51 protein-coding genes are annotated in these 57120 nt (G+C 72.9%); 23 read left to right on the forward strand and 28 right to left on the reverse strand.

Annotation, left to right across the window (positions count from 1 at the left end; genetic code table 11):
* Positions 1-167: 167 nt before the first annotated feature.
* From ACPXCB_RS22700 to ACPXCB_RS22715, 4 genes are all read left to right on the forward strand, one after another.
* Positions 168-929: a hypothetical protein gene (locus tag ACPXCB_RS22700; RefSeq protein WP_425877559.1), complete on the forward strand. Its 762-nt coding sequence runs from the start codon at positions 168-170 to the stop codon at positions 927-929.
* Positions 930-963: 34 nt separating this feature from the next.
* The gene (locus tag ACPXCB_RS22705; RefSeq protein WP_425877560.1) at positions 964-1779 is read left to right on the forward strand and encodes a ribonuclease HI; all 816 of its coding nucleotides are present in this window, start codon (positions 964-966) and stop codon (positions 1777-1779) included.
* Positions 1780-1991: 212 nt separating this feature from the next.
* Positions 1992-2741, forward strand: coding sequence for an AAA family ATPase (locus ACPXCB_RS22710; protein ID WP_425877561.1), 750 nt, complete (start codon positions 1992-1994; stop codon positions 2739-2741).
* A gap of 177 nt (positions 2742-2918) precedes the next feature.
* Positions 2919-5264, forward strand: coding sequence for a glycogen debranching protein (locus ACPXCB_RS22715; RefSeq protein WP_425877562.1), 2346 nt, complete (start codon positions 2919-2921; stop codon positions 5262-5264).
* 82 nt (positions 5265-5346) lie between these two features.
* Here ACPXCB_RS22715 and ACPXCB_RS22720 read toward each other — a convergent pair whose 3' ends face one another.
* From ACPXCB_RS22720 to ACPXCB_RS22775, 12 genes are all read right to left on the reverse strand, one after another.
* Entirely contained in the window at positions 5347-5760 is a 414-nt protein-coding gene (locus ACPXCB_RS22720) for a RidA family protein (protein ID WP_425877641.1), read from the reverse strand.
* Positions 5761-5834: 74 nt separating this feature from the next.
* Positions 5835-6608: a 2-keto-4-pentenoate hydratase gene (locus ACPXCB_RS22725; RefSeq protein ID WP_425877563.1), complete on the reverse strand. Its 774-nt coding sequence runs from the start codon at positions 6606-6608 to the stop codon at positions 5835-5837.
* A complete protein-coding gene (gene dmpG / locus ACPXCB_RS22730; protein ID WP_425877564.1) occupies positions 6605-7660 on the reverse strand; it encodes a 4-hydroxy-2-oxovalerate aldolase in 1056 nt (351 codons plus the stop codon). The genes ACPXCB_RS22725 and dmpG overlap by 4 nt, the downstream gene beginning before the upstream one ends.
* Complete coding sequence (locus ACPXCB_RS22735) at positions 7657-8598, reverse strand: acetaldehyde dehydrogenase (acetylating) (RefSeq protein WP_425877565.1); 942 nt, start codon at positions 8596-8598, stop codon at positions 7657-7659. The genes dmpG and ACPXCB_RS22735 overlap by 4 nt, the downstream gene beginning before the upstream one ends.
* A 79-nt stretch (positions 8599-8677) precedes the next feature.
* Positions 8678-9472 (reverse strand): 2-keto-4-pentenoate hydratase, encoded by a 795-nt coding sequence (locus tag ACPXCB_RS22740; protein ID WP_425877566.1) that lies wholly within the window; start codon positions 9470-9472, stop codon positions 8678-8680.
* Positions 9469-10980 (reverse strand): 2-hydroxymuconic semialdehyde dehydrogenase, encoded by a 1512-nt coding sequence (locus ACPXCB_RS22745; RefSeq protein ID WP_425877567.1) that lies wholly within the window; start codon positions 10978-10980, stop codon positions 9469-9471. Before ACPXCB_RS22745 ends, ACPXCB_RS22740 begins: the two co-directional genes overlap by 4 nt.
* Before the next feature lie 20 nt (positions 10981-11000).
* Positions 11001-11264 carry a EutN/CcmL family microcompartment protein gene (locus ACPXCB_RS22750; protein ID WP_151454616.1) on the reverse strand — a complete coding sequence of 88 codons (264 nt, stop codon included), beginning with the start codon at positions 11262-11264 and terminating at the stop codon, positions 11001-11003.
* Positions 11251-11589, reverse strand: a complete 339-nt coding sequence (locus ACPXCB_RS22755; protein WP_089000517.1) for a BMC domain-containing protein — start codon at positions 11587-11589, stop codon at positions 11251-11253. The genes ACPXCB_RS22750 and ACPXCB_RS22755 overlap by 14 nt, the downstream gene beginning before the upstream one ends.
* Before the next feature lie 23 nt (positions 11590-11612).
* Positions 11613-11903, reverse strand: coding sequence for a BMC domain-containing protein (locus tag ACPXCB_RS22760; protein ID WP_101409717.1), 291 nt, complete (start codon positions 11901-11903; stop codon positions 11613-11615).
* Positions 11904-11938: 35 nt separating this feature from the next.
* On the reverse strand, positions 11939-12778 hold the full coding sequence (locus ACPXCB_RS22765; protein WP_425877568.1) for a 2-amino-5-chlorophenol 1,6-dioxygenase subunit alpha: 840 nt from the start codon (positions 12776-12778) through the stop codon (positions 11939-11941).
* Positions 12771-13754, reverse strand: coding sequence for a tRNA U-34 5-methylaminomethyl-2-thiouridine biosynthesis protein (locus ACPXCB_RS22770; protein ID WP_132239083.1), 984 nt, complete (start codon positions 13752-13754; stop codon positions 12771-12773). The genes ACPXCB_RS22765 and ACPXCB_RS22770 overlap by 8 nt, the downstream gene beginning before the upstream one ends.
* The gene (locus ACPXCB_RS22775; protein ID WP_425877569.1) at positions 13751-15769 is read right to left on the reverse strand and encodes a hydantoinase B/oxoprolinase family protein; all 2019 of its coding nucleotides are present in this window, start codon (positions 15767-15769) and stop codon (positions 13751-13753) included. Before ACPXCB_RS22775 ends, ACPXCB_RS22770 begins: the two co-directional genes overlap by 4 nt.
* 167 nt (positions 15770-15936) lie before the next feature.
* Here ACPXCB_RS22775 and ACPXCB_RS22780 point away from each other — a divergent pair, with 167 nt between their 5' ends.
* Entirely contained in the window at positions 15937-16761 is an 825-nt protein-coding gene (locus tag ACPXCB_RS22780) for an IclR family transcriptional regulator (RefSeq protein ID WP_425877570.1), read from the forward strand.
* An 8-nt stretch (positions 16762-16769) separates the two neighbouring features.
* Here ACPXCB_RS22780 and ACPXCB_RS22785 read toward each other — a convergent pair whose 3' ends face one another.
* From ACPXCB_RS22785 to ACPXCB_RS22820, 8 genes are read right to left on the reverse strand one after another with little or no spacing between them, the layout of a single operon-like run.
* Positions 16770-18389, reverse strand: a complete 1620-nt coding sequence (locus ACPXCB_RS22785; protein ID WP_425877571.1) for a thiamine pyrophosphate-binding protein — start codon at positions 18387-18389, stop codon at positions 16770-16772.
* Positions 18386-19147: an enoyl-CoA hydratase/isomerase family protein gene (locus ACPXCB_RS22790; RefSeq protein WP_425877572.1), complete on the reverse strand. Its 762-nt coding sequence runs from the start codon at positions 19145-19147 to the stop codon at positions 18386-18388. The genes ACPXCB_RS22785 and ACPXCB_RS22790 overlap by 4 nt, the downstream gene beginning before the upstream one ends.
* On the reverse strand, positions 19144-20502 hold the full coding sequence (gene purB / locus ACPXCB_RS22795; protein WP_425877573.1) for an adenylosuccinate lyase: 1359 nt from the start codon (positions 20500-20502) through the stop codon (positions 19144-19146). Before purB ends, ACPXCB_RS22790 begins: the two co-directional genes overlap by 4 nt.
* Entirely contained in the window at positions 20502-22079 is a 1578-nt protein-coding gene (locus ACPXCB_RS22800) for a class I adenylate-forming enzyme family protein (protein WP_425877574.1), read from the reverse strand. Before ACPXCB_RS22800 ends, purB begins: the two co-directional genes overlap by 1 nt.
* A gap of 3 nt (positions 22080-22082) precedes the next feature.
* Positions 22083-24092: a hydantoinase/oxoprolinase family protein gene (locus ACPXCB_RS22805; RefSeq protein ID WP_425877575.1), complete on the reverse strand. Its 2010-nt coding sequence runs from the start codon at positions 24090-24092 to the stop codon at positions 22083-22085.
* A gap of 50 nt (positions 24093-24142) precedes the next feature.
* Positions 24143-24970: an ABC transporter permease gene (locus tag ACPXCB_RS22810; protein WP_425877576.1), complete on the reverse strand. Its 828-nt coding sequence runs from the start codon at positions 24968-24970 to the stop codon at positions 24143-24145.
* Positions 24967-25851, reverse strand: coding sequence for an ABC transporter ATP-binding protein (locus tag ACPXCB_RS22815; protein WP_425877577.1), 885 nt, complete (start codon positions 25849-25851; stop codon positions 24967-24969). Before ACPXCB_RS22815 ends, ACPXCB_RS22810 begins: the two co-directional genes overlap by 4 nt.
* Complete coding sequence (locus tag ACPXCB_RS22820; protein WP_425877642.1) at positions 25848-26804, reverse strand: ABC transporter substrate-binding protein; 957 nt, start codon at positions 26802-26804, stop codon at positions 25848-25850. Before ACPXCB_RS22820 ends, ACPXCB_RS22815 begins: the two co-directional genes overlap by 4 nt.
* Positions 26805-26984: 180 nt before the next feature.
* On the opposite strand from ACPXCB_RS22820, the gene ACPXCB_RS22825 reads away from it, so the two are divergent.
* A complete protein-coding gene (locus ACPXCB_RS22825; RefSeq protein ID WP_425877578.1) occupies positions 26985-27923 on the forward strand; it encodes a MaoC/PaaZ C-terminal domain-containing protein in 939 nt (312 codons plus the stop codon).
* A 74-nt stretch (positions 27924-27997) separates the two neighbouring features.
* On the opposite strand, the gene ACPXCB_RS22830 is transcribed toward ACPXCB_RS22825, so the two are convergent.
* The 3 genes from ACPXCB_RS22830 to ACPXCB_RS22840 all read right to left on the reverse strand — a co-directional run bounded on the left by ACPXCB_RS22830 (position 27998) and on the right by ACPXCB_RS22840 (position 31765).
* A complete protein-coding gene (locus ACPXCB_RS22830) occupies positions 27998-29290 on the reverse strand; it encodes an RNA polymerase sigma factor (protein WP_425877579.1) in 1293 nt (430 codons plus the stop codon).
* A 5-nt stretch (positions 29291-29295) separates the two neighbouring features.
* Positions 29296-29637 carry a YciI family protein gene (locus ACPXCB_RS22835; protein WP_425877643.1) on the reverse strand — a complete coding sequence of 114 codons (342 nt, stop codon included), beginning with the start codon at positions 29635-29637 and terminating at the stop codon, positions 29296-29298.
* A gap of 133 nt (positions 29638-29770) precedes the next feature.
* Positions 29771-31765, reverse strand: a complete 1995-nt coding sequence (locus ACPXCB_RS22840) for a SpoIIE family protein phosphatase (protein WP_425877580.1) — start codon at positions 31763-31765, stop codon at positions 29771-29773.
* Positions 31766-32084: 319 nt separating this feature from the next.
* Here ACPXCB_RS22840 and ACPXCB_RS22845 point away from each other — a divergent pair, with 319 nt between their 5' ends.
* The 4 genes from ACPXCB_RS22845 to ACPXCB_RS22860 all read left to right on the forward strand — a co-directional run bounded on the left by ACPXCB_RS22845 (position 32085) and on the right by ACPXCB_RS22860 (position 35701).
* Positions 32085-33200, forward strand: coding sequence for a DUF4185 domain-containing protein (locus ACPXCB_RS22845; RefSeq protein ID WP_425877581.1), 1116 nt, complete (start codon positions 32085-32087; stop codon positions 33198-33200).
* A 103-nt stretch (positions 33201-33303) separates the two neighbouring features.
* Positions 33304-34431, forward strand: a complete 1128-nt coding sequence (locus ACPXCB_RS22850) for an FtsX-like permease family protein (protein ID WP_425877644.1) — start codon at positions 33304-33306, stop codon at positions 34429-34431.
* Positions 34428-35105 carry an ABC transporter ATP-binding protein gene (locus tag ACPXCB_RS22855; RefSeq protein WP_425877582.1) on the forward strand — a complete coding sequence of 226 codons (678 nt, stop codon included), beginning with the start codon at positions 34428-34430 and terminating at the stop codon, positions 35103-35105. The genes ACPXCB_RS22850 and ACPXCB_RS22855 overlap by 4 nt, the downstream gene beginning before the upstream one ends.
* A gap of 14 nt (positions 35106-35119) precedes the next feature.
* On the forward strand, positions 35120-35701 hold the full coding sequence (locus ACPXCB_RS22860; protein ID WP_393169557.1) for a TetR/AcrR family transcriptional regulator: 582 nt from the start codon (positions 35120-35122) through the stop codon (positions 35699-35701).
* 3 nt (positions 35702-35704) lie between these two features.
* Here ACPXCB_RS22860 and ACPXCB_RS22865 read toward each other — a convergent pair whose 3' ends face one another.
* From ACPXCB_RS22865 to ACPXCB_RS22880, 4 genes are all read right to left on the reverse strand, one after another.
* Entirely contained in the window at positions 35705-35878 is a 174-nt protein-coding gene (locus ACPXCB_RS22865) for a hypothetical protein (protein ID WP_425877583.1), read from the reverse strand.
* Positions 35879-35951: 73 nt separating this feature from the next.
* Entirely contained in the window at positions 35952-36218 is a 267-nt protein-coding gene (locus ACPXCB_RS22870; protein ID WP_425877584.1) for a potassium transporter TrkA, read from the reverse strand.
* Between the two features lie 113 nt (positions 36219-36331).
* Positions 36332-37096: a rod shape-determining protein gene (locus tag ACPXCB_RS22875; protein WP_425877585.1), complete on the reverse strand. Its 765-nt coding sequence runs from the start codon at positions 37094-37096 to the stop codon at positions 36332-36334.
* A gap of 143 nt (positions 37097-37239) precedes the next feature.
* A complete protein-coding gene (locus ACPXCB_RS22880) occupies positions 37240-37446 on the reverse strand; it encodes a hypothetical protein (protein ID WP_132239043.1) in 207 nt (68 codons plus the stop codon).
* A 167-nt stretch (positions 37447-37613) separates the two neighbouring features.
* Between ACPXCB_RS22880 and ACPXCB_RS22885 the strand changes: the two genes are divergently transcribed.
* From ACPXCB_RS22885 to ACPXCB_RS22925, 9 genes are all read left to right on the forward strand, one after another.
* Entirely contained in the window at positions 37614-38054 is a 441-nt protein-coding gene (locus tag ACPXCB_RS22885) for a hemerythrin domain-containing protein (RefSeq protein WP_425877645.1), read from the forward strand.
* 219 nt (positions 38055-38273) lie between these two features.
* Entirely contained in the window at positions 38274-41993 is a 3720-nt protein-coding gene (locus tag ACPXCB_RS22890) for a nitrate reductase subunit alpha (protein WP_425877586.1), read from the forward strand.
* Positions 41993-43687 (forward strand): nitrate reductase subunit beta, encoded by a 1695-nt coding sequence (narH, locus tag ACPXCB_RS22895; protein ID WP_425877587.1) that lies wholly within the window; start codon positions 41993-41995, stop codon positions 43685-43687. The genes ACPXCB_RS22890 and narH overlap by 1 nt, the downstream gene beginning before the upstream one ends.
* Positions 43684-44313, forward strand: coding sequence for a nitrate reductase molybdenum cofactor assembly chaperone (gene narJ / locus ACPXCB_RS22900; protein WP_425877588.1), 630 nt, complete (start codon positions 43684-43686; stop codon positions 44311-44313). The genes narH and narJ overlap by 4 nt, the downstream gene beginning before the upstream one ends.
* A 115-nt stretch (positions 44314-44428) precedes the next feature.
* Entirely contained in the window at positions 44429-45190 is a 762-nt protein-coding gene (narI, locus tag ACPXCB_RS22905; protein WP_425877589.1) for a respiratory nitrate reductase subunit gamma, read from the forward strand.
* Between the two features lie 36 nt (positions 45191-45226).
* Complete coding sequence (locus tag ACPXCB_RS22910) at positions 45227-46477, forward strand: MFS transporter (RefSeq protein ID WP_425877591.1); 1251 nt, start codon at positions 45227-45229, stop codon at positions 46475-46477.
* A gap of 332 nt (positions 46478-46809) precedes the next feature.
* The gene (locus ACPXCB_RS22915; RefSeq protein WP_425877592.1) at positions 46810-48174 is read left to right on the forward strand and encodes an endo-1,4-beta-xylanase; all 1365 of its coding nucleotides are present in this window, start codon (positions 46810-46812) and stop codon (positions 48172-48174) included.
* Between the two features lie 166 nt (positions 48175-48340).
* Positions 48341-49237, forward strand: coding sequence for a GNAT family N-acetyltransferase (locus tag ACPXCB_RS22920; protein ID WP_425877593.1), 897 nt, complete (start codon positions 48341-48343; stop codon positions 49235-49237).
* Positions 49238-49392: 155 nt separating this feature from the next.
* The gene (locus ACPXCB_RS22925) at positions 49393-50706 is read left to right on the forward strand and encodes an extracellular catalytic domain type 1 short-chain-length polyhydroxyalkanoate depolymerase (protein WP_425877594.1); all 1314 of its coding nucleotides are present in this window, start codon (positions 49393-49395) and stop codon (positions 50704-50706) included.
* An 89-nt stretch (positions 50707-50795) separates the two neighbouring features.
* Here the strand turns inward: ACPXCB_RS22925 and ACPXCB_RS22930 are convergent, their stop codons facing one another.
* Positions 50796-52025, reverse strand: a complete 1230-nt coding sequence (locus ACPXCB_RS22930; protein ID WP_425877595.1) for an erythromycin esterase family protein — start codon at positions 52023-52025, stop codon at positions 50796-50798.
* A 58-nt stretch (positions 52026-52083) separates the two neighbouring features.
* Between ACPXCB_RS22930 and ACPXCB_RS22935 the strand changes: the two genes are divergently transcribed.
* The 4 genes from ACPXCB_RS22935 to ACPXCB_RS22950 all read left to right on the forward strand — a co-directional run bounded on the left by ACPXCB_RS22935 (position 52084) and on the right by ACPXCB_RS22950 (position 57095).
* Entirely contained in the window at positions 52084-52875 is a 792-nt protein-coding gene (locus ACPXCB_RS22935; protein ID WP_425877596.1) for a TioE family transcriptional regulator, read from the forward strand.
* 458 nt (positions 52876-53333) lie between these two features.
* Entirely contained in the window at positions 53334-54047 is a 714-nt protein-coding gene (locus tag ACPXCB_RS22940) for an RICIN domain-containing protein (protein WP_425877597.1), read from the forward strand.
* A 150-nt stretch (positions 54048-54197) separates the two neighbouring features.
* Positions 54198-56633: a molybdopterin oxidoreductase family protein gene (locus ACPXCB_RS22945; protein WP_425877598.1), complete on the forward strand. Its 2436-nt coding sequence runs from the start codon at positions 54198-54200 to the stop codon at positions 56631-56633.
* A gap of 3 nt (positions 56634-56636) precedes the next feature.
* A complete protein-coding gene (locus tag ACPXCB_RS22950) occupies positions 56637-57095 on the forward strand; it encodes a hypothetical protein (RefSeq protein WP_425877599.1) in 459 nt (152 codons plus the stop codon).
* Positions 57096-57120 lie beyond the last annotated feature (25 nt).

Genomic DNA, 57120 nt, shown 5'->3' on the forward strand with positions numbered 1-57120 from the left:
AAACGCTACGTCGCCCGCGAGCTCTACCGACGCCTCGAAACCCCACCCCAACCACTTGACGCGGCATAGGAGCGTCCTCCCGCCGTCTCGTCGGGGCGGGCGTTCCGCCCGCCCCCTCGCCTCCCGGCGTCCCGCTCCCATCCACCGCAGTTCACAGGAGAACCGTCGTGACCGATCCGACCACCCCGAGGCCGTCCGAAGAGCCGACCGACCAGCAGGCGCGGGAGCCGAACCCGTCGCCGCAGGACTCGCCGGCCGTCACCGCCGTACCGACCCGCGAGGAGACTGTCCCACAGGCCGGGGTCGCGCTCGGGGCCCCCGCCGCGCCGCAGCATTCCCACCGCCGGACCTGGGCCGTCGGCGCCCTCGCCCTCGTCACCGCCCTCGCCGCCGGGGTCGTCATCGGCGCGGCGGCCGGCGACGACACCGACCCGGCTGCCCGCGCGAACAGTTCGACGTCGCCCGCTCCGCGCAGCGCCGCACCGGCCGCGGCGGCGCCGACGACCGCTACCCCCACGACTACCGCGCCGACCAGCGCGGCGCCGTCCCCGACTAAGACGACGCCCCCGCCCAAGCCGAGGCCGCCGTCCTACAAGACGTTGAGCGAGCGGCAGTGGAAGCTCATCGCCAAGAACCCCGACGCGTACGTCGGCCAGACCTACGTGGTGTTCGGCCGGGTCACCCAGTTCGACGCCGCGACGGGTGTCGACACCTTCCGGGCGAACGTCGCGCACCGGCGGATGGCCGACGAGTACGACTACGAGACGAACACGCTCCTCACCGGGTCGGCGGCAGACCTCGACGACCTGGTGGAGGACGACATCTTCCGCGCCAGCATCACCGTGCTCAGCGCCTTCAGCTATGACACCCAGATCGGCGGCGGGACGACGGTGCCGCTGCTCCAGGTCGACTCGATCAAGGTCCTCTGATCCATCTCCCACCCACGAGACGTCAGGAGGCGTCGTGCGTCCCGATGAGTTCCTGCGCGCCCTGGACCTGCTCCCCACTCCCCTGCACGAGCGCGCCGTCGCGCTGCGCGCCTACGCCCGCGTCACCCGCTGCGAGGACTGCCAGCGCATCGGCGACGCCGTGCGGCTGGCCCTCACCGCCGCGCACTACGACGAGGTCGCCTCGGCCCGGCAGCTGCTCGACACGGCGGAGCAGCAGGCCGCCCGGCACGAGGTCCACCGCCCGCAGCCGAACCCCGAACGCGGTCGCGGCCGGGTCGGTCGCTGGGCGGGGACGTCCGCGCCGCTCGTCGCCGCGACCGACGCCAGCTGGAAGGGGCGCGCCGGCGGCATCGGGTACGTCGTCAGCGACGGCCACTACGGCCTGCGCAGCCGGGGCACCGGCCGGCTGGATCCGACGGGCGCGTCGCGCGTACTGATCAACGAGCTGCGGGCGGTCGACTTCCTGCTGTCCGCGTACGACCGGGCGCCGACCGGCATGACCGTGCTGCTGGACAGTCTGGCCGCCCTGCGGTACCTGCACCGTTGGCAGGCCGGCGAGGCCGACGCCATGCCGGTCGGCTACAGCCTGCGCCCGCGCAGTTCGTCGGCTCAGCCGACCCTGGTCCGGCTCGCCGAGCTGGTGGGTCGGCGGCCGGATCTGTCCTTCGCGCACGTCAAGGGACACAGCGGCCACGCGCTCAACGAGGCCGCCGACGGCCTGTCCCACATGGCCCGCCGCCGGCTCGGCGAGTCCTTCGACGTACGCCCTCGGGCGCACGCGCTGGTCGACGCGTTCCTCCGCGACTGGCACACCACCGTCGCCAGCTGACCACGCCGGCTCACTTATCACCCCGGGAGATGATCGTGGTTCTCGATGGCCAGCACAGCGTCGACTCGTACACGGAGGCGTTCCCTTCCTGGGTCGGCCCCGGCCTGATCCTTTGGCAGACCGGCCCACCGGTGACCTTCCGCCTGCCGAGCCACACCCCCTGACCGTCCAGCCCGCTGACCCAGACCAGCCGCACACATCCGGAGACGAGCATGCCGGTCCCCCGTCAGCCGCCCGACCACGCCATCTGGCTCTCCTCGATCACGGTCGCCGGGTTCCGCGCCGTCGGCCCGGAACGCACTCTGCGGATCGACCCCGGCCCCGGCATCACCCTGGTGGTCGGGCGCAACGGCTCGGGCAAGTCGAGCTTCGCGGAGGCCGTCGAGCTGGCGCTGACCGGCGACAGCGCCCGCTGGGCGGAACGCCACATCGACTGGCGTACGGGATGGCGCAACCTGCACTCCCCCGACCCGTGCTGGATCGTGGCGCAGCTGCACGTCGACGGGGAGGCGAAGCCGGTGACGGTGACCCGGTCCTGGCCGCTCGGCGCGACGTTGGCCGACGCGGAGGTCACCGTCGCCAGCGAGCGGGGACGGCACTGGAGCCTGGCGCAGCTGGGGCTGGCCCGCCCGCTGGAGCGGTATCGGCCGTTCCTCACCGCCGCCGAGCTGAGTCGGCTCACCGACGCCAGCCAGCGGGTCCTGCCCTCCGGGTGGGCGCCGGAGAGCCCCTTCCGGTTCGTCGTCGCCGACGACCCGGTGCGGGGCATGGACCCGGCCATGGTGGACGGCGTGGCCCGGGTGCTCGCCGCGTTGGCCGTGCGGCGGCAGATAGTGGTCTTCACCCACGACGTCCGCCTGCCGGAGGCGGTCCACCGGCTCGGCCCAGGCAGGGTCCGGATCGTGGAGGTGAGCCGTGCGCAGCGGTCGGTGGTGACGCTGCGGCCCACCGGCGACCTGTGACGCGCTGCTGGCGGGGAACACCTCGTTGTCGACCTCGAACGGCACTCGGCGGTTCGGCCAACGACCGGCGGGACGGTCGGAGATCGATGGCACTCTTTACGAGCGTGAAATCGGCTGTTACCTTTTCGTAAATCTTGCAGGAACTTGCAAGCACCCGGTTTCGCGTCCCGTCCGGAGATGACCATGCCCGTACCGCCAGCCTCGCGTGCCCGAGCCACCCTCGCCGCCCTGCTCTGCGCCGCGCTGGCCAGCGTCGCCGCGCCCCTGGTCACCGCGCCCGCACCGGCCGTCGCCGGGATCGACTCCCGCACGCTCGGCGCCCGCTACGACAGCGCCGCATCGCGGATCACGTTCCGGGTCCACTCGTCCGCGGCCACCCGGATGACGGTCAATCTCTACGCCGTGCCCACCGGCACCCAGGAGAACGCCAGCTATCTGCTCACCAGGGACACCGTCGGCACGTTCAGCGTCACCGTCGACGTCGCCGCGCTGCGCAGCGCGGGCATCACCGGCACCGTCTACTACGGCTACCGGGCCTGGGGGCCGAACTGGCCGTACCGCACCGGCTGGACGAAGGGTTCCTCGGTCGGGTTCGTCGCCGACGTGGACGCCACCGGCAACCGGTTCAACCCCAACAAGCTCCTGCTCGACCCGTACGCCCGAGAGATCAGCCACGACCCGCTGCGGCCCGGCATGACCTCCTCGACGGTGTACGCCTCCGGCCCGACGCACCGAAACGTCGACAGCGGCCCGCACGCGGCGAAGGGGGTCGTCCTGCCCACGGCCACGCCCGCCTTCGGCACGAAGCCCGGCCGGGCCCTGAAGGACGACCTCGTCTACGAGGTGCACCTGCGCGGGTTGACCCGCAACGACCCGTCGGTGCCGGCCGCCTACCGGGGCACCTACCGGGGCGCGGGGATGAAGGCCGCCTACCTGGCCTCGCTCGGGGTGACCGCGGTGGAGTTCCTGCCGTTGCAGGAGACCCAGAACGACACCAACGACGTCGATCCGACCGGCACCACAGGCGACAACTACTGGGGCTACATGACCCTGAACTACTTCGCCCCGGACCGCCGGTACGCCTACGACCGCTCGCCAGGCGGGCCGACCCGGGAGTTCCAGCAGATGGTGAAGGCGTTCCACGACGCCGGAATCAAGGTGCTCCTCGACGTGGTCTACAACCACACCGGCGAAGGCGGCGTCTACAGCTCCGGCGGGTCGAACGTCTACGACATCGTCTCCTGGCGTGGGCTGGACAACCCCACCTACTACTCGCTCACCGCCGACCGGCAGTCCTCCTGGGACAACACCGGCGTCGGCGGCAACTACAACACCTACAATCCGGTCGCCCAGGACCTGATCGTCGACTCGCTGGCGTACTGGAAGAACACGCTCGGGGTCGACGGCTTCCGGCACGACCTCGCCTCGGTGCTCGGCAACACCTGCCAGCACGGCTGCTTCTCCTACAGCCGCACCGACCCGAACACCGCACTCAACCGGATCACCCGGGAGATGCCGCCCCGATCGGGCGGCGGGGGCACGGGCGTCGACTGGATCGCCGAGCCGTGGGCCCTCGGCGCCGGGACGTACCAGGTGGGGAACTTCCCCGCCGGCTGGTCGGAGTGGAACGGGCAGTACCGGGACACGCTACGCCGCGACCAGAACAAGCTCGGCGTCGCCCCGGTCACCCCGGGGCAGCTCGCCGACCGGTTCGCCGGCTCCTCCGACCTGTACGGCGACGACGGGCGACGGCCGTGGCACTCGGTGAACTTCATGGTCGCCCACGACGGGTTCACCCTGGCCGACCTGTACGCCTGCAACAGCAAGAACAACAACCAGGCGTGGCCGTACGGGCCGTCGGACGGCGGCAGCGACGACAACATCTCCTGGGACCACGGCGGGATCGCCGCCGACCAGCGCCGGGCCGCCCGCAACGGGCACGCCTTCCTGATGCTGTCGGCCGGCACCCCGATGGTCACCGGCGGCGACGAGGTGCTGCGCGGCATCCGCTGCAACAACAACCCGTACAACCTGGACTCGTCGGCGAACTGGCTGGGCTGGAGTCCGACCGCCGAGCAGAGCACCTTCCGCACCTTCGCCTCCCGGCTGGCCGCCTTCCGCCACGCGCACCCGGCGCTACGGCCGGCGAGCTTCTACTCCGCCGCCGACACCAACGGCAACGGGCTTGCCCAGCTGGCCTGGTTCACCCCGGCCGGCATCAGCCCGGACGGCGCGTACTGGGGCAACGCCAACAACCACGCGCTGGGTTGGCGGATCGACGGCACCGAGTTCGGCGACCCGGCCCCGGCGATCTACGTCGGCTACAACGGCTGGTCCGGGGACGTGAACTTCACGCTCCCGTCCCCGGGAGCCGGAAAGAACTGGTACCGGGTCACCGACACCGCCACCTGGGCGGAGGGCGCCAACCAGGTCGCCGTACCGGGTTCGGAGACGCTGCTCGGCGGTCAGGGCACCAACTACCTGCTGCGCGGTCACAGCCTGCTGCTGCTCATCGCCCGCTGACCCAAAAGGCGGTGCGCCGCCGTCGAACTGGGCCCGACGGGCGCGCCTACTCGTCAACCCTCGAAACTCACGCCGAACGGCGTCAGGTCAGGGGGAGTGCGGCCACAGCTTGGATCTCGATGAGCAGGTGCGGGTGGGGTAGTTGGTGCACGGCGACGGTGGTGCGGGTGGGGCCGGTGGCGTCGAAGTACTCGGCCCAGACCTGGTTGTAGCCGCCGAAGTCGTTCATGTTGACGAGGTAGGTGGTGACCTGCACGAGGTCGCTCAGGTCGGCGCCGACTGTCTTCAGCAGATCTTGGATGTTGTCGATGACGGCGCGGGTCTGCGCGCGGATGTCGAGGTTCGTGGTGCCCAGCTCGTCGACGTCGACGCCGGCGAAGGTGTTGTCGGGGCGGCGGCTGGAGGTGCCGGAGACGAAGACGAACCCGCCGGCGACCTTGACGTGCGGGAACGCGCCACGGGGTACGGCCTTGCCGGCGACGACGTGCGCCTGCACGCCCGTGCCGTGGCCTGCGCTCGTGTCCTGGCTCGCGGGCGTGCTGTGGTTCGCGGTCGTGCCCTGGCTCGTGGTCATGCCGACGCTCGCAGGGAGGTGGTGCCGAGGTGGTCGACGACGGCGCGGACGTGGGCGCCGGGTTTCAGGGGCACGGCGGCGGTGGCGGCGCCAGCGAGGAACACCCAGCCCTCGCGCAGCCGCACGCCGTGGCGGCCGGCGAGGCGGATGCCTTCGTCGAGGGCGCGGCGGGGGTCGCCGAGGATCGCGGCGGTGGAGCCGACCTGCGCGACGCGTCCGTCGATCTCCAGCAGCACACCCAGGTTGTTGAGGCCGTCGGGGACCGGTGACCAGGGGCCGATGGTGAAGGCGGCGGCGGAGGTGTTGTCGGCGATCACGTCCGGCAGGGAGAACGTGAAGTTGGCGTAGCGCGAGTCGATGACCTCGATGGCCGGGGCGACCGCGCGTACGGCGTCGGTGAAGTCCCCGACCGGCTCGCCCGGTTCGGGCAGGCGGTCGAGCAGGAACGCCACTTCGGGCTCGACGCGGGGGTGGATGAAGGCGGTGGGGTCGAGGGTGCCGCCGTCGGGGATGCGCATGGTGTCGGTGAGCCGGCCCCAGATGACCTCGTCCACGCCGACCTGCGCCATCTTCGCCTTGCTGGTCAGGCCCATCTTCAACCCGATCAGACGCTCGCCCCGGTCGAGGCGACGCTGGATCAACGCGGTCTGCACCGCGTACGCCGCATCCACGTCCAAGCCCGTCTCGGCAGCCAACTGCGCGATGGCGGTGGCGGTGTCCGCCGCCACGCCGAGGCGCTCGGCGATACCGGCGGTGTCCGGCCCGATCATGATGTCTCCTTGCCGGCGAGGTCCAGTGCCACGTCCACGATCATGTCTTCCTGCCCGCCGACCATGCGGCGGCGGCCCAACTCGACCAGGATCGAGCGCACGTCCACCCCGTACTTGTCCGACGCCCGCTCCGCATGCCGCAGGAAACTCGAATACACCCCCGCATAACCGAGGGACAGGGTTTCCCGGTCGACCTGCACGGGCCGGTCCTGCAACGGCCGCACGATGTCGTCAGCGGCGTCCATCAGCGCGAACACGTCACAACCGTGCTCCCACCCGTGCAACTCCGCGACGGCCACGAACACCTCCAACGGCGCGTTACCCGCCCCCGCACCCTGCCCCGCCAGCGAGGCGTCCACGCGGACCGTCCGCCCGGACGGGGAGCCGAGCGGCCCGTCACCGAGGATCCGGCCGTGTTCCACGGCGACGACGCTGTTGGCGACGCCGAGGGACAGGTTGTGGTGGGCGTGGATACCGATCTGCGTGGTCGGCTCCAACACCTGCCGGTACGCATCCACCCGCTCGGCGACGTCGGACATGAGGAGTCGGCCGCCGGAGTCGGTGACGTAGACGCAGTGCGCCCCGTACGACTCCATCAACTTCGCCTGCCCCGCCAGAGCGGCCGGGTCGTTCATGTGCGACATCATCAGGAACCCGGACACGTCCATGCCGTTCTCCCGCGCCCACGCGATGTGCTGCGCCGAGATGTCCGCCTCCGTGCAATGCGTCGCGATCCGCACACTCGTCACCCCGAGCGCCTTCGCCGCCTTCAGATCCGCGATGGTGCCGATCCCCGGCAGCAGCAACGTCGTCAGCTTCGCGTTCGTCATCACCTCCGCCGCCGCCGAGATCCAGTCCGCGTCACTGGCCGCACCATGGCCGTAGTTGACACTCGACCCCGCCAGCCCGTCACCGTGGGCGACCTCGATCGCCGCCACCCCGGCGGCGTCGAGCGCGGCGGCGATGGTGCGGACCTGCTCCACGGTGTAGCGGTGGGCGACGGCGTGCATGCCGTCGCGCAACGTCACGTCCTGGATGTACAGATCGGTCACGACAGCACCCCCGAGGCGGCCCCGGAACGCACCGCCACCAGCCGCTCCGCCGTACGCAGCGCCGCCGACGTCATGATGTCCAGGTTCCCCGCGTACGCCGGCAGATAATGGCCCGCGCCGGAGACCTCCAGGAACACCGACACCTGCAACCCGCTCAGACGCCGACCCAACGACGGCACATACGCATCCACCCGATCGAACTGCACGTCCTGCTTCAACCGGTACCCCGGCACGTACTCCTGCACCGCCGCCACCATCTGCGCCACCGATGCGGCGATCGCCGCCCGATCGGCGTCGGCGTCCTCACACAGGCAGTAGACGGTGTCGCGCATCAACAACGGCGGATCCGCCGGATTCAACACGATGATCGCCTTACCACGCTGCGCGCCGCCGACCACCTCGATCGCCCGCGCCGTCGTCTCCGTGAACTCGTCGATGTTCGCCCGCGTCCCCGGCCCCGCCGACCTCGACGCGATCGACGCCACGATCTCCCCGTACACCACCGGCGTCACCCGACCCACGGCCGCGACGATCGGCACCGTCGCCTGCCCACCACACGTCACCATGTTCACATTGCGCTCACCCAGGTGCTCGTCCAGGTTCACCGGCGGCACCACATACGGACCGATCGCCGCCGGCGTCAGATCCACCACCAGCCGACCATGCGCCGCCAACACCGCGTCATTGCGCCGGTGCGCGCCCGCCGACGTCGCATCGAACACCAACTCCACATCCGCGAACTCCGGCATCGCCACCAAGCCGTCGACACCCTCGGCGGTCGTCGCCACACCAAACCGGCGCGCCCGCGCCAGACCGTCGGAGTCGGGGTCGATGCCGACCATCGCCACCATCCGCAGCGACTCCGACAACCGCAGCACCTTGATCATCAGATCGGTGCCGATGTTGCCCGACCCGATCACCGCCACACCAACGCTCACGACGCCTCCCCCTCACCGAAGACCGCGACGGTCGCCAGGCCATTCCACGCACGCATCACCGCGAAGACCGCCATCGCGCTCACGACGCCTCCCCCGAGAAGCAGGTACGCACCGAACCCAGCCCCGAGATCCGCGCCTCGTACGCCGCACCCGCTGTCACCGGCACCATCGGACCCAGCGCCCCGGACAGCACCACATCCCCGGCACGCAGCGGATCACCCGAGCGCGCCAACGTCTGCGCCAACCACTGCACCGCATGCAACGGATTACCCAGACACGCCGCGCCCGCCCCCACCGACACCGGCTCACCGGCCTGTTCGAGGACCATGCCGCACAGCCGCAGGTCCACGTCGGCGAGCCGACGCGGCGTGGTACCCAGCACGAACAGGCCACTGGAGGCGTTGTCCGCCACCGTGTCCACGATCGAGATGTCCCACCCCGCCACCCGCGAATCCACGATCTCGATCGCCGGCAACACATGATCGACCGCCCGGATCACATCCGCGCCGGTGATCCGCTCGTCCGGCAGATCCCCACCCAACACGAAGGCGACCTCCGCCTCCACCCGAGGCTGCAACAACCGGTCGATGTCGACCTCAACGCCGTCAGGCACCGCCATGTCATCGAGCAGCACCCCGAAATCGGGCTGGAAGACACCGAAGGACTCCTGCACCGCCCGCGACGTCAACCCGACCTTCGCACCCACCCGCCGGTGACCGCGCTGCAACCACCGCCGCACCTGAAGCTGCTGCACCAGGTACGCCGACGTGACGTCCCCCTCCGGCAGCAACCGCCCCCGCAGCGGCGCACACGGCTTACCGTCGTCCCGCGCCTCGACCAGTTCCCGGGCCGCCGCCTCGTAATCAACGCTCATGTCAGGTCCACGCAGACGTTGGTGAGTTCGGAGTAGAAGTCGAGGGAGTGCACGCCGCCCTCGCGCCCGATCCCGGACGCCTTCACCCCACCGAACGGTGTCCGCAAATCCCGCAGGAACCACGTGTTCACCCACACGATCCCCGCGTCCAACCCCATACCGGCCCGGTGCGCCCGACCCACGTCCCGCGTCCACACCGCCGCCGCCAGCCCGTACTCCGTGCCGTTCGCCAACGCGAACGCCTCATCCTCATCATCGAACGGCGCCACATGAACCACCGGCCCGAAGATCTCCTCACGATTGGTCCGCGCATCCGCAGCGAGCCCCGTCAACACCGTCGGCTGCACATACGCCCCACCGTCACGCGCGTCACCGAAGCCCGGCGTGCCGCCCCCGGTCAGCACCTGCGCGCCCTCACGACGGGCCAGGTCGTAATAGCCCAGCACCTTCTCGCGATGCTGATGCGAGATCAGCGGCATGTTCACCGTCGCCTCGTCCGCGGGCCACCCGAACGACAACTCACCAGCCCGCTGCGCCAACCGCGCCGTGAACTCCTCGAACACCGGCCGCTGCACATAGACCCGCTCCGTGCACAGACACACCTGACCGCCGTTGGTGAAACTCGACCGCACCGAACCGGCCACCGCCGCATCCAGATCCGCGTCCGCGAACACCAACCCCGCGTTCTTGCCACCCAACTCGAACGACACGGCCTTCACACCATCAGCCGCCGCCCGCATGATCGCGCTGCCAGTCGACGACTCACCGGTGAACGTGATCGCGTCGACGTCCGGATGCCGGGTCAAAAACTCCCCCGCCGAATCCGGGCCGAACCCGTGCACCAGGTTGAACACACCCTCCGGCACCCCGGCGGCGGCCATCACCTCCGCCAACAGCGTCGCCGAGGCGGGCGTCTCCTCGCTGGGCTTCACGATCACGGCATTACCGCAGGCAAGGGCCGGAGCGACCTTCCAGGTGAGCAGCAGCAGCGGCAGGTTCCACGGCACGATCACCGCCACCACACCCACCGGCTTACGCACCGCATAATTCAACGCCCGCCCACCGGTCGGGGTGACCGTGGTGAACGACTCCGTCGGCGCGGTCGCCACGATCTCCGCGAACGCACGGAAATTCGCCGCACCACGCGGAATGTCCAACGTCCGCGCCTGCGAAATCGACTTACCCGTATCCGCCACCTCAGCAGTCACCAGATCATCGAAACGACGCTCCAACTCGTCGGCAACCCGACGCAACACCTCCGCGCGCTCGCGCTCGCCCATCCGACCCCACGGCCCCCGCAACGCCCCCCGCGCCGCCGCCACCGCATCGTCCACACACGCCCGATCCGCCTCGGCCACCTCGAACACCGGCTCACCAGTGACCGGACTGCGTTTGACGAACCGCCGCCCACCCTCGACGAACTCACCACCCACGAAGTTGCGCAGGGTCGGCGGGTCGGCGCCCGGGTGGCCGTCGCGCAGACTTACCGGCCAGGATGACTCGGCCATCGTCAGGTGTCCCTTCCGGTTCAGGTGCTGGGTTCGGTCCGCTCGCTGCCGAGGTCGGCGACGAGCGCGACCACGGCGGCGTCCACGGTGGGTTGGCCGGTCACGGCCGCCGCGGCCTCGTCGGTGACGACCAGGACGGTGGTGCCGACGCCGACGTTCAGGGGGTCGACGGCGACGAGGTCGGGCCCGTCGCCGTGCGGGCGGACCAGGACGAGCCGCCTGCCCTGCAACGCCGGCAGGATGCGGTCGGCCCACACCTTGCCGACGACGTCACCGAGCACCATCGGTTTCTCCCCGCAGGCCGGCGATGACCTCGCGGATGCGGGCCGGTTCGGGCGCGTCCAGCAGGGCCGCCGTGGTCGGGTGGGGCTTCGGGTAGACCTGGGAGCTGCGCAGCTCGCCGTGGGCGCGGATGGCGGCCTCCCCGGCGGAGACTGCCTGGCGTACGGCGGCGAGGGTGCCCCGGACGGCGACCGCGAGGTAGCCGCTGGTGACCCGTTCCACGGCCACGCACCGGACGTCGGCGGTCTTGATCATGGCTTCGATTCCCGCCGAGAGGGCCACCAGGCCGCGTGTCTCGACGATTCCGATCGCGATGTCGGAGGACATGGCTGATTCTCCTTACCCGGTTGTCAGTTGCCGACGAGGTCAGGCTCGGCGGCCAACGCGCTCACCGCGTCGCAGGGGCTGGCGAAGACGATCGAGCGCACCGAGCGGCTGCGCACCCGGGCGGTCTCCTCGCCGATGTCCACCGCCTCCTCGACGGTGGCGAGGTCGCCGCGCACGGCGACCGCGACGATGCCGCCGCCGAGGCGTACGACCTTCGTCACCTCGACCTCGGTGGCCTTCACCATCGCGTCGACGGCGTCGAAGATGGGGGTGTAACCCTCGGCTTCGACGAAGCCCACGGCCACGTTTCGCATGTCTGCTCCTTGCTCTGGTTGCGGGTCGGCTTCGGTCAGGGACGCTCGGGCAGGTTCCAGGACAGGACGGCGGCGCCGGTGCCCCAGATCGGGCCGTACGAGTGCAGCTGTGCCGGGCCGCTGGCGGCGCCGGTGCCGGCGGCGAAGGCGAGGGCCCGGAACTGGCTGTCCGCCTGGGCCTGCCGGGCGTAGTCCTCGCGGATCGCGAGCGCCTCGTCGACCTTGCCGGCGGTGAGCAGGTCGAGTACGCGGGTGTTCCACTGGTCGTGCGCGGGTGTGCCGATGTGGTCCTGGCCGGGTTCGATCCACTGCTGGATCAGTCCGGAGGACAGGCCGCTCACCACGACGACGGCGGCGCGTACTCCGGCGTCGCGGGCGGCGGCGGCACCGGCCCGGCCGACGTCGGCGAGGGTGTCGGCGTCGGCGTACAGGTTGCAGGAGACCTGCGCCCAGCGCAGCTTGCGCTCCGGGTCGAGCAGCGCGGAGGTGACGATGGTGCCGGCGTCGATGGGGAAGCCCTCGTAGCGGGTGCGGCGCGCCTGCTTGCCGTCGGCCTGCACCCGGTCGGCCCACCGCTCGCTGAACTCCACGTCGAAGCGCAGGTCGTAGCGGAGCAGGCCGTAGTCGTAGGCGTACCAGTTCTCGTCGACGTGTTCGCCGCGCGGGTTGGGGTCGCACTGGAACTGGTGGCCGAGGACGGTGAACCACTGGGTGGACAGCAGCAGGACGACGTCAGGCTCCAGCCGACGCAGGCGCTCGCCCACGTCGCGGGCGGCCGAGGCCAGTGCCGCCCAGCTCGGTGCGGGTTCCTTCGCGAGCAGGTGGGGCATGCCGGGCAGGAGTGCGCCGGCGACGATTCCGGTCCAGTCAGCCATGGGGGCTCCCCTCGGGCAGCCACTCGACGACGGCGTTGCCGGTGCCGATGATCGTGCCGTAGCCAAGCACGTCTCCGGCGACCTTGGGCCAGCCCATCGCGGCGAGCAGCCAGGTGAGGCTGCCGGCCTTCGTCTCCGACGCGGTCGCCTCGATGTGTTCGGTGATGAGTTCCCGCAGCGGGGCGGTCGGTCCCCGGCGGATCGCTTCGAGCAGCTTCATGTCCCACCGGTACTGGTGGTTGTTGTACGGGTGTTCGCGTTCCATGTCCTCCGGCAGTGCCGGCTCCTCGTGCCAGTGCAGGTGCGACAGGGAGTTGGAGGCGAGCAGCACGGCGCGGCGGCCGGTGGCCTCGACGGCGCGGCGGGTGGCCTCGCCGAGCACCTCCATCTCCTCCAGCGCCGCGTCGGAGTAGAAGTACGGGTTGTTGTTCGCCGACAGGGACACCACGGGGATGTCCCAGGCGGGGTTGGCCAGGTGCAGGGCGCCGATGGTGGCGTAGTCGACGCGTACCCGGGGGTCGCGCATCGCGCGGGTGACGAGGCCGAGGCCGCTGGCCTCCTCGACGATGGCCTCGCCGAGCTCGACGTCGGTGCGGAAGTCGTAGCGGTACCGGAAGAGGTGCGGGAAGATCGGCTCGACGGAGATGCCGCGCGGGTTGGGCGCGCAGTTGACGTGGTGGCCGACCATCGTGATCCAGTGCGGGGCGTGCACGATCAGCACGTCGGGTCGGTGCACCTCCTGGATGCGCTTGCGCAGCCGTTCGTAGGCCCAGCGCAGCGTCTCCCAGCCGCCGGTGGAGCGGGGCTCGTTCTGCGGCGGGTTCTCCGCGTAGATCAGGTGGGGCGGATGTGGGCTGAGGCAGCCGGCGACGATGCCGGCGCGGGCCGGGGCGGCCTGCGGGGCCGGGGCGTTGCCGGCGCCGCCACCGGTGCGGGGCCTGGTGGTCGCCACCGGCACCCGGAAGACCCTGCTCACGACCGCCCCTCCCCGGTGAGGACGCGCACGTACGCGCGGTGCTCGGCGGTGCCGCCGAGGATCTGCATCCCGTCGTCGTCGAGGGCTATCTCGTCGGCGGCGAGCGCGGTGTCGTGCCGCAGCCAGGCCCGCAGTGGTGCCGGGTGCACGCCGTGCAGTTCGACGAGGCTCTCCTCGGCCAGGCCGCTGCCGGGCGCGACGTAGGCCAGCCGGCGCTGGCCGCGCCGGCCGGTGTAGGCGGGCCGGTCGGTGGTGGTGAGGCGCAGCCAGCTCCGCTCGTCGCGCAGCCGCTGCCGCAGGTCGGCGGTGGCGGCGCGGTCTGCCTCGCCGGCGCCGTCGAGGACCACGCCGTAGCGCTGGCGGGCCTCCTCGCCGGTCAGGTAGTCCTGCCGGACGTCCTCGGCGACGGCGTCGGGCGCGCGGTCCAGCGGGTCGCCCCAGCCGCCGCCGCCGGCGGACTCCATGACCAGCACGTCCCCGGCCCGCATGGGGAAGCCGGCGATCTTGCCGGGGGTGTCGAAGTCGACGCGTCGGCCGTCGGCGCGGCGCAGGTGGGTGACCGTCGGCGCGCCCGGGCCGCCGTGGCGCAGCCCGTACGGGGGGACGGTGGTGCGGTCGGTCTGCACCGAGTACGCCCCGCCGCTGGCCAGCAGCCTGGTCTCCCGCCGGCTGCCGAGGCCGCCCCGGTGCGTACCGTCGCCGCAGGAGCCAGCGCGCAGCTCGCAGGCCTCGACCAGGATCGGGATCTCGGTCTCCAGCCGCTCGACGGACTGGATGGTGGAGATGTCGCCGAGGTCGACCGGGTTCATCGCGCTGGGGCCGTCGGATTCGAGGAAGCCGCCGTTGCCGCCGGCCGGGTAGTCGTAGTAGAGGTAGGGCTGGCCGGTGTGCTCGTCCACGCCGCCGATGAGGTTCTGGAAGGTGGTGCCGAACTGGTCGGCGGCGATGAGGTCGGGTGCCACCTGGCTCAACGCGGCCATCACCGCGGAGATGACCCGCTTGCGGACCTCGCTGTGGGCGTTGGCCGGGGCGGGGTAGCTGACGTGCACCACCGTGCCGGGCTCGGTGTGCACCCGCAGGGGCCGGAACGCGCCGTGGTTGACCAGCCCACCGGGGTCGAGGGCGGACTTGACGGCGATGAACACCCCGGCGACGGTCATCGCCCGCGACGAGTTGACCACGGCGGCGACCTGGGTGGAGGAGCCCCGGAAGTCGGCTTCGATCTCGTCGCCGTCGACGGTCAGCCGGCAGCGCACGATCGCGGCGTCGTAGTCGCCGTCGGTGTAGAGGTCGAGGTAGTCCTCGTACCGGTAGGTGCCGTCGGGCAGCGACCGGATCATGTCGCGCAGCCGCTGCTCGGTGCGGTCCATGTTGGCCGCGACGCAGTCGAGGATCAGCCCGGTGCCCCAGCGGTCGACGAGCTCCTTCAGCCGTCTCTGCGCGGTGTGGCACGCGGCGATGCTGGATTCGAGGTCGCCGCGGCGTTCCTCGGCCATCCGGACGTTGGCGAAGAGGATGTCGAAGGCGGCCCGGTTGGGACGGCCCTCCTCGATCAGCTTGATCGGCGGGATCCGCAGCCCCTCCTGGAGGATCTCGGTGGCCTGGCCGGACACGCTGCCGGGGGTCATGCCGCCGATGTCGGCCCAGTGCATCCGGACGCAGGGGAAGAGGAACAGCTGCCCGTCGACGAAGACCGGGCTGATCAGGGTGACGTCGTTGAGGTGGCTGCCGCCCCGGTACGGGTCGTTGACGATGTAGAGGTCTCCGGGGCGCATCTCGGCGGCGAAGTCGGCGAAGATCTCGGCCACCGAGGCGGGCATGGCGATGACGTGTCCCGGCATGTCCCGGCCCTGGGCGACCATCTGCCCGGAGGGGTCGAAGAGTGCGCAGGAGAAGTCCTGGGCGTCGGCGATCACCGGCGAGTGCGCGGTACGGAAGATCGTCTGTCGCATCTCGCGGACGATCGAGATGAGACTCTCGGTGACGACTTCCAGGTCGATCGGATTCACAGTCATGCGGATGCCTCACTGATTTCCGGTGTCGGTCCGTATCTGCCGCCGGAGTGGACCTGGACTGGTCAGGGCGAGTGGACCACCGTGGGTTGAACCACCGTAGAGTGGACCATCATGTGGTCCTAGAGTTATATTATGAAACCTAGCAGCCGGAAAGGCAGGGAAGCAAGATGTCGTACGCCACTGACCCGACGCCCGACGAGGGCGTCGCCCCACGCGAGTCGGGCACCCAGGCGCTGGACCGCGCCCTGGGCGTCCTGCTGGCCTTCCGGGGTGACGCCGTCGAGCGCAAGGTCAGCGACGTCAGCCGCGAACTCGGCCTGCACAAGTCCACGGCCAGCCGGCTGTTCCGCGCGCTGGCCGACGCCGGCTTCCTGCAACGCAACGAGGAGAACGGCACCTACCGCCTCGGCGTCGCCGTCTTCGAGCTGGGCGCCCGCTTCCTCGCCGGCATCGACCTGCACGCGCTGGCCCGTCCCCTGCTGCACCAGCTCGCCGAGCACGAGGGCGAGAGCGTCAACCTCGCCGTCCTGGAGGGCGCCGACGCCATCTCGCTCTACGTCGTGCAGGGCAGCCGCAACGTGCAGCTCGTCAGCCGCCTCGGCCGGCGCATCCCGCTGTGGTGCAGCGCGGCCGGCAAGGCGCTGCTCGTCGACCACGACGACGACGCCCTGCGCGCCCTGCTCGCCACCGTGCCGCTCAGGGCGCTGACCAGCAACACCATCACCGACCTGGACACCTTCGTGGCGCACATGGCCACCGTGCGGCAGCAGGGCTGGGCCCTCAACGACCAGGAGAGCGAGCACGGGCTGCGGGTGGTGGCCGCCCCGGTACGCGACCGGCACGACCGGGTCACCGCCGCGATCAGCATCTCCGGGCCGATCTTCCGCCTGGACGACACCCGCACCCGCGAACTCGCCGACGCCGCCTGCCGTACCGCCGCCGAGCTGTCCCGGCAGCTCGGCCACGGCTTCGGCGACCGGTGGGGCGACTGACCGCACCGTCAGAAACGCTCCTGGGTGACCTCGGGCAGGACCCGCACGTGCAGCACCCCCGGCCCGGTCACCGGCAGCACCTCGTCGAACGCCGCCTCCGCGCCGGCCTGGTCGGTGACCGTCCAGGCCGGTACGCCCAGGGACCGGGCCACGGCGGCCAGGTCCCGGGCCGGGAACCGGGCCAACGCCGGGTCGACGCCGCGCGGGCCGAACTTGCGCACCTCCGCGCCGTAGCCGCCGTCGTCGATGACCACCAGCAGCACGGGCGCACCGACCCGGGCCAGCGTGTCCAGCTCACCGAGGCCGGTGAGCAGACTGCCGTCGCCCTCGAAGGCGACGACCGGCCGGTCCGGGCGGCCCACCCCGGCGCCGACGGCGTACGGCAGGCCGACGCCGATGCTGCCGAACTCCCAGGGCGCGATGAACGCGCGGTCCACGGCGGACGAGTCGAGCAGCAGGTTCGGCCAGCCGCCGAACTGCCCCACCCCGACCACCGTGGTGCGGTGGGCCGGCAGCCGCCGGGCGCAGATCCGCATGAACGCCCGGGGGTCGATGCCCGCCGCGCCCTCGACAAACGCGATGCCGTCGAACGGGTCGGCCGCGGCGATCTGCGCGGCCAGGGCAGGGCTGCGCCACTCCGGGCGCTCACGCGGGTCGAGCCGCGCCGTCACGGCCCGCGCGGTGACCGCCGCGTCCCCGACGATCCCCAGGTCGACGGGCCACCGCGCGCCCAGCGCCCGGGCGTCGACGTCGACCGCGACCACCCGCGCCCCGGGAAAGAGCGCGCCGTGGTCGGCCGTCCACCGGTTGAGTCCCGCACCGAGGGTGACCACCAGGTCCGCCTCGGCCAGCACCCGCCGGGTCAGCGGGCGGGCCAGTCCGCCAGCCACCCCCAGGTGGTACGGGTGGCCGGCGAAGAGCCCGGCGGCCAGCACGGTGGTGGCCAGCACCGCGCCGCACCAGTCGGCGAGCCGGCGTACGTCGTCGGCCGCCGCCTCGGCGCCCCGCCCGGCCAGCAGCACCGGGCGGCGGGCGGCGGCCAGCAGGCCGACCAGCTCGGCGACCGCCGCGTCGGTCGGCGCCGGCGACGCGGGCCGGTACGCGACGACGGCCGGCGCGGGCGCGGCACCGGCCGGCACCGGCTCGTCCTGCAGGTCGATGGGGACGTCGAGGACGACGGGGCCGGGCCGTTCGGCGGCGGCCCGGAACGCCAGGCCGACGTCGCGGGCGGCGGTGGCCGGCGCCGTCACGGGCACGAACGCCCCGGCGGTGGCCAGCGCGAACGGCTGCTGCGGGAAGCTCTGCACGTGCAGCGGGTCGCCGGGCGGGGTGTCGCCGGCGATCAGGACCAGCGGCGTGCCGGCCTGCCGGGCGATGGTCAGCGCGGCGCCGGCGACCGCCAGGCCGGGGCCCTGGGTCACGGTGACGACCCCGCACCGGCCGGTGGCGCGGGCCCAGCCGTCGGCCATCATCACCGCGGCGTTCTCGTTGCGGGCGGCCACGAACCGGACGCCGTGGCGCTGCACCAGGTCCGCGACCAGGAACATGTTGGCGTCACCGAGCAGCCCGAAGATCGTGTCGACCCCGTGCGCCACGATGGCGTCGGCGATCGCCTCGCCGGCCCTCACCGGGGGTCCCGGGCGAGGTAGTCGCCGGCGGGGCGCAGCGCCACGCTCAACGCGCCGAGGTAGGAGTCGTTGGCGGCGGCCTCGAAGCGGGGCCCGGCCAGGCGGGCGGCCCGCTTGGTCATCGACCGGCCGACGGCGGAGGTGGCGAGCAGCCGGTCGGCGATCCCGGTCGCGGCGTCGGCGAGCCGCCCCGGCGGCACCACCTCGGTCACCAGCCGCAGGTCGCGCAGCTCCTCGGCGGGGATCCGGTCGCCGAGCAGCAGCCAGCGCTTGGCCAGGTCGGCGCCGACGAGGTCGGCGAGGATCGCCATGCCGCTCCAGGTCAACGGGATGCCGAAGCCCACCTCCGGGAAGGTCGCGAAGCAGGTGTCGGCGGCCACCCGCAGGTCGCTGGCCAGGCCGAGCACCGCGCCGGAGCCGATGGCCGGCCCGTTGAACGCCGCGACGGTGCTCTGCTCCAGCCGGTACCAGCGTTCGACCAGCTCGGCGGTGCGGCGCTGCACCGACATCGTGGCGCGGGCGTCGAGGGTGGCCAGCTCGTGCAGGTCGGTGCCGGCGCAGAACGCGGTGCCGGCGCCGGTGAGCACGACCACCTCGGTCCCCTCGTCGCGGGACAGCTCGTGCAGCACGTCCTCGAAGCGGGCGAGCATCGCCAGGTCGAAGCTGTTGCGCCGGGCGGGCCGGTTCAGCGTCACCCGGGCCAGCCGGCCGTCGCGGTGCAGCAGCACGGACTCGTCGGCATGGTGTGCGGCGGTCATGGCGACTCCGAGTTCAGTAGGGCGCGGTCGACCAGCGCGGCGGCGTGGCCGACGTACGACAGCGGGTCCAGCAGGCCGGCGAGTTCCGCCGCGGGCAGGGCGGCGGTCACCTGCGGGTCGGCGCGCAACGTCTCCGCGAACGGGCGGCCCGCATCGAGGCTGTCGCGGACGATCCGCATGACCAGGTGGTGGGCCTGCTCCCGGCCGAGCGGACCGGCCAGGCGCAGCATCACCGCCTCGGAGAGCACGAGCCCGCCGGTGAGGTCGAGGTTGGCGCGCATCCGGTCGGGATTGACGCCGAGGTCACCGAAGACGTCGACGAGTCGCTGCATCGCGCCGCCGAGCAGGATGAAGCACTCCGGCAGCAGCTTCCACAGCGTCATCCCGACGCCCATGTCCCGGTCGTCCTGGGCGACCATGGTCTGCAACGCCAGGGGCACCTGGGCCCGCAGGGTGCCGGCGGCGGCGATCACCGCCTCGCAGCGGATCGGGTTGCGCTTGTGGGGCATCGTGCTGCTGCCGACCTGGGTGGAACGCTGCGACTCGTACGCCTCGCCGACCTCGGTGCGGCCGAGGAAGTAGACCTCCCGGGCCAGCTTCTCGGCGCTGGCCGCGACGAGGCCGAAGACCATCAGGCACTCGGCGAAGCGGTCCTGGGTGGCGTGCCAGGGGGTGTCGGCGACGCCGAGCCCCAGGTCGGCGGCGACCGCCTGCTCCAGCGCGAACGCCTGCGCGCCGTAGCCGGCCATCGTGCCGGCCGCGCCGCCCATGCTGGTCACCAGCAGCCGCTGGCGCAGTTGCCGCAGCCGGACGCGGTGGCGTTGCAGCTCGTCCTGCCACACCGCGCAGCGCAGGCCGAACGTCGTCGGCAGCGCCTGCTGCCCGTGGGTGCGGGCGGCCATCGGGGTGGCGCGGTGGCGCAGCGCGAGCCGCCGCAGCGCGCGGACCAGCTCGTCGACCTGCCGTTGCACGATGTCCAGGCCGTCGCGGGCCCGTAGGACGAAGCCGGTGTCCATCACGTCCTGGGTGGTGGCGCCGAGGTGGACGTAGCGGCCGGCGTCGCCGGGGCAGGCGGCGGTGAGCGCCCGCACCAGCGGCACCAGCGGGTGCACGGTGTCGGCGGCGTCGGCGGCGAGCATCGCGGTATCGAGCCGCTCGACGCGGGCGGCCTCGGTGATCGCCTGCGCGGCGGCGGACGGGATGATGCCCAGCTTCGCCTGGCCCCGGGCGAGGGCGGCCTCGACGTCGAGCCAGGACTGCATGAGCTGCCGGTCGTTGAAGACCCCGCGCATCTCGGCGTTGCCGAAGAAGCTGGTGACGGTCAGCGAGTCCAGGAAGCACGATCCGAGTTGCATCAGCGTTCCCCCTCCGCGACGAGCAGTTCCCGGGCGGCCCGCCGGTCGACCTTCCCGGACGGCAGCAGCGGCAGGTCGGCGACGGTACGGATCAGGGTCGGCACCTTGTGCCGGGCCAGCCGTTCGGTGGCGGTGCGGGTGAGCCGGTTGACGTCGCAGTGCTTACCGGGGACGGTCACGACCAGGGCCGCGACCTCCTCCCCCCAGCGGGGTGACGGCACGCCGAGGACGCACACCCGGGCCACGGCCGGGTCGTCGGCGAGCACCGCCTCGACCTCGGCGGGGTGGACGTTCTCGCCGCCGCGGATGATCAGTTCCTTGATCCGACCGGCCAGGGTGAGGACCCGTTCGTCGGTCAGCGCGCCCAGGTCGCCGGTGCGCAGCCAGCCGTCGCTGGTGATCGTGGCGGCGGTGGTGAACGGGTCGTCGGCGTAGCCGCGGGTGACCGAGCTGCCGCGTACCAGCAGCTCCCCGACCTGCCCGGTGGGCAGCGGGGCGCGGGTGGCGGGGTCGACCACGGTGGCCTGAAGGGCCGGCAGGACGCGGCCGACGGTGTCACCGGGCGCGCCGCAGGTCCCGTCGCCGGGGTCCAGGCTGATCGTCGGGCCGGCCTCGGTCTGGCCGTAGACGACCGCCACCCGGTCGAGGCCGAGCACCCGTCGGGTGCGGGTGAGCAACGCCGGGGTGCACGTGGCGCCGCCGAGGAAGCCGACCCGCAGCGACGACAGGTCCCAGCGTCCGGGGTCCCGCTCGACGCGGTCGGAGAGCATCGACGCCATGGTGGGCACGGCCTGCACCACCGTGCACGCGTGCTGCTGGATCTGGTCGAGGACCGGCTCGGTGCGGAACCGGCGGGTGGAGACCCACAGCGCGCCCGTCACCAGCGCCAGCATCGCCCCGCTGCCGAGCCCCGCCGCGTGGGCCAGGGGCAGCGGCGAGGCGATCCGGTCGTCGGCGCGCAGCCCCGCCGCCTCGGCCGTCCAGGCCGCGTTGGCCAGCAGGTTGCCGGCGCTCAGCGACACCATCTTGGCCGGGCCGGTGGAGCCCGAGGTGAACTGGATGTTGCAGGCGGCGTCGGGATCACCCACGGGTGCGGGAACCGGGCCGTCCCAGCCGGGCAGCCGGGCCAGCCCCGCGTGTCCCAGGTCCGCGTCGAGGACGTGCCAGCCGTCCGGGCGCTCGCCGGGCGGCAGCGCCGCCAGGACCCGCGTGACGGTGGACGGGCCGTGCCGGTCGCGGACCCGCTCGGCGGCGTAGAGGCGCCGGGGGCGGCTGCGGGCCAGCGCCGAGGTCAGCTCGGGCCCGGTGAGGCCGGGGTGCAGGGTGGTCAGGGCGGCGCCCCGCCAGGCCGCGGCGGCCAGCAGCACCAGCCAGGCCAGCCCGTTCTCGGCCCAGACCGCGATCCGGTCGCCGCGGCCGACGCCCTGGGCCGCCAGGACGGCGGCGGCCCGGCCGGCGAGGTCGGCGAACTCCCCCGTGGTCACCGGCCGGGCCGGATCGTCGAAGACGTACAGGGCGCGGTCCGGCTGCCGCGCGGCGCGCTCCAGCACGGTGAGGTCGAGGGCTGGCGGGATCACGGATCACTCCTTGGTCAGCAGCAGGTTTCCGTGGTCGTCGACCGTGGCGGCCCATCCGCCGCCGACGACGGTGGTGCTGCCGTTCTCGCGTACGACGGCGGGTCCGACGACGGCACAGCCCGGCCCCAGGTCGGCGCGGCGCCACACGGTCGCCTCGACCCAGCCGCCCGGGCGGTAGAGGCGGGTCCTGCCGGGCTGAGCCGGGCCGCCGGTCGGGGCGGCGAAGCGGACGGCCGGGCGGGGCCCGAACGCGGTGAGCCGGCAGTTGACGATCTCGGCGGGGTGGTCGGAGCGGGTGTAGGCGTACCGCTCGGCGTAGGCGGCGTGGAAGGCCGCCACCAGCTCGTCGGCGGTGGCCGGCAGCTCGGGCAGGGCGACGGCGAGGTCGAAGCTCTGGCCCCGGAACCGCATGCCGACCGACAGGCCGAAGCTGACCTGGTCGGGCTCCACGTCGTCCTCGGCCTTGAGCTGCGCCAGGGCGGCGTCGCGCAGGTCGGCCAGGGCCGCCCGGACGGCCGCCAGGCCGTCGTCGTCGGCCGGCACCAGCACGGTACGGACGTAGTCGTGGCGGGCCTGGGCGGTGACGAAGCCGAGCGCGGAGAAGTTGCCCGGCACCGGCGGAACCAGGACCCGACGGATGCCGAGCTCGTCGGCGAGGTCGGTGGCGTGCATCGGGCCGGCGCCGCCGAAGGGCATCAGCACGAAGTCGCGCGGGTCGTGCCCGCAGGCGACGGAGATCTCCTTGATCGCGCTGGTCATCTTGACCGTGGCGAGGGTGAGGATGCCGTGCGCCAGGTCCAGCTCGTCGAGACCGAACGGGCCGGCCAGCCCGGCCAGGGCGGTGCGGGCCGCGTCGGGGTCGAGCGGCACCTCCCCGCCCAGGCTCTCCCGCGGGTCGAGGTGGCCGACGAGCAGGTGCGCGTCGGTGGTGGTCGGCTCGGTGCCGCCCCGGCCGTACGCGGCCGGGCCGGGGGTCGATCCGGCGCTGCGCGGCCCGACGCGCAGTTCCCCGCCCCGGTCGCGCCAGGCGATGGAGCCGCCGCCGGCGCCGATCGTGTTGATCTCGACCTGGAAGGTGCGGTTCGGGTAGCCGGCGATCTTCCCGTCGTTGGTCATCAACGGGGAGCCGTTCTTGATCAGGCAGACGTCCGTGCTGGTGCCGCCGATGTCGCAGGTGATGACGTTGGGATAGCCGGCGATCGAGGCGAGGTGCACGGTGGCCGCGACCCCGCCGGCGGGCCCCGAGAGGGCGAGGTTGATCGGCAGCCGCCCGGCCTCCTCGGTGGAGACGACCCCGCCGCTGCTCGTCATGATCGACAACGGGTGGGCGTACCCGCTGTCGGCGAGGGCGCCGCCCAGTCCGCGCAGGTAGTCGGCGACGGTCGCCCGCACGCTGGCGTTGAGCACGGTGGTGGCGAACCGCTCGTACTCGCCCTGCTCCGGCACCACGTCGGAGGAGACGGTGCAGACCAGGTCGGGGTACCGCTCCGCCAGCCGCCGCGCGGCGGCCCGCTCGTGGGCGGGATTGCGGTACGAGTGCAGCAGGCAGACCGCCACCGCCCGGGGACCGGCGGCGGCCACCCGGTCGAGGGCCTCGTCCAGCTCGTCGGTGTCCAGCGGTCGGACGACGCTGCCGTCGGCGCCGATGCGTTCGCGCAGCACGTGCCGGTGCCGGCGCGCGACGAGCGGCGGCCGGGCGCTCTCCTTGACGCTGTAGAGGCGGGGCCGGTGCCCGAGGCCCATCTCCAGCACGTCCCGGAAGCCCTCGGTGGCCAGGACGGACACCGGCTCGCCGGAGCCTTCGAGCAGCGCGTTGGTCACCCGGGTGGTGCCGTGCACGAAGCGGTCGACCGTGTCCAGGCTGACACCAAGCTTGGCGAGGCCCTCGAAGATCGCCGCCGCCGGATCGTGCGGGGTGGACAGGGTCTTGGCCTCGGCGAGCCGGGCGGTGGCCGGCTCGTAGACGATGACGTCGGTGAAGGTGCCACCGATGTCGACGCCGATGCAGAGCATGGCGAGCCTTTCGGATAGGGGGTGGATGGCGTCGGCGACGGGTCGGGCCGCTAGAAGTTGACGCCGTAGCGGCGCAGGGTCCGTCCCGTGACCAGACGCAGGATCCAGTCGAAGAGGTAGCCGAGCAGGCCCAGGGCGATGATGCCCACGAAGACCCACTCCGTCTTGGCGTAGTTCCGCGCCGTCCAGATCAGCGATCCCAGGCCGCTCTGGGCGGCGACGATCTCGGCGGAGACGATCGTCAGGAACGAGTTGCCCATCGCCAGCCGGGCTCCGGTGACCACGTGCGGCACCGTCGACGGCAGCACGACCGAGACGAGGCTGCGTACGGGGCCGGCGCCGAGCGCCCGGGCCGCCCGCATCCGGATCTCGTTGACCGACAGCACCCCGGCCAGGGTGTTGAGGGCGACGATGAAGACGGTGGTGTAGAAGATCAGCGCCACCTTCGACGCCTCCCCCGGCCCGAGCCAGATGATGGCCAGGGTGACGAAGGCGATCGGCGGCACGAAGCGGAAGAACTGGATGTACGGGTCGAGCATCAGCCGCAACCAGGGGATGCAGCCCATCAGCAGACCCATCGGCACGCCGACGAGCACGCCGAGCAGCCAGCCGGTGAGGATGCGGGTCGAGGACGCGCTGACCGAGTCCCACAGCGTCCCGTCGCGGACGAGTTCGACCGCGCCGTCGAGGGTGAGCCGCGGCGAGGGCAGGAAGAAGGCCGTGTAGTTGCGGCTGACCAGGTCCCAGATCAGCACGCCGAGCAGCACCGACAGGACCGACAGCCCGATGCGGGTCAGCCGGGGCCAGCGGTTGCGGCGGGGGCCGGTCGTCGCCGACGCCCTGGTGCGGTCGGGAACGGTGGGTGCCTCGAAGGTCATCGCTCCTCCGTCCGGTCGTCGCCCGCGCCGGGCCGCCCGTCGTGGCCGTCGTCGAGCCCCTGTGCGCGCAGCGTCCGGGCCACCTCGGCGCCGATGTCCTCGCGCAGCTCCCGGAAGAGCGCCGCGCAGGCCGGGTCGGTCAGGTCGCGGGGGCGGGGCAGGTCGCAGCGGTAGTCCTTCTTGATGGCCGCCGACGGTCCCGCCGTCATCGTGACGATCCGGTCGCCGAGCAGGATCGCCTCGCCGATGTCGTGGGTGACGAAGACGATCGTGGCGCCGGTCTCGCGCCAGATCCGGTCGAGTTCGACCTGCATCACGAGCCGGGTCTGGGCGTCCAGCGCCCCGAACGGCTCGTCCATCAGCACGACCGAGGGGTCGTTGGCCAGGACCCGGGCGAGCTGGGCCCGCTGGCGCATGCCGCCGGAGAGCTGCTCGGGGAACCGCTCGGCGCTGTGCGCGAGGCCGACCATCGCCAGGTACCGCTCGACGACGGCGTCGCGCTGGGCCTTCGGCACGCCGCGCATCTGCGGCCCGAAGGCGACGTTCTGGCGTACGGTCAGCCAGGGGAACAGCGCCTCGGCGCTCTGGAAGACCACGCCCCGCGACACGTCGGGCCCGGTCACCGGCTCGCCGCCGCAGGTCACCTCGCCGGCCGCCGGCCGGACGAAGCCGGCGACCGCGTTGAGCAGCGTGGACTTGCCGCAGCCACTCGGACCGAGCAGGCAGACGAGTTCACCGGCGGCGATGTCGAGGCTCGCGCCGCTGACGGCGACGAACTCGCCGAAGCGGATGTCGACGTCGCTGATGCGGATCGGGGAGCCGGCGCGGCTGGCGGGTCGGCCGGCGAAGGTCGTGGCGGGTGCGGTGCCGTCGACTGTCACGCCACCCCCTTGACCATGACGGTCGCCGGGTCCGCCTTCTGCTTGACGATCTTGCTGTCCTGCTGGAACTGGGCGATCTCGCCGTAGCGCTTGAGGTCGTCGTCGGTGAAGTCGCGGACCTGGCACTGGACGCCCTCCAGCAGCGTCTGGGCCTCCTTCGCCGGCACCTTGATGGCCTTCTCGGTGACCGTGCCCGCCTTGGCCGGGTCCTTCGTGAGCTGCTCGCACGCCTGGCCGATGGTCTGGACGACCTTCTTGGCGGTCTCCTTGTTGGCCTCGTACCAGGCGCCGTCGACCCCGATCACCAGGTTGTAGACGTAGCCGATGTCGCCGCTGGTCAGCAGGACCTTGCCGCCGTTGGCGACGCCGCGAGACGGCCACGGCTCCCACATGATGTAGCCGTCCACGTCGCCGCGTTGCAGCAGGGCCGGCATCTCGGCGGGCGAGGCGTTGACGAACTCGACGGACTCCCGGCTGATGCCGCGCGCCGCGAGGACCTTGTTGGTGGCGTACTCGTTGACGGTGCCGGGGACGACGCCGTACTTCTTGATGCCCGACACGTCGCTGATGCCGGAACGCGCCACGAGCTTGATGAAGCTGGGCGACTGCGAGAAGACGGCCAGGCCCTTGATGTCACCCCGGGTGGCCCGGTTCAGCAGGCTCGACTCGGTGCTGGCCGTGACCTGGCCCTGCTTGGCCAGGATCGCGTCGAGGCCACCGGTGCCCTCCTGGAACTGGGTGACGGTGACGTTCAGGCCGTTGGCCTGGAACAGCTTCTCCTGGTCGGCGAGGTAGATCGGGGAGTACGCCGGGTCGACGCCGACGCCGAAGTTGACCGCCGCCGACGGGGCCGCCTCGCCGCCACCGGACTCGGTCGGGGTCTGGTTCTCCGCGCATGCCGCAACGGCGGCGGTCACCAGCAGGGCTGCTACCGCAGCGCGCAATGCTCGCATTCTCATGGCTACCCCAGATACCTAGCGGCTCATATTATGGTTACCGTTGCTTAATATGGGACGCTACTGCCGGACGGTGGGCGCAGTCAAGAGATTCGGCCTCACCTTCCTGCAACAGACAGTAGCCGTCGATCATCGCCAGCCGACGGGTCGAATCCGCGACCACAAACCGGGAGTCCGATGAACACGCAGGACAAAGGGGCCCATGCCGCCCGGACCCAGCCGCCGCCCACGGCCGAAGCGACCGAGTCAACCACTCTGCGTAGTCAAGGATCCGCCGTAGGCGGTCGGGTCGTCGCGCCGGCGCTCGTCGGACTGCGCACCTCGCTGGAGCGGGCCTGGACCCCGACCGAGACGATCCTGTACGCCCTCGGGGTCGGCGCGGGACAACGCGACCCGGCGGCGGAGCTCCGCTTCACCACCGAGAACTCCACCGGCCACCCGCAGCGGGTGCTGCCGACCTTCGCCAGCGTGCTCGCCGCCGACCCGCCGCCCCTGGGCGAACTCACCGCGATCCGGCACGCGGAGGAGGCGCTGACCCTGTTCCGCCCGCTGTCACCGGCCGGGCGGGTGCACACCACCGCCGCCGTCACCGCCCTGCACGACCAGGGCAGCGGCGCCCTGGTCGAGCACGTCTCCCGGCTCCACGACCCGGCGGGCACGCTCGTCGGCACCGTACGCCGGGCCATGTTCGTCATCGGCGCCGGCGGATTCGGCGGGCGCCGCGCCCGGCCCGCCCGCTGGCAGCCGCCGGCCGACCCGCCCGAGCACCGGATCGTCGCCACCCTCCGCCCGGACCAGGCGCTGCTCTACCGGCTCAGCGGGGACCGCAACCCGCTGCACTCCGATCCGGCCGTCGCCGGCCGGGCCGGGCTGCCCCGCCCGATCCTGCACGGCCTGTGCGCCTTCGGCTTCGCCGGCCGGCTCCTGCTGCCCCTCGTCGGTGACGACCCGACCCGCGTCCGGCACGTCCGCGTCCGCTTCGCCGCCCCGCTGCACCCGGGCGACACCCTGACGGTGCACGCCTGGCGGCGCCCGTACGGCGTGGTCTTCCGCGCCACCGACGGGCCCGGACGGGTCGTCCTGGACCGGGGCGTGCTGGCGGTCTCCGCCCGGTGACCACCCGCCTGTCCGTCCTCCGGTAGCGCGCCGGGTCCTACGGGCCCGCCCCACCCCGGTCGGCGGTCACGCCGTCACGTGCCCGGCGCGCGGAGCCGTTCGATCGCGTCCAGCCTGCGGCGCAGCAGGGCCCGTTCGGGTTCGGTGCCGGCCAGGCCGAGCGCCTCCCGGTACGCCTCGGCGGCGTCGGCGTGCCGGCCGAGGCGGTGCAGCAGATCGGCCCGGGCGGCCGGGTAGGGGTGGTGGCCCCGCAGCAGCGGCTCGTCGGCCAGCTCGTCCAGCAGCGCCAGGCCCGCCTCCGGGCCGTCGCGCATCGCCACCGCCGCGGCCCGGTTCAGCGCGACGACCGGGGACGGCGCGAGGGCGAGCAGCACGTCGTAGAGCGCGACGATCTGCGGCCAGTCGGTGGTGGCGAGGTCCGCCGCCTCGACGTGCAGGGCGGCGATCGCGGCCTGCACGCCGTACGGGCCGGGCGGGCCGCCGGCCAGCGCGACGGGCACCAGGTCGAGGCCCTCAGCGATCATGCGGCGGTCCCAGCGACCACGGTCCTGCTCGTCGAGCAGCACCAGCTCGTCGTCCGGGCCGGTACGGGCGTCGCGGCGGGCGTGGATCAGCAGCATGAGCGCGAGCAGCCCGGCGACCTCCCGCCCGGCGGGCAGCAGCCGGCGCAGGATCCGGGCCAGCCGGATGGCCTCCTCGGCGAGGTCGAGCCGCTGCAGGCGCGGGCCCTCGCTGGCCGCGTAGCCCTCCGTGAAGATCGAATACACCGCCTGGAGCACACCCGGCAGCCGCTGCGGCAACTCCTGCGCCCCGGGCACGCGGAACGGGATCCGGGCCTCGTGGATCTTCTTCTTCGCCCGGGTGATCCGCTTGGCCATCGTCGCCGTCGGCACCAGGAAGGCGCGGGCCACCTCGGGCGTGGTCAGGCCCGCCAGGTAACGCAGGGTCAGCGCCCCGTGGTCCTCGGCCGCGAGCGCCGGGTGCGCGCAGGTGAAGAAGAGCTGCAGCCGCTCGTCCGGCAGCTCACCACCCGGCATCGGGGCGGGGGCGGGCTCCGCCCGGTCCGCCTCCGCCTGGAGGATGGCCAGCCGCGCGGCGAGGGCTTGGTCCCGGCGCAGCCGGTCGACCGCCCGGCGGCGCGCGGTGGTCATCAGCCAGGCGCCGGGCCTGGGCGGAACGCCGTCGACCGGCCAGCGCGTCAGCGCCGCCTCGACGGCCTCGGAGGTGACCTCCTCGGCCAGGTCCAGGTCGCCGAAGCGGCGGACGAGGGCCGCCAGCAGCCGGCCGCGTTCCTCACGGAACACGGCCTCCACGACCGCCGTCGGCGCCTCGTCCGTCCCCCCGGTGTCGGCGGGCGCTCCGCCCACCGCGCTCAGCCCCCGAACTCGGCGACCGGCCGGACGACGACGGCGCCGTTCCCGCGCGCGCCGGGGCAGCGCGCCGCCCAGTCGAGCGCGACGTCGAGGTCCGGCACGTCGATCACGTAGAAGCCGCCGAGGATCTCGCGGGTCTCGGCGAACGGCCCGTCCGTGACGGTCCGCCTGCCGTCCTCGCCGACCCGCACGGTGGTGGCGGTGACCAGGTCCGCCAGCGACTCGCCGGAGACCAGGATCCCCGCCTCGCGCACCTGCTTGTCGTACGCCATCCAGTCGCTGACGTCGCAGCCGGCGGCCCCGCCGTCCTCGCCGACCGCACCCGCGTTGATGAGCAACATGTACTTCACGATCCGACTCCCCTCAGTGTCGCGTCGCCGCTGCCGTACCGGGCGACGCCGTACGACATCACTACGGACGGGGGACGGCCGATTGGACAGCCCGCCCGAAGTTTCTTTCCCGATTCGGCTCCGGCTACCGGTGGAAGCCGTCGTCGCTGCCGTTCGCGGGGGCCTCCGGCAGGAGGTGACCCAGCCCGGTCAGTTCCAGCACGGCGTGGGCAGGGCTCTGCGGGGTGGCGGTGACGCGCAGGTGCGCGAGGATCCGGGCGACCTCGTGCAGCACCCGTACGCCGGTGCTGCTCAGGTGGGTGACCGGGGTGAGGTCGATGGTCAGCGGGAGGCTGCCGCCGCGGCTGGCCTGCATGATCGCGGCGCGCAGCCGAGGTCCGGTGACCAGGTCCACCGGCCCCTGTACCCGCAGTGTCCGGCCCGCCGGCGCCTCGATGACGGCGGCCGCGAACTCCTCGGCGACGGTGGCCTGCTTGTGGGGGCCGGCCGCCTGCGCGGCGACGGCGGTGGTGACGTTGGCGGCCTGGCCGATGTGGTGGTGCATGCTGACGGTGGTGCCGGCGTCGGTGTGGCTGACCTCCGCCCGGTCGACGAGGCCACGGATCATCGTCAGCCCACGGCCGCGACCGCCCGGGTCGCGCGCCGGTGGCCGCCACCGTCCCTGGTCGGTGCAGGTGACGTGCACGACGCCCTGGTCGTCCAGGGCGCCGTGCACGGTGAACGTCCCTGACGTGCCGCCCGGGTAGGCGTGGTCGATGGCGTTGGTGGCGGCCTCCCCCGTGGCGTGGAGGAGGTCGCTCGCGTCCGGGCCGCTGGCGCCGATCCGGGCGAGCCAGCCGCCCATGACCTGACGCATCGGCCGCAGCGCCGTCGTGTCGGCGGTCAACGTCAGGTGCAGGGGTGCGACGGGCTCCGGCAGGAGGTGGACGGCGAGGAGCGTGGTGTCGTCGCCGAAGCCACCGCCGGCCAGGGCGAGACGTTCCGTGAGCAGGGTGCAGATCCGGTCGGGCAGCCGCTGCGGGACGGTCGTGGCCACGTTCAGTGTCGCCCGCCGGGCTGCCGCGGCGGCGTCGGCCAGGGCGCGGGCGCCGTCGTGCAGGCTCTGCCGGGGTCGCTCGATCAGGCCGTCGGTGTAGAGCAGCAGGACGTCGTCGGCCCGCAGCCGGCAGGTGTGCACCGGGGTGGGTCCCGCTCCGGTGCCCAGTGGCCCCGCCGGCGTCAGCGGCAGGTACCGGCTGTCGCCGGTGGCGCCCACCACCAGCGGCGCCGGGTGCCCGTGGCTGGCCGCTTCGAGCGCCCCGCTGCGGGGATCGAGCACCGCGAGGCAGGTGGTGGCGGCCCGGGTCGCGAGGGCGCGGGCCGCGAAGTCGTCCAGGACCGCCAGCACCTGCGGCAGGCCGCCGCCCGACTGCAACGCCTGGCGGGCGACCGTACGGAGCTGGCCCATGGCCGCCGCGGCAGTGGCGCCGTGCCCGACGACGTCGCCGACGGTCAGCGCGAGGCGCCCGTCGGGCAGGGGAACCACGTCGAACCAGTCCCCGCCGGCGACGAGGTCGCTGCTCGCGACCAGGTAGTGGGCGGCGACCTGGACGTGCGGCAGGACGGGCAACACGTCGGGCAGGAGGCTGCGTTGCAGTTCCAGGACCAGACCGGCGGCCTGCCGGTAGCGCCGTTCGGCGGTGGCGGCGGCGGCGGCTTCGGCGGCCTGCCGGGCGGTCACCACGGGGGTGGCGTCGACGGCCTGCACGATCACCCCGCGCACCGAGCCGTCCGGGTTGCGCCACGGCGCCATGTCGAACGTGTAGAAGGCCTCCGTCAGGGTGCCGTCGCCGTTGCGGTCGGTCAGGACGCGCTGCTCGTAGCCGTGCGAGCGGATGCCGTGCAGGGCCTGGTCGAGCAGTTCGAAGATGTGCTGGCCGGCGAGTTCCGGCACCGCCCGGCGGAAGGGCTCACCGATCAGGCCGCTGCGGTTGCCGACGGCGGCGCGCACCGCCGGGTTCGCGGCCACCACCCGCAGCTCGGGCCCCTCGAAGATCCACACGAATCCGGGCAGCTGCTCGAACCCGTCGAGCACCGCCTGCGGGTCGCCGGAGGACCAGCGTGCATGCGGAGCGGTCACCGACGCCCACCCTCACCCGTGCCCACCAGCAGCACCCTGTCATGCCAGCGCCCGCCCGTCCAATCAGCCACGTGCGTTTCCGCCGTCGAGGATCCGGGGGCGGCCCGCCGCGGTGAGCGCGTCGGCGAGCCGGGTACCGGGCTCCGCCGGCGGTCCGCGAGGTGACCTCGGGGCGCGCACCGGCGGTCCTTGACCACGCCGGCCGGTTGGCCGTAGGTTCCAGCCCTACATCGACATCGGTAGTTCGATGTGGCCGGCGCGGCCGGTCCGCTCCCCCACATCCGCAACACTCCGGTCCCCCCTCGCGACAAGGACGGTCATGACGATCACCCGCCGCTCGCTGCTCGGCACGGTCGCCGCGGCCGGCCTGGCCACGGCCGTCGCGCCGGTCCTCGCCCCCGGCACGGCCCGGGCCGCCGCCTGGAAGAAGCGGCTGACAGGCGCCGACCTGGACACCAACCACCGGTGGCGGGTCGCGGGCACGGACCTGGGCATACCGTACGTGCTGGAGAACGGCTCGATCGGCTACCTGTTCGGCGACACGTTCGACACCCCGTGGCCCGAGGGTCCGCCGGTGCCGAACGACTGGCGCTCGCCGGTGCTGCTGCGCTCCGCCGTGCACCCGGGCGCAGCAGGCGGGATCGTCTTCGACAGCGCCGCCCGGGTGGCGGGCAACGGGCGGGCCCCGGAGCTGATGCACAACGGCCACCACGGCATCGGCATCGACGGGCTGTGGGAGGTGACCGTCATCCCCAACGACGGCATCGCCTTCCCGGAGACCGGCCGGCAGCTCGTGTCGTACATGAGCATCGAGAACTGGAACTCCGCCGGCCCGGCCGGGCCGCACTGGCGCTCGCGCTACGCCGGGCTGGCCTACAGCGACAACGGCAACGACTTCATCCGTACGCCGCTGAAGTGGTGGAACGACGGCACCAACACCGACCCGTTCCAGATGTGGACGATGCAGCGCGACGGGGACTGGGTGTACGTCTTCTCGGTGCGCGCCGGGCGCCAGCACGGGCCGATGATGCTGCGCCGGGTCCGCTGGGACCGGCTGTTCTCTCCCGAGTCGTACGAGGGCTGGGGTTGGAACGGCAGCAACTGGGGCTGGGGCCGCCCCTGCACGCCCATCCTCACCGGCCGCTTCGGCGAGCCCTCGGTGCGGCGGCTGGCCGACGGCACCTGGGTGATGTCGTACCTGAACTGCGCCACCGGGTGCATCGTCACGCGCACGGCGGACGGGCCGGACCGGGTCTGGACGGCCGAACGGATCCAGGTCACCTCGTGGCAGGAACCGGGCCTCTACGGCGGCTTCATCCACCCGTGGTCCAGCCGGCGGGCCAACGACCTGCACCTGATGGTCTCGAAGTGGACCAGGACGCCCGACAACCGCAGCACCGCCTACCACGTCAGCCAATTCGTCGGATCGGCGTAGCCAGACGCCGCCCCGACCGACCGACGGCCCCGGGAAGGATACCGACAGCGTGTTGGTACGATGCCAACATGCAGTCGGTAAAATTGCGCCCCCGGTGGTGGGCATGTTCCTAGCGGTACGCGAACTACGGTTCGCCAAGGCCCGGTTCGGCCTGATGGGGGCGGTCGTCGCGCTCATCGCGGTGCTGGTGGTGCTGCTGTCCGGGCTCTCCACGGGCCTGGTGAACGACGGCGTGTCGGGGCTCCAGCGCATCCCGGCGACCTCCTTCGCCTTCGCCGACGGGGTGCAGCACGATTCGGCGTTCTCCCGCAGCGTCATCGACGTCTCCGCGGTCGACACATGGAAGGCGCAGCCCCGGGTCGCCGACGCGGCGCCCTTCGGCAACGCGCTGATCAACGCCCGCAGCGACTCGGGCGTGGAGATCGACCTCGCGTTGTTCGGCGTGCCCACCGACTCGTTCCTCGCCCCGCCCGTGGCCGAGGGTGCCCGGCTGGACGCCGCGAACGGCATCGTGGTGAGCCGGACCGCCATCGAGGCCGGGCTGCGGGTGGGCGACACGGTCACCGTCGACCGGATCGGCACCCGGCTCACGGTGGTGGGCGCCATGGCCGAGCAGCACACGTTCGGTCACGTCGACGTGGCCTACCTACCGCTGCGGATCTGGCAGGAGATCAAGGCCGGCGTCCGCCCCGGCGAACCCGTACCGGGCGGCACCTACGAGGAGATCACCGCCGTGGCGGTGCGGGCCGCCAACGGTGCCGAGGTCGACCTGGCGGCTGGTGACCGGGCCGCCGGCACCGAGAGCCTGTCCCGCACCCAGTCGTACGGCGCCTCGCCCGGCTACACCGCCGAGACGTCGACCCTGCGGCTGATCGAGTGGTTCCTCTACGCCATCTCGGCGCTGGTGGTCGGCGCCTTCTTCACGGTGTGGACCATCCAGCGCCGTGCGGAGATCGCCGTGCTGCGGGCCATGGGCGCTCCGACGGCGTACCTGCTGCGCGACGGGCTGGCCCAGGCCCTCGCGTTGTTGCTGCTCGCCGTCGGCGCGGGCGTCGCGGTCGGCACGGCGGCCGGCAGCCTGGTCGGCAGCGGCATCCCGTTCGCGCTCAGCGCGCCGGCGATCGCGGTGGCCGCCCTCCTCCTGCTCGTCCTCGGCCTGCTCGGAGCGGCCGTGGCCATCGTCCGGATCGCCGCAGTGGATCCGCTGACCGCACTGGGAGCGAACCGATGACCGACACCGGCCTGGTCATGCGCGGTGTGAGCCTGCGCTTCGGCGATGGCGACGACACCGTACCGGCCTTGGACGGCGTCGACCTGACCGTTACCCCCGGGCAGTTCGTCGCGGTCGTCGGCCCCTCGGGCGCCGGCAAGTCCAGCCTGCTCGCGGTGGCCGGCGGGCTGACCGTCCCGACGTCGGGTTCGGTCACCCTCGGCGGGCGGGACATGACCGTGCCGAGCGCACGGGCGCGGGCCGCACTGCGCCGGGAGTTCGTCGGCTTCGTGTTCCAGTCCGGCAACCTCATTCCCGCGTTGACCGCCGTGGACCAGCTGCGGTTGCCGGCCCGCTTCGGCGGTCACGGCTCCCGGGCGCGCGAGGCGACGGCCCTGCTCGACGAGGTCGGAATGGCCCACAAGGCGAACCGCCGGCCGCACCAGCTCTCGGGTGGCGAACGGCAACGGGTCGGCATCGCCCGTGCCCTGGTCAACCGGCCGCGACTACTCTTGGTGGACGAGCCGACCGCCGCCCTCGACCGTGCCCGCAGTCACGAGGTGGTGGAGCTGCTCGCCCGCGAGACCAAGGAGAACGACGTCGCCACCGTCATGGTCACCCACGACCACGACGTGCTGCGCCACTGCACGACGGTGTACGAGATGATCGACGGGCGACTGATGCCCGTGCCGTGACGATGGGGGTTCCCGTGCCGAAGATCCAGGCGCCCACGGTGGCCGAGCACCGGGCCCGGCAGCGGCGGGCGATCCTGGCGGCCGCCCGGGAGATCCTCGCGGAGAGCGGGGCGCAGGCGCCGAGCCTGGCCGAGGTGGGCAAGCGGACAGGCCTGGCGCGCCCCAGCGTCTACCAGTACTTCAAGTCGCGGGAGGACCTGCTCAACGCCGTCATCGCCGACATGTTCCCGGAGTGGTCGGCCTACGTCACGCAGCAGATGGACCGGGCCACCGACCCCGGCGGGCGGGTGCTGGCCTACGTCGAGGCCAACCTGCGCCTCGTCGCCCAGGGGGAGCACGCGGTCATGCGTGGGCTCGCCGCCAGCGTGCCGGGCGCCGTCCTCGCCGAGGAGAGCCGCGTCCTGCACGACCAGTTGCGTACGCCGCTGGTGGCGGCCCTGGCCGAGCACGGCGCGAGCGACCCGGCCGCTGCGGCGGAGCTGATCCAGGCGGTGGTCTACGCGTCCTCACAGATGATCGAGAACGGCACCTCGGAAGCCGCCGTGCTCGCCCTCACCCGGGATCTCCTGGGCCCCTACCTGCGACAGCAGGGCTGAGCGTCACGGATGTCCGGCGGCGGCCCGGCGCACCAGCCGGCGCGCCTCGTCGCGGGGGACGCCCGTGGCGCGCAGCAGGTCGTTGGCGATGGTCCGCAGCTGGGACACGACGATGGTGCCCGAGAACCCCATGTCCTGACGCCACGCCTCGCCGGCCTCCCGCACCGCCGCCAGCACCCGCTCGCGCGCACCGACGGGCTCCCGGCCGGCCAGGAACTCGCGGTGCCTCCCCCGCGCCCGGTCCGGCGGCCTACCCGCCGCCGGATGGGGTAGTCGTGAGCGCGCCGGGCCCGGTGACGTCGAGGACGTCGAGCAGGCCCAGCAGTCCGGCGAGCACGACGGCCTCGTCGTGGGTGAGGGTGATGCTGCGGGTGGCGTCTGGGTCGTCGCCGTCGGGGTAGACCAGCTCACGCCGACCGCCGACGTGGTGGGTCACCACCCCGACGCGCACTCCCGCGTCGGTGGTGAACATGCGGCGCAGCCCGATACCGGGCAGGGGGGTCAGCTCGACGTCCATCGAAGGCTCCAAGGTGTGCGGGAAGAGGTCGGTCCCGGCCCGGCGGGCGGCCGGTGGGCGGCGGCGCGGCCGCACGGCACCGTCGTCACGACGCCGTGCGGCACCGCCTGCGGTCAGCCGGTGAGCAGCAGGCGCAGGCCGGCGAGCGTGGCCAGGTGCGGATCGGCGGGCATCGTGACGACCCGGCCGGTCAGCGCGGCCAGCCGGGCCCCGAGTTCGGGGTGCGCCGCCCCGCCGCCGGTGATCAGCAGCCGACGTCGCCCCGGGGACACCGGCCGGGCGCCCAGGCGTCGGACCGCGGCGGCGATCAGCGGCGCCCGGTCGAGGGGGTCGGGCGCGTCGACGCGCTCGACCGCCTCGACCGCGCGATCGGCGATGTGCGCGATCTCGGTCCGCCCGTGTCCGATGTCGACGGCGACCACGTCGTCGCGGTCGAGATCGGCCCGGCAGGCCAGGGCGGCGGCCAGCGGCTCCTCCACCGTGGCGACCCGCCCGCCGAACGCGTGGCGGACCGCCGCGACCAGGAGGTCCTTCTGCCGCAGGGTGGCGGTGGCCGGCACGCCGACCACGACCGGGGAGACGTCGTCACCCGGCCGCCCGCTCGCCGCGGCCAGCACCCGCAACAGGTGTACGCAGCCGAAGAAGTCGGCCACCACGCCGTGGCGTACCGGCCACAGCAGCTTCGCGTCACCGGTGTCCCGCAGGGCGATGGCGGCACGTCCGACGGCCTGGGCGCCGGACGACGTGCACGCGACGACGGCGGGCTCGGTGACCACCGTGCCGGAGACCGGCGTCCACAGCCGCACCGTGGAGGTGCCCAGGTCCAGGGCGACGGGATGGCGCAGGCCGAGGCGGGCGTACGCGCCGGGGGCCAGCATGCTCACCACCCCCGTCGTGGGGCGGGCGTGACCCGGGCTCCGTCGCCGACGGAGCGGGGCAGGGTGGATCGATCGTGATGCAGGGTCGGCATGATGCTCCAAGCCACGGGCCCGCGTCGCGGGACGCGGGAGGCGGACGGGCTTCAGACGGCGAACGTCAGCCCGGGCGGAGCGCGGTCGGCCGACCAGGCGGGCACGCAGCCGGGAATGGCCCGCCGCGTGCTCCGGAAGACGATGCACAGCCCGACGGACCGGGCCGCGGAGAGCACCATGAGCAGCACGGTCAGCATCAGCAGCGCCGGCAGCGAGACCCGCTTGCCGGCGCGGCGGAGGCCGTGCCGATCCTGCATGTCCCCAACCATAGCCGGGCGTCGCGCGGACCGGGTGAGGGCTCCGTCCGGGTGCGGGCGGTACGGGCCCCGATGGCCCGGCGTGGCGGGCCGATCGGCCCTGCCGGTCGGGCCGGCGCCGCGCCGAGGATGAGGTCGACGTCGTCGTGATCCTGGAGATGATCAGCATGTGCAACTACTGCGGCTGTCGGGACTTCCCCCTGATCGGTCGGCTCTCCGCCGAGCATGAGGCGATCGCCAACGCGGCGGGCCGGCTGCGGGACGCGGTGCGGGCCGGCGGCGCGGAGGCGCCGGCGGCGCTCGACGCGCTGCTGGCCCTGCTGATCCCGCACACCGCCACCGAGGAGGAGGGGCTCTTCGTCGAACTGCGGGCGGAGGGCAGCCTGGCCGACGCGGTGGCGAAGCTCTGCGCCGAGCACGAGGACATCCACGGCGTGCTCGGCGCCGTCGACCGCACCGCGCCCGACTGGCCGGTGGTGCTGGCCGCCCTGGACCGGCTCCACCGGCACATCGACAACGAGGAGCACGGCCTCTTCCCGGCCGCGGTGATCGCGCTGCCCATCCCGGCCTGGGACCGGATCACCCCGGCGGCCGGTGCCGCGCGGTAGGTCGCACCGGAGCCGTCACCGCCGCTGCGCGCGGCGGGGACGCCGGCCGGTCCGGCGCGCGGGACCGCCGCCGGATGGCGCGACGATCTCGGGACCTTCGGCCCGGTTGCCCGGGGCGGCTGATCGCGACGATGGCTCTGGGCCCCCGCCCCCGGTTGCGCTTCGGCGCATTCGCCGCAAATGTGGGGCTCACGGTGACCTACCAGAGGGATGGGCCTTATGTCACGAGCTACCGAGGGAGCCGGGCGGGCGCTGCTCGCCGTGGGCGGTCTGGTGCGCCGGGCCGAGGTGTCCGCCGACGGCCGGACGCTGCACCAGATCGGCGGGCGGGAGGCGGACGCCTTCTACCGGGACCGCTCGTCCTACGACAAGGTGGTGCGGTCCACGCACGGGGTCAACTGCACCGGCTCGTGCTCGTGGAAGGTGTACGTCAAGGACGGCATCATCACCTGGGAACAGCAGCAGACCGACTACCCCAGCGTCGGCCCCGACCGGCCGGAGTACGAGCCGCGCGGCTGCCCCCGGGGTGCGGCCTTCTCCTGGTACACCTACTCCCCCACCCGGGTGCGCTACCCGTACGCCCGGGGCGTGCTGGTCGAGATGTACCGCGAGGCCAAGGCCCGCCTCGGCGACCCGGTCGCCGCGTGGGCGGACATCCAGGCCGACCCGGAGCGCCGCCGCCGCTACCAGAAGGCGCGCGGCAAGGGCGGCCTGGTGCGGATCGGCTGGGACGAGGCGCAGGAGATGATCGCCGCCGCCCACGTGCACACGATCGCCGAGTACGGCCCGGACCGGGTCGCCGGCTTCTCCCCGATCCCGGCGATGTCGATGGTGTCGCACGCCGTCGGGGCGCGCTTCGTGTCGCTGCTCGGCGGGTCGATGCTCTCCTTCTACGACTGGTACGCGGACCTGCCGGTGGCCTCCCCGCAGGTGTTCGGCGACCAGACCGACGTGCCCGAGTCCGGCGACTGGTGGGACGCCTCCTACTTCGTCATGTGGGGCTCCAACGTGCCGGTGACCCGCACCCCGGACGCGCACTGGATGGCCGAGGCGCGCTACCGGGGCCAGAAGGTCGTGGTGGTCAGCCCCGACTTCGCCGACAACGTCAAGTTCGCCGACGAGTGGATGCCCGCCCAGCCGGGCACCGACGGCGCGCTGGCGATGGCGATGGGGCACGTGATCCTCAAGGAGTTCTTCGTCGACCGGCGCACCCCGCGCTTCGTCGACTACGTGCGCCGCTTCACCGACCTGCCGTACCTGGTGACGCTGGAGCCGGGGGCCGACGGCGCGTACCGGCCGGGCAGGTTCCTCACGGCCGAGGACCTGGGCGAGGACGGGAAGGAGGCGGCCTTCAGGACGGTGCTGTGGGACTCGGCGACCGACGCGCCCGCCGTGCCGCGCGGCAGCCTCGGGCACCGCTGGGGCGAGCAGGACGGCCAGTGGAACCTCGACCTGGGCGACCTCGAACCGGCCCTGACCTGCCTCGGCGCCGGCGACGCGGTCGAGGTGGAGCTGCCCCGCTTCGACACCGACACCCCGCAGGTGCTGCGCCGCGGCGTGCCGACGCGGAGGATTCGGCGGGCGGCTGCGAGCGCGAGGAGCGAGCTTGCGAGCCCCGCGGTCGCGAGCGAAGAGATCATCGTGACCAGCGTGTTCGACCTGCTGCTGGCCCAGTACGGGGTGGCCCGCGACGGGCTGCCGGGGCAGTGGCCGGCGGGCTACGACGACGTCGCGTCGCCGTACACGCCGGCGTGGCAGGAGCCGATCACCGGGGTGCCGGCGGCGCAGGTGGCCCGGGTGGCGCGGGAGTTCGCCGACAACGCGGAGCGCTCCGGCGGCCGGTCGATGATCCTGCTCGGGGCCGGGACCAACCACTGGTTCCACTCCGACGCGACGTACCGGGCGATCCTGGCGCTGGTGACCCTCACCGGCTGTCAGGGCGTCAACGGCGGCGGCTGGGCGCACTACGTCGGGCAGGAGAAGTGCCGCCCGGCGACCGGCTGGGCGCAGCTGGCGTTCGGCCTGGACTGGGTCCGCCCGCCACGGCAGATGATCGGCACCGCCTTCTGGTACGTGCACACCGACCAGTGGCGCTACGACACGTACTCCGCCGACGTGGTCTCCTCCCCCACCGGCACGGGCGCCTTCGCCGGCAAGCACACCATGGACCTGCTGGCCCAGTCGGCGCGCCTGGGCTGGATGCCGTCGATGCCGACGTTCGACCGCAGCCCGCTCGACCTGGCCGACGAGGCGCTGGCCGCCCGCCCCGACGACCCGGCCGGCTGGGTCGCCGAACAGCTCGGCACGGGGCGGGTGCGCTTCGCCTGCACCGACCCGGACGCGCCGCAGAACTGGCCGCGGGTGCTGACCGTGTGGCGGGCCAACCTGCTCGGCTCGTCGGCGAAGGGCAACGAGTACTTCCTGCGGCACCTGCTCGGCACCGACGCCAACCTGCGCGCCGACGAGGCGCCGCCGGAGCTGCGGCCGGCGGACGTGACCTGGCACAGGGACGCGCCGGAGGGCAAGCTCGACCTGCTGCTGTCGCTGGACTTCCGGATGACCTCCACGACGCTCTTCTCCGACATCGTGCTGCCGGCCGCCACCTGGTACGAGAAGCACGACCTGAGCAGCACCGACATGCACCCGTTCGTGCACGCGTTCACCCCGGCGATCAACCCGCCGTGGCAGACCCGCACCGACTTCGACGCCTTCCACGGCATCGCCCGCGCGTTCTCGACGCTGGCGGCGGAGCACCTCGGCGTACGCAAGGATCTCGTCGCGGCGCCGCTGCTGCACGACACCCCGGACGCGATGGCGACCCCGCACGGCCGGGTGCGCGACTGGGCGGCCGAGGGCGAGACGCCGGTGCCCGGCCGCACGATGCCGAAGCTGCTGGTGGTCGAACGCGACTACGGTGCGGTCGCCGACAAGCTGGCCGCGCTCGGCCCGCTGATGGACACCCTCGGCACGTCCGGCAAGGGCGTCTCCGTGGACGTGCGGCCCGAGGTGGCGTACCTGCGCCGCAAGAACGGCGAGGTGCGCGGCGGGGTGGCCGACGGGCGGCCGTCGCTGGCGACGGACGTGCACGCCTGCGAGGCGATCCTCGCCCTCTCCGGCACCACCAACGGCCGCGTCGCCACCGCCGGCTTCCGGGACGTGGAGAAGCGCACCGGCGTACGCCTGGCGGACCTGGCCGCCGAGCACGAGGGCAAGCAGATCACCTTCGCCGACACCCAGTCGCGCCCGGTGCCGGTGATCACGAGCCCGGAGTGGTCGGGCAGCGAGCACGGCGGCCGGCGCTACTCGCCGTTCACCATCAACACCGAGCGGCTCAAGCCGTGGCACACGCTCACCGGGCGGCAGCACTTCTTCCTCGACCACGACTGGATGCACGAGGCGGGCGAGGCGCTGCCGATCTTCCGCCCGCCGCTGGACATGCACCGCCTCTTCGGCGAGCCGAGGCTCGGCCGCAACGGCGAGCTGGAGATCACCGTCCGGTACCTCACGCCGCACTCGAAGTGGTCGATCCACTCCGAGTACCAGGACAACCTGCTGATGCTGACGCTGTCGCGCGGCGGGCCGACGATGTGGATGAGCGAGGCCGACGCCGCGAAGATCGGCGTACGGGACAATGAGTGGATCGAGGCGGTCAACCGCAACGGCGTCGTGGTCTGCCGGTCCGTGGTCAGCCACAAGATGCCCGAGGGGACGGTCTACATGTACCACGCCCAGGAGCGGGTGATCGACGTGCCCAAGGCCGAGGTCAACGGCCGGCGCGGCGGCATCCACAACTCGCTGACCCGGCTGCTGGTCAAGCCCACCCACCTCATCGGCGGGTACGCCCAGCTGTCGTTCGCGTTCAACTACCTCGGGCCCACCGGCAACCAGCGCGACGAGGTCACCGTGATCCGCCGCCGTTCGCAGGAGGTGCAGTACTGATGCGCGTGATGGCCCAGATGGCGATGGTGATGAACCTCGACAAGTGCATCGGCTGCCACACCTGCTCGGTGACGTGCAAGCAGGCGTGGACCAACCGGTCCGGGGTCGAGTACGTCTGGTTCAACAACGTGGAGACCCGGCCCGGCCAGGGCTACCCGCGCACGTACGAGGACCAGCAGCGGTGGCAGGGCGGCTGGGTGCGGACCCGCTCGGGGAAGCTGAAGCCCCGCTCCGGCGGCCGGTTGAAGAAGCTGTTCGGCATCTTCGCCAACCCGAAGCTGCCGTCGATGCAGGACTACTACGAGCCGTGGACGTACGACTACGAGCACCTGCTGACCGCGCCGGCGGGTGACGACACGCCCGTCGCCCGGCCGAAGTCCCTGCTCACCGGCCAGGACACGAAGATTACCTGGAGCGCCAACTGGGACGACTCGCTCGCCGGCGGCAACGAGATCGCCGCCGGCGACCCGGTGCTGGCGAAGGTCTCCGGCCAGGTGAAGCAGGAGTTCGAGAAGACGTTCATGTTCTTCCTGCCGCGCATCTGCGAGCACTGCCTCAACCCGTCCTGTGCGGCGTCCTGCCCGTCGGGGGCGATCTACAAGCGGGCCGAGGACGGCATCGTGCTGGTCGACCAGGACCGCTGCCGCGGGTGGCGAATGTGCGTGACCGGCTGCCCGTACAAGAAGGTCTACTTCAACCACCGCACCGGCAAGGCCGAGAAGTGCACGTTCTGCTTCCCGCGCATCGAGATCGGCCAGCCGACCATCTGCTCCGAGACGTGCGTGGGCCGGCTGCGCTACCTCGGGCTGATGCTCTACGACGTCGACCGGGTCGCCGAGGCCGCGGCCGTCAGGGACGAGGAGGACCTGTACGCCGCCCAGCGCTCGGTCTTCCTCGACCCGCACGACCCGGCCGTGGTCGAGGCCGCGCGGGCCGCCGGCATCCCCGACGACTGGATCGACGCCGCCCAACGGTCCCCGATCTGGGACCTGATCATGAAGTACGAGGTGGCGCTGCCGCTGCACCCGGAGTACCGGACCATGCCGATGGTCTGGTACATCCCGCCGCTGTCGCCGGTGGCCGACGTGCTGCGCGAGACCGGCCACGACGCGGAGGACGCGGGCAACCTCTTCGGCGCGATCGACGCGCTGCGCATCCCGGTGGAGTACCTCGCCGAACTCTTCAGCGCCGGCGACCCCGCCCCGGTGCGCAAGGTGCTCAACCGGCTCGCGGCCATGCGGTCGTACCAGCGCCGGATCAACCTCGGCGAGGAGCCCGACGAGTCGATCGCCGCAGCCGTGGGCATGACCGGCGAGCAGGTCGACGAGATGTACCGGCTGCTGGCCATCGCCAAGTACGAGCAGCGCTACGTCATCCCGGCGGCGCACGCCGAGGACGCGCACCGGCTGGAGAAGATCGCCACCGAGTGCAGCCTCGACTACGAGGGCGGCCCGGGCATGGGCGGCGGCGGCCCGTACGGGCAGGGGCCCTTCGGGGAGTCGTCGGGCACGCCGGTGCCCGTGCAGGTGGAGACCTTCCACATGCTGCGCGACCGGCAGACCGCGGACGGGTTCACCGATCCGGGTGACGAGCCGCGCCGGGTGAACCTGCTCAACTGGGACGGCAAGGGCACCCCCAGAGGGCTCTTCCCGCCCCGCTCCGGCGACGCCGGGCAGGAGGGGGAGAGACGATGAGCGCACCCACCTGGCGGGCGGTCGCGGCGCGGGCCGCCTCGCTGCTGCTGCGCTACCCCGATGGGGAGGTCATGGCGGCGCTGCCGGTGCTGCGCGCCGCCCTCGACGAACTGCCGGCGGCGGTCGGCGACCCGCTGCGCGAGGTGGTCGCGTACCGCGAGGGCACCGATCCCGGCCAGCTCCGGTCGGCGTACGTGGAGCTGTTCGACTTCCGCCGCCGCTGCTGCCTGCACCTGACGTACTACACGTGCGGGGACACCCGCAAGCGCGGGGAGGCCCTCGTCGGCTTCACCGCCGCGTACAAGCGGGCGGGCCTGGAGGTGGTCGACGGCGAGCTGCCCGACTTCCTGCCCGCGGTGCTCGACCTGTCCGCCGTCGACGACGGCGGGTGGCGGCTGCTGCGCGACAACCGGGTCGGCCTCGACCTGCTGGTGGCGGCGCTGGAACGGGAGACGTCGGTGTACCGGCAGGCGGTCGTGGCCGTACGGGAGATGCTGCCGCCCGCCGGCCCGGCGGACCTCGCCGCCGCCGCCCGGCTGGCCCGCAGCGGCCCGCCGGTGGAGCAGGTCGGCCTGGAGCCGTTCGGCCTCGTCGACACGACGGCCACTCTGGGCGGTCGCCGGTGAGCGCGAGGAACGCAGCGCAGCGGAGTACCGCAGTCGCGAACGAAAGAGGCCAACCGGTGAGCGCGAGGAACACAGCGCAGCGGAGTACCGCAGTCGCGAACGGAGGGCGAGACCGATGAACACGCTGCTGTGGGTCGTGTACCCGTACCTGTGCCTGGTGGTGCTGGTCGGTGGGCTGATCTGGCGCCACCGGTACGACAAGTTCGGCTGGACCACGCGCTCCTCGCAGCTCTACGAGAGCACGATCCTGCGGTGGGGCAGCCCGCTGTTCCACTTCGGGGTGCTCATGGTCCTGATCGGACACGTGGGCGGCCTGCTGGTCCCCGAGTCGTGGACCGAAGCGGTCGGGATCACCGAGCACGGATACCACCTGATGGCCGTGTTCATCGGGACGGTGGCCGGCTTCTGCACCCTGATCGGCCTGGGCATCCTGATCGCCCGCCGGCGGCTCACCGGCCCGGTCTTCGCCGCCACCACCCGCAACGACAAGGCGATGTACGTGGTGCTCGCCGGCGTGATCGTGCTCGGCCTGTGGGCCACCGTGCGCGCCAACGTCTCGGGGCCCGGCTACAACTACCGCGAGACGATCTCGCCGTGGTTCCGGTCGCTGTTCTACCTCAGCCCGGACCCGGAGATCATGGCCGGCGTGCCGGTGGCCTTCCAGATCCACATCCTGGCGGCGTTCGCCCTCTTCGCGTTCTGGCCGTTCACCCGGCTGGTGCACGCGTTCAGCGCGCCGGTCGGCTACGCCACCCGCCCGTACGTCGTGTACCGCAGTCGGGACGACCGGCCCGGGTTGCGGCCGGCCCGCCCCGGCTGGGAGGGCCCGCCGAAGCTGCCCACCCCGGGCGGGCGCCGCGACCGCTCGGGCCGATGAACGCGCCGACAGCAGGACGATTCGAGGAGGGCAGCGATGAGCACCGCCCGTGACGGACAGCCGACCGGCACCGCCCCGGCCCCGGGCACGGCCGCGCCGGGGGCGTCGACACCGGGCAGGTCCGGCGCCACGACCCAGCTCGTCCTGGCCACCCTCGGCTTCCTGGTGAACTTCTGGGGCTGGGCGCTGCTGGGGCCGCTCGGCCCGGGCATCAAGGAGCGCCTCGACCTCAGCTTCGCCGCGCAGTCGCTGCTGGTGGCCGTACCGGTGGTGGTCGGGTCGCTGGGCCGCATCCCGGTCGGCGCCCTCACCGACCGCTACGGCGCCCGGGTGGTCTTCCCGCTGGTCACGCTCGCCACGATCGTGCCGGTGCTGACCCTGAGCGTGGTCTCCTCCTACCCGGCGCTGATCGTGACGGGCTTCTTCCTCGGCATCGGGGGCACCGCCTTCGCCGTCGGCGTGCCGCTGGTCTCCGGCTGGTATCCGCCCGCGCGGCGCGGCTTCGCGATCGGCGTGTTCGGCATCGGCATGGGCGGCACGGCGATCGCCAACTTCACCACCGTCCGGCTCGCCGACGCCTACGGCGACCGGGCGCCGTTCCTGCTGGTGGCCGCGATCCTCGCCGGCTACGCGGTGCTGGCGTTCCTGCTGCTGCGCGACGCACCGGAGCGCGTCCGCCCGACCGGGTCGGCGTGGGCACGTCTGGCCACGGTGGGCCGGCTGACCGTGACGTGGCAGTTGTGTCTCCTGTACGCGGTCGGCTTCGGCGGGTTCGTGGCCTTCAGCGTGTACCTGCCCGCGTACCTGGGCACCGCCTACGGCCTGGACGCCGCCGACGGCGCGTTGCGTACCGCCGGGTTCGTGGTCCTCGCCGTCCTGGCCCGCCCGTTGGGCGGCTGGCTCTCCGACCGGCTGCACCCGGTGCCGGTGCTGGTGTGGTGCTTCGCCGGGGTGGCCGCCTTCGCGGTGGTGCAGGCCTTCGAGCCCGCCCTGCTGCCCGTGGCGACCGTCGCGCTGCTCGGGATGGCGGTGCTGCTCGGCGCGTCCAGCGGGGCCGTCTTCGCCCTCGTCGGCAGGGTCGCCCCCGCCGACCAGGTGGGCGCGGTCACCGGGCTGGTCGGCGCCGCCGGCGGGCTCGGCGGCTTCGTCCCGCCGCTGGTGATGGGCTGGGTGTACGGGGTGCAGGGGTCGTACGCGATCGGTCTGATGCTGCTCTCCGACGTCGCGCTGGCCGCGGCGGTGTTCACGGCGGTGAAGATGGGCGGCCTGGCCAGGCGCGCCCCCTGACACGTTACGGAAGCATCCCGGAAAATCCGACCGGCGGGCACTCATCCTGATCGCACAAAGATCAGCACGGGTGCCCGCCGTCCTTTTCGGATGTTGGCTGACCTGCCGTCTGTTTCGAACGAGCCGATGTGACGGACCCAGGGGCTACCGAAAGTTTTCCGGAAATTCTTGCTCGGCCGCGCGCCGCGCTGCCATACTCCACATCCATCAGGGTCGATGACGGCGGGTTCGCGGCCCGTGCGCCGCAGCCCGCCGGGCGGCCCTCATCCGGCACACCACCACCACACCGGTCCGCCACCCGACGGTGCGGATCGGCCCCGGAAGGAGCAGGAATGACCGAGAGGCACCCCCGGGACACCCGGTCGAGATCGCGTTCGCGGGCACGCGCGGCCATCGTCGTCGCCGCCGTGGGACTGCTCGCGGCGACCGGCGCGACGGTCCTGCCCGGCGCGGCGAGCGCCGGGACCACGCTGGGCGCGTCGGCGGCGGAGCGCGGCCGCTACTTCGGCGCCGCCGTCGCCGCCAACAAGCTCAGCGACAACACCTACGTCACGATCCTGAACCGCGAGTTCAACTCGGTGACGCCCGAGAACGAGATGAAGATCGACGCCACCGAGCCGCAGCAGGGGCAGTTCACCTTCGGCAACGCGGACCGGATCGTCAGCCACGCCCGTAGCCGGGGCATGAGCGTACGGGGCCACACCCTGGCCTGGCACTCGCAGCAGCCCGGCTGGATGCAGAACATGAGCGGCAGCGCGCTGCGCCAGGCGATGCTCAACCACGTCACCCAGGTGGCCACCCACTTCCGTGGTCAGGTCGTGGCCTGGGACGTGGTCAACGAGGCGTTCGCCGACGGCAGCAGCGGGGCCCGGCGCGACTCGAACCTCCAGCGCACCGGCAACGACTGGATCGAGGCGGCGTTCCGGGCGGCCCGGGCCGCCGACCCCGGCGCCAAGCTCTGCTACAACGACTACAACACCGACGACTGGAGCCACGCGAAGACCCAGGCCGTCTACAACATGGTCCGCGACTTCAAGCAGCGCGGCGTGCCGATCGACTGCGTGGGCCTCCAGTCGCACTTCAACAGCGGCTCGCCCTACCCGGGCAACTACCGCACCACGCTGTCCAGCTTCGCGGCGCTCGGCGTCGACGTGCAGATCACCGAGCTGGACATCGCGGGGGCCTCGGCCACCACGTACCGCAACGTGGTCAACGACTGCCTCGCGGTGGCCCGGTGCACGGGCATCACCGTCTGGGGCATCCGGGACAGTGACTCCTGGCGGGCCTCCGACACCCCGTTGCTGTTCGACAACAGCGGCAACCGCAAGCCCGCGTACGACGCGGTCCTCGCGGCCCTCAACAACGGCACGCCCCCGCCGACCTCGCCGCCGCCGACGACCGGCCCGACCACCCCGCCGCCGGGCGGCAGCTGCACCGCCACCCTGCGCGACGGCACCCGGTGGGGCGACCGGTTCAACAGCGACGTCACGGTCAGCGGCGCCACCAACTGGACCGTCGTCGTCGAGGTGACGCCCCCGCAGAAGGTCTCCGCCACCTGGAACGGCACCCCGAGCTGGGACGGCAGCGGAAACGTCATGACGATGCGCTCCAACGGCAGCGGCAACGTCTTCGGGTTCACCACGATGGCCAACGGCACCTGGACGCGCCCGCAGGTGCGCTCCTGCACCGCCTCCTGACCGTCGGGCGACCGGACGGCCCCGGGGATGGCGCCACCGCGCCGCCCCGGGGCCGCCGGGCGACAGCCCCGGGCAGGGCGTGGCGGCGGTACGGCGGACGCGACCGCACCCGCCCGCCGGGGCGGCGCTGGCGCGGACCGGGTATCGCTGACTAAGGTCAGGTTTCATGGAAGCGGAGCTCATCGCCGCCGTGCGGCGGTTCAACCGGACGGTGACCCAGCGGGTGGGGGCGCTCGACGACGAGTACATGGCGCGCGCCCGTCCCCTCGCCCAGGCCCGCCTGCTGTGGGAGATCGGCCCCGGCGGCGCCGAGGTCGCGGCGCTGCGGTCCCGGCTCGGGCTGGACTCGGGGCACCTCAGCCGCCTCCTGCGCGCCCTGGAGGGCGACGGGCTCGTCACCGTCGGGCCGTCCGACCATGTCGGCGGGGACAGGCGGGTCCGGGTCGCCACGCTCACCGCCGCCGGCCGCGCCGAGTGGACCGAGCTCGACCAGCGCTCCGACGACTTCGCCCGGTCGATCCTCGCCCCGCTGACCGGGCGACGCCGCGAGCGGCTCGTCGCGGCGATGGCCGAGGTGGAACGGCTGCTCGTCGCGTCGATGGTGCTGATCGGTCCCTGCCCGCCCGGCGACCCGCGGGCCCGTGCCTGCGTACGGGCCTACGCCCGGGAGGTGGCGCGGCGCTTCGACGGCGGGTTCGACCCGGCCCGGAGCAACCCGGTCCACGACGAGGAACTCGTCCCCCCGTCCGGCGTGTTCCTGCTCGCCACCCTCAACACCGAGCCGGTCGGCTGCGGCGCGGTGAAACTCCACCGGGACGCGCCCGCCGAGATCAAGCGGGTCTGGGTGGCGGACTCCGTACGCGGGCTCGGGCTCGGGCGGCGGATGCTGAGCGAGCTGGAACGCCACGCCGCCGAGCGGGGCTGGAGCGCCGTCCGGCTGGACACGAACCGCAACCTGACCGAGGCGATCGCGATGTACCGGGCGGCCGGCTACCGCGAGATCGAGGCGTACAACGCCGAGCCGTACGCCCACCACTGGTTCGAGAAGCGCCTGACCCGGTGACGGCGCGAGGGGCCGGTCGTGCGCGGCCGACACTTGCCACACCCTCCGCATTAATAGATACTTGTCGATGTTCCTGAGCCGGACGTGATCGGGCAGCCGGGCAGCCCTCGATCGGAACCCCGCCCTGTCCACCGTCTGCGGAAGAGGAACCATCCATGAGGTCCAGACTCCGAGTGCTGGGCGCTGCCCTGGCCGCCGCCGCGCTGACCGCCCTGGCGGCGGTGGCGGTCGCCCCGCCGGCGTCCGCCGCGACCCTGACCGAGGTGACCAGCTTCGGCCCCAACCCGAGCAACCTGCGCATGTACCTCTACGTGCCGGACTCCGTCGCGCCCCGGCCGGGGCTGCTGGTCGCGGTGCACTACTGCACCGGCACCGGCCCCGCCATGTACGCCAACACCCAGTACGCGGCGCTCGCCGACCGGTACGGCTACATCGTCGTCTACCCGTCGGTGACCCGCAGCAGCCAGTGCTTCGACGTCTCCTCCCCGCAGGCGCTGCGCCGCGACGGCGGCAGCGACCCGGTGGGCATCAAGTCGATGGTCGACCACGTCCGGCAGCGGTACGCCGTCGACCCCGACCGGATCTTCGCCACCGGCATCTCGTCCGGCGCCATGATGACCAACGTCCTGCTCGGGCTCTACCCCGACGTGTTCAGCGCCGGGGCGGCGTTCTCCGGGGTCCCCTTCGGCTGCTTCGCCACCACCAACGGCTCCGAGTGGAACAGCGAGTGCGCCAACGGCCAGGTCACCAGGACCGCGCAGGAGTGGGGGAACCTGGTCCGCAACGCCTATCCGGGCTACACCGGGCGCCGGCCCCGAATGCAGACGTGGCACGGGACGAACGACGAGGTGCTGCGCTACCCGAACTTCGGCGAGCAGATCAAGCAGTGGACCGACGTGCACGGGCTGAGCCAGACGCCGACGTACACCGACAGCCCGCAGGCCGGCTACACCCGCACCCGCTACGGCGGCAGCGGCGACCGGGCGCCGGTCGAGGCGATCAGCATGCAGGGGGTGTCGCACAACCTGCCGGTCGACGCCGCGCAGGCGATCCGCTTCTTCGGGCTCGACGCCGCCGCGCCCCCCACCACGCCGCCACCCACCACCCCGCCGCCGACGAGCCCGCCGCCCAGCACTCCCCCGCCCTCGCCGGGCGCCTGCCGGGTGGGCTACACCGTCAACGCCTGGAACGCCGGCCTGACCGCCTCGGTCACCGTCACCAACACGGGCACCACGACGGTGAACGGCTGGTCGCTGGCCTTCACGCTGCCCGCCGGCCAGAGCATCACCAACGGCTGGAACGCGACGTACGCCCCGACCAGCGGCGCGGTCACCGCCCGCAACGTCTCCTACAACGCCACCATCGCGCCCGGCACGTCGGTCAGTGTGGGCTTCCAGGCCACCCACACCGGCGACACGGGACGGCCCTCCTCGTTCACCCTCAACGGCGCCACCTGCGCGGTCGCCTGAACCGGCCGGGGCGGCGCCGGCACCCGGCGCCGCCCCGGCGGCAGGCTCGGACCAGTGCGCCCGAGCCGCCGGCCGCCGCCCGCCGCCGGTCAGTCGTTGCCGGACGCTGGCGGAGCCTGGCCCCGCCCGGCCTCCCTGACGAACAGGATCCCGTCGGTGTCGCCCACGTGGGCCGGGTCGAGCGGGGCGTATCCGAACCAGGGCGACACCCGGACGGCGGGCGTCATGCCGGCGAGGGTGGTCGCCAGTCGGCGGGCGTCGACGAGGTGACGCTCCGCCGGCAGCGCGTACAGCAGCCCTTCGACGGTGTCCGGCGGCGGGGCGTCGACTCCCTGGTGGCGGATCGTGCCGACGGCCGTGGCGAGGAAGGCGTACTCCTCGCCCAGGTGGGCGCCGACGATCGCGCCGGCGCTCCACCACTGCACCGGCAGTCCGCCCATCCGCATGCTGCTCCTGTTGCGCTGGAGATGGCCGTTGTGGGCGTTCACCAGTGCCGGCCATCGCCCGGCGATGGCGAGCAGGTTGGCAGCCATCATCGAATCCCGCACGCCGAGCAACCGCGCCATGCGGCTCGGCGACGGGTCGGCCATCGCGTGGTGGTAGCGCAGCAGGCCGACGGCGGTACGCCCGTACAGGCGTGCCCGATGCCAGTCCTCCGGTGTGGACGCCGCGACCAGGTGCGGCGTCTGCGCGTCGAGCAGGGCCACCAGGTCGTCGGCGAGCAGCCGCAGCCGGCCGGCGTCGGGCGTGCGCCCCACGGACCGGGAGGGGTCCATCATCGCGGCGGGGCTGGTCCACCGCTCGTCGGCGCCGAGCAGACGGTCGAGTGTCTCCGCCGCGCAGGGAAGCAGGTCGGCGTCGACCCGGGCGGCGAGGTAGGCGTGGAGCGCGGTGAGGGCCTGCCGGGGGCTCGCGGCGCCGGTGATCTCCAGCGGGCCGTCGAACCCGGCGAACCGCACCTGCTCCGCCGGGGGCCGGTCGTCGTTGTACGCGCGCATCCAGCGCACCAGCTCGCGGTTGGCGGCGAAGGCGCCCCACCCGTGGCTGAACCCGCGCTCCATGACGTCGTCGAGGATGCCGGTGCCCGAGGTGACGTGGTCGTCCACGACCAGCCCCAGCACGCAGTCGCTCTCGATCGCGATCGTCCGGTAGTGCTCCTGCTCGACGAGTTGCCGGAAGAGCTCGTTTCGCAGGTCGAGCAGGGCTTCCTCGCCGTGGGTGGGCTCGCCCAGGGCGAGCAGCCGCGGCCTGCCCGGGAGCAACCCCATGACGGCAGCGGAGTCGACGGCATGGGCGGCGTCTGCGATACCAGCAGTCATGCCCTCAACGGTATCGTTGAACCGACGGTGCAAACTTTCCCTCGATGTCAGCAGAGTGATGACGCCAAACCCTCAAAGCAGTGGCAGGCTCAGACCGGTCGACCTGGCACGCGCGCACGGCCTGTCGACGCAGGCGGTCAGGAACTACGAGGCGGCCGGCATCCTTCCGTCCGCGGACCGCACCCCGCACGGCTACCGCACCTACACGGCGCTGCACGCGCAGGCACTGCGCGCGTTCCTCGCCCTCGTGCCCGGACACGGGCATGCGACGGCCACGTCGATCATGCAGGCGGTCAACCGGGGCGCGACCGGGGACGCCCTCCGGCTCGTCGACGAGAGTCACGCGCAGCTCCTCGACGACCGCCGCACCCTCCAGGCCGCCGAAGCCGCTGTCGGTGACCTCGATCCGGTGCCGCAGGGACGGAGCAACACGTTCGTCGGTCCCCTGTCGAGAAGGCTCGGCATCCGCCCGGCCACCCTCCGGAAGTGGGAACGCGCGGGCGTGCTCCAGCCGCGCCGCGACCCGCAGACGGGCTACCGGGTCTACAGCGCCGCCGACGTGCGCGACGCCCGGCTGGCCCACCAGCTCAGGCGGGGTGGCTACCTGCTGGCGCAGATCGCCCCGCTGATCGCCCAGGTCCGCTCCGCCGGGGGCGTCGCGCCACTCGGGTCGATGCTGCGCGACTGGCGCGCCCGCCTCGCTGCCCGCAGCCGCGCCATGCTGACCGGCGCCGCCGCCCTGGACGCCTACCTCACCTGCCGACCGGTCCCGCCCGGCGACGGGCCGGACGCCCCCGGCGCCGCCTCGCCGGCCACGGATCCGATCCGGCCGCCGGGTGGCTCCCGCTGATCGTCACCCGAGCGGGCGTCGCCGGCCCCACCGTTCCACTCAGGCGGGGTCGCCCGCTGTCCGGTCACCCGGCCGCCGTACGAGCAGTTGCCAGTAGTCGCCCGCTCGGTCGTGAGCCGTGAGCCGTGAGCCATCGCCGGAGCGCTTCGAGCGACGCCCGGTGGGACGCCGAACTGACCTCCGGCGAGGACGGAGAACTCGACGGTCCGGTCCCGCCCGCCCACCTCGACCGTCTGGGCGAAGACGAGGACGTCGTCGCCCGGGGGCGCGAGCATGCCCCCGGCGGCCACCCCGGGTGGGACCACGTAGTGCACCCGGAACGTCATGCGCAGATGCTAACCACCCTCGTGGCCCGCTCCCCGGGCGCGCCGTCCTGCCCAGACCCCTGCGGCGGTACGACTTCTGCGCGGTGCGCGGGGGCGGATTAGGCTCGTGAAGATCGACTTGAGGAGTTGGCCATGCCGAACCTGTCGTCCCCTGCCACGGTCGCCCGTCGTGCCGCCGTCGCGGCCAGCCTTGCCGTCGGTGTCGCCGCGTCCATGCCGGCCTGCGCCTCCACGGCTCCCACGACCGGGGAGTCCACCGCCTCGCCGGTGACCCCCGCACCCGACGGCGGGACCACGGGCACGCCCTCGCCCACCGGCTCCGACCCGGCGAGCGGCGCGCAGACGGACGGCCCGGGGGCGCCCGGCGACGCGGACCCGATCATGCGGGGTGAGCGGCAGATCGTCCTGCGGCCGGTCGGGTCGTTCGAGTCGATCCTGGCGGTCGACGCCAAGGGCCGGCTGAACCTGACCGACGGCGACACGGACAAGAGCCTGTTCGTGCTGCTTCCCGCCGGCGGCAACCGCTACCAGATCCGGACCGCGAAGGCGCACAGCGGCGGCGAGCCCGACTGCATGGGTCTGCGCGACAACGGCAGCGCCCCGGCGACGGTCGTGGCCGCCGCCTGCGACGCCGGCCGGGCCGGCCAGCTGTTCACCATCGAGAAGACGCGGGAGAAGAGCCAGGGCCGCCCGACCTACACCATCAGCGGCGAGGGCGAGGTCCGCCTCCGCGCGACCGACAGGCAGGGCCTGGTCGCTCAACGGGCGGGCGAGGGGGACGCCGGCGAGGGCCTGAGCTTCGACTTCGTCGACAACGGCGCCGCGCCCGCGGGCCCGGGCGACTGAGCGCCGACGCCCGTCACGGCCTCCGGCCGGCACGGACACCCGAACCGGTGCTCTCGGCCCGGTTCGGCGTGCTGGTCCGGGGTATCGCCACATGCTCAGAGGGGCGAGGCGAGGAGGCGACGACCGGGGTCCGGGAGAAGGGAGCGCGTCGTGGTGGACCGGATCGCCGACCCGTGGGGTGAACGGACCCCGTACGGGCCGGGGCAGGAGTGGCCGGTACGGGTGGACCGGTTCCTCGACGGTGACCTGACCGAGGCGGACGTGGACCGGTGGGTGCAGTCGGCGTCGGTGCTGCACTCCAACGGCGACGCGCTGGACATCGCGGTCGCCGACGGCCGGATCGTCGGGGTACGGGGCCGGGCGGTGGACCGGATCAACCGGGGCCGGCTCGACCCCAAGGACCTGTACGGCTGGCAGGCCAACCACAGCCCCGACCGGCTGACCCGGCCGCTGGTGCGCGAGGGCGGCCGGCTGGTCGAGACGGACTGGGACACCGCGATGGGCCGGATCGTGGCCCGGTCGAAGGAACTCCTCGACGGACCGGGCGGGTGGGGACACTTCGGCTTCTACACCACCGGCCAGCTGTTCCTGGAGGAGTACTACACGCTGGGCGTGATCGGCAAGGCCGGGCTGGGCACCCCGCACATGGACGGCAACACCCGGCTCTGCACCGCCACCGCCGCCGCCGCGCTGAAGGCGAGCTTCGGCACCGACGGGCAACCCGGCTCGTACACCGACGTGGATCACTGCGACGCGATGGCCCTGTGGGGGCACAACGTCGCCGAGACCCAGACGGTGCTCTGGATGCGGATGCTGGACCGGCGGCGTGGCCCCAACCCGCCGGCGATGCTGGCGGTCGACCCGCGCGCCACCCCCGTGGCGCGGGAGGCCGACCTGCATCTCGCCGTGCGCAGCGGCACGAACATGGCCCTGATGAACGGCCTGCTCCGGGAGATCATCCGGCGCGGCTGGTACGACCGGGACTACGTCGAGGCGCACACCGTCGGCTTCGAGGAGCTGCGCCGGATCGTCGACGGCTACCCGCCCCGGCGGGTAGCCGACATCTGCGACGTGCCGGCCGCCGACGTGGAGCGCGCCGCCGAACTGCTCGGCACCTCGCAGCGGCTGCTGTCGACGGTGTTGCAGGGCTTCTACCAGTCCAACCAGGCCACCGCCGCCGCCTGCGGCGTCAACAACCTGCACCTGATCCGGGGCATGATCGGCCGGCCCGGCGCCGGGATCTACCAGATGAACGGCCAGCCCACCGCGCAGAACACCCGGGAGACCGGCACCGACGGGGACCTGCCGGGCCTGCGCAACTGGGAGAACACCGCCCACATCGAGGAGCTGGCCCGGCTCTGGAACGTCGACGTCGACGTCATCCCGCACTGGGCGCCCCCGACGCACGCCATGCAGATCTTCCGGTACGCCGAGCAGGGCTCTATCAAGCTGCTGTGGATCAGCGCCACCAACCCGGCGGTGTCCCTGCCCGACCTGTCGCGCATCCGGCGCGTCCTGGCGAAGCCGGAACTGTTCGTGGTGGTGCAGGACCTGTTCCTGACCGAGACCGCCGAACTGGCCGACGTGGTGCTGCCCGGCGCCACCTGGGGCGAGAAGACCGGCACGTTCACCAGCGTCGACCGCACCGTGCACATCTCCGACAAGGCCGTCGACCCACCGGGCGAGGCCCGCCCGGACCTGGACATCTTCCTCGACTACGCCCGGCGGATGGACTTCCGGGACCGCGACGGGCAGCCGCTGATCCGGTGGACCGGGCCGGAGGAGGTGTTCGAGGCGTGGAAGGAGTGCTCGCGGGGGCGACCGTGCGACTACACCGGCATCACCTACGCCAAGCTGCGCGGCGGCTCCGGCGTCCAGTGGCCCTGCACCGACGAGCAGCCAGACGGCACCGAGCGTCTCTACACCGACGGGCGCTTCCACACCGACCCCGACTACTGCGAGACGTACAGCCACGACCTCGCCACGGGCGCCGAGTTCACCGAGCCGGAGTACCGCGCCAAGGAGCCGGGCGGGCGGGCGTTCCTGCACACCGTCGACTACCAGCCCTCCCCCGAGGTGCCGGACGACGAACATCCCATGCTGCTGACCACCGGCCGTACCGTCTACCAGTTCCACACCCGCACCAAGACCGGCCGGGCCCCACAACTCGACCGGGCCGCGCCGGACGTGTGGGTGGAGCTCAACCCGGCCGACGCGGCCCGGCTCGGCATCGCCGAGGGCGACCTGGTCGGCGTCGCCTCGGCGCGCGGCGGCATCCAGGCCCGCGCCCGCCTCTGCGGCATCCGCCCCGGCGTGGTGTTCCTGCCGTTCCACTACGGCTACTTCGACCAGGACCCGCACGACCGCACACCCCGCGCCGCCAACGAGCTGACCGTCACCGCCTGGGATCCGGTCTCCAAGCAGCCCCTCTTCAAGGTGGCCGCCGTCGCGGTCGAGAAGCTCACCGACGGCGGCGGCGTACCCGCACCGGCGCCGACGGTCGGCGGCAGCGCGCCGCCCCCGGACGCCGGCATCCCCCCGACCGCGGGCGGACCGGCGGCGCAGGCCACCAGCGGGAAGGAGTGAACCGTGCACCTCGCCCACTACCTCGGCCTGCTGCACCGCGCCCAGCTCAACCTCGCCGACGCGTTCCGGCAGGTCGCCGACGCGCACGCCGAGGAACCCGACATCCGCCACCTGTGTGAGCGACAGGCGAAGCGGTGCGACGCGCACGCCGAAGGCCTGCGCCCGTTCGCCGCCCGCTACGCCGAGGACGCCCCGACCGAACCCGACCGGCTGCACTCACAACTGTTCACCGGCACCCGCACCGGCGGCATCGGCCTGCTGCGTGACCTCCAGGACCTCTACCTGATGGCCGCCGAGTGCGACATCGCCTGGACCGTCGTCGGCCAGGCTGCCTACGGCGCGCGCGACGAGGACCTGCTCGCGCTCGTACGGCGCTGTGAGGGTGAGACGGCCATCCAACTCAAGTGGCTGCGCACCCGGATGAAGGCCGCCGCGCCCCAGGCGCTCGTCGTCGCCGACTGACCGCCGCGCCCGCCCCGTTCCCGGC

Origin of the sequence: Micromonospora sp. DT62 (assembly GCF_049847285.1) — a bacterium.
GTDB lineage: Bacteria > Actinomycetota > Actinomycetes > Mycobacteriales > Micromonosporaceae > Micromonospora > Micromonospora reichwaldensis.

Bases quoted from the DNA above. Each gene is read 5' to 3' on its own strand.
- ACPXCB_RS22845 (WP_425877581.1), top strand. From the start codon at position 32,085: ATGACGATCACCCGCCGCTCGCTGCTCGGCACGGTCGCCGCGGCCGGC.
- narH (WP_425877587.1), top strand. From the start codon at position 41,993: ATGCGCGTGATGGCCCAGATGGCGATGGTGATGAACCTCGACAAGTGC.
- ACPXCB_RS22915 (WP_425877592.1), top strand. From the start codon at position 46,810: ATGACCGAGAGGCACCCCCGGGACACCCGGTCGAGATCGCGTTCGCGG.
- ACPXCB_RS22875 (WP_425877585.1), bottom strand. From the start codon at position 37,096: ATGCTGGCCCCCGGCGCGTACGCCCGCCTCGGCCTGCGCCATCCCGTC.
- ACPXCB_RS22925 (WP_425877594.1), top strand. From the start codon at position 49,393: ATGAGGTCCAGACTCCGAGTGCTGGGCGCTGCCCTGGCCGCCGCCGCG.
- ACPXCB_RS22775 (WP_425877569.1), bottom strand. From the start codon at position 15,769: ATGACTGTGAATCCGATCGACCTGGAAGTCGTCACCGAGAGTCTCATC.
- ACPXCB_RS22740 (WP_425877566.1), bottom strand. From the start codon at position 9,472: ATGAGCGTTGATTACGAGGCGGCGGCCCGGGAACTGGTCGAGGCGCGG.
- purB (WP_425877573.1), bottom strand. From the start codon at position 20,502: ATGCAACTCGGATCGTGCTTCCTGGACTCGCTGACCGTCACCAGCTTC.
- narI (WP_425877589.1), top strand. From the start codon at position 44,429: ATGAACACGCTGCTGTGGGTCGTGTACCCGTACCTGTGCCTGGTGGTG.
- ACPXCB_RS22930 (WP_425877595.1), bottom strand. From the start codon at position 52,025: ATGACTGCTGGTATCGCAGACGCCGCCCATGCCGTCGACTCCGCTGCC.
- ACPXCB_RS22825 (WP_425877578.1), top strand. From the start codon at position 26,985: ATGAACACGCAGGACAAAGGGGCCCATGCCGCCCGGACCCAGCCGCCG.
- ACPXCB_RS22810 (WP_425877576.1), bottom strand. From the start codon at position 24,970: ATGACCTTCGAGGCACCCACCGTTCCCGACCGCACCAGGGCGTCGGCG.
- ACPXCB_RS22835 (WP_425877643.1), bottom strand. From the start codon at position 29,637: ATGTTGCTCATCAACGCGGGTGCGGTCGGCGAGGACGGCGGGGCCGCC.
- ACPXCB_RS22890 (WP_425877586.1), top strand. From the start codon at position 38,274: ATGTCACGAGCTACCGAGGGAGCCGGGCGGGCGCTGCTCGCCGTGGGC.
- ACPXCB_RS22850 (WP_425877644.1), top strand. From the start codon at position 33,304: ATGTTCCTAGCGGTACGCGAACTACGGTTCGCCAAGGCCCGGTTCGGC.
- ACPXCB_RS22790 (WP_425877572.1), bottom strand. From the start codon at position 19,147: ATGACCGCCGCACACCATGCCGACGAGTCCGTGCTGCTGCACCGCGAC.
- ACPXCB_RS22715 (WP_425877562.1), top strand. From the start codon at position 2,919: ATGACCATGCCCGTACCGCCAGCCTCGCGTGCCCGAGCCACCCTCGCC.
- ACPXCB_RS22885 (WP_425877645.1), top strand. From the start codon at position 37,614: ATGTGCAACTACTGCGGCTGTCGGGACTTCCCCCTGATCGGTCGGCTC.
- narJ (WP_425877588.1), top strand. From the start codon at position 43,684: ATGAGCGCACCCACCTGGCGGGCGGTCGCGGCGCGGGCCGCCTCGCTG.
- ACPXCB_RS22920 (WP_425877593.1), top strand. From the start codon at position 48,341: ATGGAAGCGGAGCTCATCGCCGCCGTGCGGCGGTTCAACCGGACGGTG.
- ACPXCB_RS22760 (WP_101409717.1), bottom strand. From the start codon at position 11,903: ATGCGAAACGTGGCCGTGGGCTTCGTCGAAGCCGAGGGTTACACCCCC.
- ACPXCB_RS22765 (WP_425877568.1), bottom strand. From the start codon at position 12,778: ATGGCTGACTGGACCGGAATCGTCGCCGGCGCACTCCTGCCCGGCATG.
- ACPXCB_RS22755 (WP_089000517.1), bottom strand. From the start codon at position 11,589: ATGTCCTCCGACATCGCGATCGGAATCGTCGAGACACGCGGCCTGGTG.
- ACPXCB_RS22820 (WP_425877642.1), bottom strand. From the start codon at position 26,804: ATGCGAGCATTGCGCGCTGCGGTAGCAGCCCTGCTGGTGACCGCCGCC.
- ACPXCB_RS22780 (WP_425877570.1), top strand. From the start codon at position 15,937: ATGTCGTACGCCACTGACCCGACGCCCGACGAGGGCGTCGCCCCACGC.
- ACPXCB_RS22750 (WP_151454616.1), bottom strand. From the start codon at position 11,264: ATGGTGCTCGGTGACGTCGTCGGCAAGGTGTGGGCCGACCGCATCCTG.
- ACPXCB_RS22855 (WP_425877582.1), top strand. From the start codon at position 34,428: ATGACCGACACCGGCCTGGTCATGCGCGGTGTGAGCCTGCGCTTCGGC.
- ACPXCB_RS22940 (WP_425877597.1), top strand. From the start codon at position 53,334: ATGCCGAACCTGTCGTCCCCTGCCACGGTCGCCCGTCGTGCCGCCGTC.
- ACPXCB_RS22725 (WP_425877563.1), bottom strand. From the start codon at position 6,608: ATGATCGGGCCGGACACCGCCGGTATCGCCGAGCGCCTCGGCGTGGCG.
- ACPXCB_RS22935 (WP_425877596.1), top strand. From the start codon at position 52,084: ATGACGCCAAACCCTCAAAGCAGTGGCAGGCTCAGACCGGTCGACCTG.
- ACPXCB_RS22880 (WP_132239043.1), bottom strand. From the start codon at position 37,446: ATGCAGGATCGGCACGGCCTCCGCCGCGCCGGCAAGCGGGTCTCGCTG.
- ACPXCB_RS22710 (WP_425877561.1), top strand. From the start codon at position 1,992: ATGCCGGTCCCCCGTCAGCCGCCCGACCACGCCATCTGGCTCTCCTCG.
- ACPXCB_RS22870 (WP_425877584.1), bottom strand. From the start codon at position 36,218: ATGGACGTCGAGCTGACCCCCCTGCCCGGTATCGGGCTGCGCCGCATG.
- ACPXCB_RS22745 (WP_425877567.1), bottom strand. From the start codon at position 10,980: ATGGCCGAGTCATCCTGGCCGGTAAGTCTGCGCGACGGCCACCCGGGC.
- ACPXCB_RS22805 (WP_425877575.1), bottom strand. From the start codon at position 24,092: ATGCTCTGCATCGGCGTCGACATCGGTGGCACCTTCACCGACGTCATC.
- ACPXCB_RS22910 (WP_425877591.1), top strand. From the start codon at position 45,227: ATGAGCACCGCCCGTGACGGACAGCCGACCGGCACCGCCCCGGCCCCG.